Genomic DNA, 57,226 nt, shown 5'->3' on the forward strand with positions numbered 1-57,226 from the left:
TTTAGAGAGGTACCCCACCCCGCGTCAACCCCTTGGAGCTACGCGAATTCACCGGCCTGTGCAATAGCTGTGGATGTTTTTGTGAATAAGTAGGGGACAAGCATTCCGAAGCCCTGCGCTCGGTGGTAGTCTGAGCCATCCATTTCCCCCCTTTCCGGCCTGTGTTTGGGCGCCTTGTCGCGTCCATGCCCCGGCCACCGGACGATTATTGCTGATGGATGCCTGGTCCCGTAGTCTCGAGCGCCTCGAAGCGGAGTTCCCGCCGGAAGACGTTCACACCTGGTTGAAGCCACTGCAGGCCGATCTGCGCGTGGACAGCCTGGTGCTGTATGCACCGAATGCCTTCATCGTCGACCAGGTACGCGAACTGTACCTGGCCCGGATCCGCGAACTGCTGGCCCACTTCGCCGGTTTCAGCGACGTTTTTCTTGAAATCGGCTCGCGCCCGCGGCCCGTGGAGGCGCAGAACGCGCCGTTTTCCACGCCGTCGGCACATGTTTCCAGCGAACCGCAGGTACCGTTCGCCGGCAACCTGGACAATCACTACACCTTCGCCAACTTCGTCGAAGGCCGCAGCAACCAGCTGGGCCTGGCCGCTGCCTTCCAGGCGGCGCAGAAGCCGGGCGACCGTGCGCACAATCCGCTGCTGCTGTACGGAGGCACCGGCCTGGGCAAGACCCACCTGATGTTCGCCGCCGGCAACGCCATGCGCCAGGCCAACCCGGGGGCGAAGGTGCTGTACCTGCGCTCGGAACAGTTCTTCAGCGCGATGATCCGGGCCTTGCAGGAAAAGACCATGGATCAGTTCAAGCGCCAGTTCCAGCAGGTGGACGCGCTGCTGATCGATGACATCCAGTTCTTCGCCGGCAAGGACCGCACCCAGGAAGAGTTCTTCCACACCTTCAACGCGTTGTTCGATGGCAAGCAGCAGATCATCCTGACCTGCGACCGCTATCCGCGCGAAGTTGAAGGCCTGGAAGCGCGCCTGAAGTCGCGGCTTGCCTGGGGCCTGTCGGTCGCGATCGAACCGCCGGACTTCGAGACCCGCGCGGCGATCGTGCTGGCCAAGGCCCGCGAGCGCGGTGCCGAGATTCCCGATGATGTTGCGTTCCTGATCGCCAAGAAGATGCGCTCCAACGTGCGCGACCTCGAGGGCGCGCTGAATACCCTGACCGCTCGTGCCAATTTCACCGGCCGTGCGATCACCACTGAATTCGCCCAGGAAACTCTGCGCGATCTGCTGCGCGCCCAGCAGCAGGCGATCAGCATTCCCAACATCCAGAAAACGGTTGCCGACTACTACGGCCTGCAGATCAAGGATCTGCTGTCCAAGCGCCGGACCCGTTCGCTGGCTCGTCCGCGCCAGGTCGCCATGGCCCTGACCAAGGAGCTGACCGAGCACAGCCTGCCTGAGATCGGCGACGCCTTCGCCGGTCGCGACCACACCACGGTGCTGCATGCCTGCCGTCAGATCCGCACCCTGATGGAGGCCGACGGCAAGCTCCGCGAGGACTGGGACAAGCTGATCCGGAAGCTGAGCGAATGATGCACGTCCGCCGATAAGGCGTCATCGCATAAAACGGTGCAAAATCCGGTAGCAAGCGCGGGACAGGGTGTGGATAAAAAAGCCGTTCGATTTCGCGGTAAATTTATCCACAGCTTTCCCCACCCCTTGGGGGCTGGTAGTGCAGAGGGTTTCGAGGCCTGAAACTTCTTTTATTACAAAGACTTAGCTGTGTTTTCCAGCGATTCTGGCTCTACCATCACCACCAAGCTTTTGATTTATTCCACATCTTTTTAAAGCATAGGGGCACGGAACCACATGCGTTTCACACTGCAGCGCGAAGCCTTTCTCAAGCCGTTGGCACAGGTCGTCAACGTGGTCGAACGCCGCCAGACCCTTCCGGTTCTGGCCAATTTCCTGGTCCAGGTGCAGAACGGCCAGCTGTCGCTGACCGGTACCGATCTGGAAGTGGAAATGGTGTCGCGGATCGCGGTTGAAGATGCGCAGGACGGCGAAACCACGATCCCCGCCCGCAAGCTGTTTGAGATCATCCGCGCCCTGCCCGATGGCAGCCGGATCACCGTCTCGCAGACCGGTGACAAGATCACCGTGCAGGCAGGCCGCAGCCGCTTCACCCTGGCAACCCTGCCCTCCAACGACTTCCCGTCGGTGGATGAAGTGGAAGCCACCGAGCGCGTTGCGATCGGCGAAGCGACCCTGAAGGAGCTGATCGAACGCACCGCGTTCGCGATGGCCCAGCAGGACGTGCGCTACTACCTCAACGGCCTGCTGTTCGACCTGCGTGGTGATGCGCTGCGTACGGTCGCCACTGACGGTCATCGTCTGGCCCTGTGCGAAACCGATCTGGCCAAGCCCAGCGGTTCCAAGCGCCAGATCATCGTGCCGCGCAAGGGCGTGACCGAGTTGCAGCGCCTGTTGGAAAGCGGCGACCGCGAGATCGAGCTGGAAGTCGGCCGTAGCCACGTGCGCGTCAAGCGCGACGATGTCACCTTCACCTCGAAGTTGATCGATGGCCGCTTCCCGGACTACGAAGCAGTGATCCCGATCGGCGCCGATCGCGAGGTCAAGGTGAACCGTGAGTCGCTGCGTGCGTCGTTGCAGCGTGCGGCGATCCTGTCCAACGAGAAGTACCGCGGTATCCGCGTGGAAGTCTCGCCGGGCAACCTCAAGATCAGTGCGCACAACCCGGAGCAGGAAGAGGCCCAGGAAGAGATCGAGGCGGACACCACCGTCAGCGACCTGGCCATCGGCTTCAACGTGAACTACCTGCTGGATGCCCTGTCCGCCCTGCGCGACGAGGAAGTCATCATCCAGCTGCGCGATTCCAACTCCTCGGCGCTGGTGCGTGAATCCAGCAGCGAGAAGTCGCGCCACGTGGTGATGCCGCTGCGTCTCTGACATCTGCGCTGTTCCACGTGGAACCGAACAACGCCCGGGATCTTCCCGGGCGTTTTTTTTGTTCCACGTGGAGCATCGTCATCGAGGGATTTGCGGAACTGAGTCCTGCCTGCCGGTTCTTTCGGATGCTCCGCTTCTCTTCGATCACTTGTGGCATGAAGTGCTGCCTGCGTTGACGAAGAGCGCCCCCAATTCGATGGCTGCTTCCAACGTCATCGCGACGTTGCCGAGAACGAGTTGTGCCTGTGAATCCGCAGAGCGAGGGAGTGCTTCCAGGAAAGCTGAAGTTGAGACGATTTGCGGGGGCTCAGCGATCGATCTGCAGCGCCTGCTGACGCCACTGTCCACAGGGCTGGTGGCGGATGATTCGGGGCCTGCAAAGCTTTTAAATCTGGGTATAAATCTAAAGCATGGTGGTGATGGTAGGGCCAGATTTCGTGGAAAAACAGCTTATCTATATGATTTAAAAGAGATTTGTTGGTCTGAAACCCCCTGTATAGCGGGCCCTGGGGCTGGGGGGGAACCTGTGGATAGTTTCAGACGGAGCGCTGAACGCCTTTTTTATCCACAGATTGCCCATACCTTGTGTATAAGTCATACAGTCCTGCTGTGGATAGCGTGAAACGGCAGTGCGAATTTCTTTGAAATCTGTGGAACCTCGCGGGCTGGGGCTTCCCGGATTTCAAGGAATCTGCAGGTGTAGATCCGGTGGCGGCTGGTGCTCGCTGCTGAAGATCCTGGAAGTGGCACTGAAATCGTTGAAATCTGCGGGTCAGCCCCCTGCCAGGGCGCACAGATTTGAAGGATTTTGCGCCGAGTGCGGGCCCTGGCATCGCCATTGCGGCAATCGTTGTCCACGTGGAACCCAGCATCAGGTCAGCGCCGGCGGTGTCGTGCGTGGCAAGGACCCCGCTGCACCCGCCGGGCTTGACCGATGCAGTAAGCTGATGGATTCCCCGCTCCTCTACCGCCCTGTGCGGATGGTCCTTCGCGCCCCATGCAGATCCGCCGCCTTGCCTTGCACCAACTGCGTCGCTTCAATGCGGTGGAGCTCTCTCCGCAGCCGGGCTTGAACCTGCTGACCGGAGACAACGGCGCCGGCAAGACCAGCATTCTTGAGGCCCTGCACCTGATGGCCTATGGGCGCAGCTTCCGCGGCCGGGTACGTGATGGTCTGGTCCGTCAGGGCCAGGAAGCGTTGGAGATCTTCGTGGAATGGGATGAACAGCGCGCCAGCCACCCTCCTCATCGGCGAAAGGCCGGTCTGCGCCACAGTGGCCAGGACTGGAAGGGACGATTGGATGGCGAAGACGTTGCCCAGCTCGGCAACCTCTGTGCTGCCTTGGCGGTGGTGACCTTTGAACCAGGCAGCCACGCACTGGTCAGCGGGGGCGGCGAACCCCGCCGCCGATTCCTCGATTGGGGCTTGTTCCACGTGGAACCGGATTTTCTATCCCTGTGGCGCCGCTACTCCCGGGCGCTCAAGCAACGCAATGCACTGCTCAAACAGGGCGGGCCTTCGCGGATGCTGGATACCTGGGACCACGAGCTGGCCGAGGCAGGCGAACCGCTGACCAGCCGCCGCCAGCACTATCTGGAACGGCTGCAGCAACGGACCGTGGCACTTGCGGCGGAACTGGCTCCCCAGCTGGGTATCCAGGCGATGGAACTGAGTCCGGGCTGGCGTCGCCACGAGTTGCCGTTGGCCGATGCGCTGCTGCTGGCCCGCGAACGCGACCGGCAAGCGGGCTACACCTCCGTCGGGCCGCACCGGGCGGACTGGAGCGTGGACTTCCACAACATTCCTGGCCGTGATGCGCTGTCCCGTGGCCAGGCCAAGCTGACAGCCCTGGCCTGCCTGCTGGCCCAGGCCGAAGACTATGCGGAACAGCGCGGGGAATGGCCGGTCATCGCCCTGGATGACCTGGCCTCGGAGCTGGATCGTACCCACCAGGCACGGGTACTGGAGCGCCTGCTCGGCGGGCCGGCCCAGATATTCGTCACCGCCACCGAAACCCCGGCGGCGCTGCAGGAGCTGACCCATATCGCCCGGTTCCACGTGGAACATGCACAGATCGTGGCTGTGCCATAGTGGGTACAACAGGGCCGCTCGACCCCGGCTGGTATAATTCGGGTTGGAATCCTTTCATTCTCGGCGCATCGCCCCAAGCGGTGCCCGACCTGCGGAGCCTACGGCAAGCGCAATGAGCGACGAACAGAACACCCCGGCAAACAACGGCAACTACGACGCCAACAGCATTACGGCCCTGGAAGGCCTGGAGGCTGTCCGCAAGCGCCCAGGCATGTACATCGGTGACGTCCATGACGGCACCGGCCTGCACCACATGGTGTTCGAGGTGGTCGACAACTCCATCGACGAAGCCCTCGCCGGCCATGCCGACCACGTGGCGGTGACGATCCACGCCGACGGCTCGGTTTCGGTGTCCGACAACGGTCGCGGCATTCCGACGGGCAAGCACGAGCAGATGAGCGCCAAGCTCGGCCGCGAAGTGTCCGCTGCCGAAGTGGTGATGACCGTCCTGCACGCAGGCGGCAAGTTCGACGACAACAGCTACAAGGTTTCCGGTGGCCTGCATGGCGTCGGCGTCAGCGTGGTCAACGCGCTCTCGCAGAAGCTGCTGGTGGACGTGTTCCAGGGCGGTTTCCACTACCAGCAGGAATTCAGCAACGGCGCCGCGGTCACCCCGCTGGCAAAGCTGGAGAGCACCACCAAGCGCGGTACCACGGTGCGCTTCTGGCCGTCGACCGTGGCGTTCCACGACAACGTGGAATACCACTACGACATCCTGGCCCGTCGCCTGCGTGAGCTGTCGTTCCTGAATTCCGGCGTCAAGATCGTGCTGGCCGACGAGCGTGGTGATGGCCGCCGCGATGACTTCCACTACGAAGGCGGTATTCGCAGCTTCGTCGAGCATCTGGCCCAGCTGAAGACCCCGCTGCACCCGAACGTCATCTCGGTCACCGGCGAGCACAACAACATCGTGGTGGATGTGGCGCTGCAGTGGACCGACTCCTATCAGGAGACGATGTACTGCTTCACCAACAACATCCCGCAGAAGGACGGTGGTACCCACCTCGCCGGCTTCCGCGGCGCGCTGACCCGCGTGCTCAACAACTACATCGAGCAGAACGGCATCGCCAAGCAGGCCAAGATCAACCTGACCGGCGACGACATGCGTGAAGGCATGATCGCGGTGCTGTCGGTGAAGGTGCCCGATCCCAGTTTCTCCAGCCAGACCAAGGAAAAGCTGGTCAGCTCCGACGTGCGCCCCGCCGTGGAAAACGCCTTCGGTGCGCGGCTGGAAGAGTTCCTGCAGGAAAACCCGAACGAAGCCAAGGCGATCGCCGGCAAGATCGTCGACGCCGCGCGTGCCCGTGAAGCCGCGCGCAAGGCCCGCGACCTGACCCGCCGCAAGGGTGCGCTGGACATCGCCGGCCTGCCGGGCAAGCTGGCCGACTGCCAGGAAAAGGATCCGGCGCTGTCCGAACTGTTCATCGTCGAGGGTGACTCGGCAGGTGGCTCGGCCAAGCAGGGCCGCAACCGCAAGAACCAGGCGGTGCTGCCGCTGCGCGGCAAGATCCTCAACGTGGAACGCGCGCGCTTTGACCGCATGCTGGCCTCTGACCAGGTCGGTACGCTGATCACCGCGCTGGGCACCGGCATTGGCCGCGACGAGTACAACCCGGACAAGCTGCGCTACCACAAGATCATCATCATGACCGACGCCGACGTCGACGGCGCCCACATCCGCACGCTGCTGCTGACGTTCTTCTACCGTCAGATGCCGGAGCTGATCGAGCGCGGTTACGTCTACATCGGCCTGCCGCCGCTGTACAAGATCAAGCAGGGCAAGCAGGAGCTGTACCTGAAGGACGACCCGGCGCTGGACAGCTACCTGGCCAGCAGTGCGGTGGAAAACGCTGCGCTGGTGCCGGCCACCGGTGAACCGGGCATCGAAGGCCTGGCGCTGGAAAAGCTGCTGCTGACCTACGCCGCCGCGCAGGATTCGATCGAGCGCAACGCACACCGCTACGACCGCAACGTGCTCGAAGCGCTGGTCGACTTCGTCCCGATGGACATGGACAGCCTGCGCAATGCCGGCGAAGGCGAAGGCCTGGATGCATTGGCCAAGCGCCTCAACCAGGGCAGCCTGGGCAGCCCGCGCTTCACCCTGGAGCTGCAGGAAGCCAACGAGCAGCGCCCGGCAGCCGTGCTGGTGACCCGCCGCCACATGGGCGAAGAGCTGATCCAGGTGCTGCCGCTGTCGGCCTTCGAAAGCGGTGAACTGCGTGCGATCCACCAGGCGTCCTCGCTGCTGCATGGCTTGGTCCGCGAAGGCGCGATCATTTCACGTGGCGCCAAGTCGATCGAAGTGGACACGTTCGCCAAGGCGCAGAACTGGCTGCTCGAGGAGGCCAAGCGCGGCCGCCAGATCCAGCGATTCAAGGGTCTGGGTGAAATGAATCCGGAGCAGTTGTGGGACACCACGGTGAACCCGGAGACCCGCCGACTGCTGCAGGTGCGTATCGAAGATGCCGTCGCAGCTGACCAGATCTTCAGCACCTTGATGGGTGATGTCGTCGAACCGCGTCGCGATTTCATCGAAGACAACGCGCTGAAGGTCGCAAACCTGGATATCTGACACAATCGGATCATGGCCGGTGCGCGGGGAGGCGCACCGGCTTTCGACCCTTGAACGCAGGTACCTGATGTCCGCTTCCGCCCCGGTTTCCGCCCCGCCTCCGGTTCCGCCGGCGTCCACCGCGCCGCGTGCGGGTTCCCCGTTGGCAGGCTTCTTCATCGACCTGGGCATTGCTGCCGTCACCCTGTTCGGCCTGAGCATGGTCACCGGCCTGCTCTGGGGCTTCTATCGCGCCATCGTGGTTGGCTACGCCAATGCACAGGCCAACGGCGGCGCCCTGTCGCCGGCAGAAACAACGGCGGCCGTCGGCCAGCCGGGGGCCCTGGCGCAGATCCTGATGGCCCTGATCGCCACCGGTGGAGCCGCCCTGCTGCTGTACTTCTGGCGGCGCCCGGCCAATGCGGCCGAACGCCTGGCTTCACGACAGGCGCTGCGGCAGCCCTCGACCTGGGGCTGGACCGTGCTGGTGGCCTTGCTGATCGTGCTGGGCAGCAACGGCATCGCCTTCCTGGCCAAACAGTTCGGCATCGCGCCGGTGCCCACCAACGTGGAACTGATGCAGAACGCGATCGCGCGTTTCCCGCTGTTCCTGGTGCTGTTCGCGGTCGTGCTGGCGCCTGCCTATGAGGAGCTGCTGTTCCGCCGCGTGCTGTTCGGCCGCCTGTGGCAGGCTGGCCGTCCCTGGTTGGGAGTGATCCTCAGCAGCCTGGCCTTCGCGCTGGTCCACGAAGTGCCTGGGGTGAGCAGGAATTCACTGTTGGGCATGGCCCAGCTGTGGCTGGTCTACGGTGGCATGGGCGCCGCGTTCTGCTGGTTGTACCAGCGCACCGGCACGCTGTGGGCGGCGATTACAGCCCATGCACTGAACAACGCTGTCGCACTTGCCGCGATGGTGTTCCTGGGATCAACGTAACGCCGTGTCCGCTTGACGAAAGATTAAGCCGTTACGCTACACACTGCGCATATGAACACGGGGGTGCACCCATGAAACACCTGCTGTTGGCCCTTGTCATCACCACGTTGGTCAGCGCCTGTGCGACCACAACCTCACCCACCGGCCGTCGGCAGATGGTCGGTGGCGTGTCGCAGGCGCAGCTGGACCAGCTCGGTGCGCAGGCGTTCGCCGAGACCAAGCAGAAGGAAAAGATCAGCACCGATGGCCGCCAGAACGGCTATGTACAGTGCGTGGTCAACGCCCTGGTCGCGCAGCTCCCGCCTCAATACCGTGGCGTACGGTGGGAGACGGCGGTGTTCGTCGACAAGGAGCCCAACGCATTCGCCCTGCCCGGGGGCAAGGTCGGTGTGAACACCGGCATCTTCACCGTGGCCAAGAACCAGGACCAGTTGGCTGCCGTAATCGGCCATGAAATCGGCCACGTCATCGCCCGCCATCACGAAGAACGCATCACCCGCCAGATGGGCGCACAGACCGGCCTCGCCGTGCTCGGTGCGCTGGCCGGTGCCGCCTATGGAGAAGGCGCCGCCAGTACCGTCAATCAGCTCGGCGGCATGGGCGCGCAGACCGCTTTCCTGCTGCCGGGTTCGCGCACCCAGGAAAGCGAAGCCGACGTAATCGGCCAACGGCTGATGGCGCAGGCAGGGTTCAACCCCGCGCAGGCCGTCGATCTGTGGCAGAACATGATGGCCGCCAGCGGCGGTCGTAGCCCACAATGGCTCTCCACCCACCCTGATCCGGCCAACCGGATCCAGGAACTGCGACGCGATGCGCCGGGCCTGACCCCGGTCTATCAGCAGGCGCAGGCGGCTGGGCTGCGGCCAAAGTGCGGATGAGTGCGCAGTTTCATGCTGTATTGCAGCACATAAAACGATTTCTCACGCCATCTGTTTCTGATACGTTTGGCGGCTCAGATTTTTCTGACAGTCCGACTTTGCCGCTAACCGGCGGTTCGATCGAGGTGAACGATGATTTTCCGTAACCACAAAGCTGTGCTTTCCGTCCTCGTCGCGACCGCCCTGACCGGCGCCGTGGTCACCGATGCCTTCGCGCAGTCCTCGCGCTCCTCCGAGCGTGGCAACCGCGGCGGCAAGCAGGCCAAGGCCGAGGCGCTGTACCCGAACGCGACCCGCCAGGAGCCGACGGTCAAGGCCTCTGCCAAGATGGGCAGCAAGCTGCAGAAAATGATCGACAGCTACAACAAGGAAAAGTTCCCGGAGACCCGTACCCAGGCCGACGCGATCCTGGCTGACAGCGCCGCGAACGAGTACGACAAGTCGCTGGCCGCGCAGCTGGCTTCGCAGGCTGCCTACCAGACCGAGGACACCCCGGCGGCCGTGGCCTACCTGAAGCAGGTCCTGCAGTTCAACGGCCTGGACAACAACGGCCACTTCCAGTCGATGCTGATGCTGGGCCAGCTGGAGCTGCAGGAAGACAAGACCGCCGAAGGCCTGGCGACCCTGGACAAGTACTTCGCCGAGAGCAAGTCGACCAAGCCGGAAGAACTGATCGCCAAGGGCCAGGCGCTGTACCAGCTGGAGCGCTACCAGGAAGCGATCCCGGTGCTGAAGCAGGCCATCGCCGGCTCCGCCGAACCGAAGGACAACTGGAACCAGCTGCTGATGGCGGCCCTGTCCGAAGCCGGCCAGTCCGGTGAAGCGGTCAAGGAAGCCGAGGCGCTGGCCGCCAAGAACCCCAGCGACAAGAAGGCCCAGCTGAACCTGGCCAGCATGTACATGCAGGCCGACCAGATGGACAAGGCTGCCACGGTGATGGACAAGCTGCGCAGCAGCGGCCAGCTCACCGAAGAGCGCGAGTACAAGCAGCTGTACTCGATCTATGCCAATACCGAGCACAAGGAAAAGGACGTCATCGCGGTCATCAACGAAGGGTTGCAGAAGGGCATCCTGAAGCCGGACTACCAGGTCTACCTGGCGCTGGCCCAGTCCTACTACTACTCCGACCAGGTGCCGCAGGCGATCGATGCGTGGCAGAAGGCCGCCCCGCTTTCCAAGGACGGTGAGACCTACCTGAACCTGGCACGCGTCCTGCATGCCGAAGGTCGCGTCCCCGAGGCCAAGCAGGCCGCCCAGCAGGCGCTGGCGAAGGGCGTGAAGAACCAGGCTGATGCCAAGAAAATCATCAACCTGAAGTAAGTAGGAATAACGCCTGAATGCCTGCTCAGTTGATGCGCAGGCGCTCAGGATTGGTATAAGCTTGGAGGTTCCTGCGGTGTCATGCACCGCTGATCAGGGATTCCGCCCCCGGCATCCCGGCCCCACTATTGAGCTCTTGGCGCATGACGGAACAACTAGTCGTTCACCGGTACGAACAACCCGATGACAAGGGGCTGAGCTGGCCTCGCATCGTCGGCATCGCGTTTGTAATTGCCCTGCATCTGGCCGCCTTCATGATGCTCCTCATCCCCGCCGTGGCTCCCAAGGCCGTGGCTGAGAAGGAGCGCAACGTCATGGTGACCATCGTAGACGCGCCGCCGCCGCCACCCCCGCCGCCGCCGCCGCCGCCGCCGACGGATACTCCGCCGCCGCCGGTGAAGAATCTGTCGCCGCCGAAGCCGTCGCCGGTTCCGCCGCCGCCGCAGGCGCCGGTCGTGGACGTGCCGGAGCCGCGCCCGAGCGACATCGTCACCCCGCCGTCGCCGCCGTCGCCGCCGGCCCCGCCGACCTCGATCGAGGCCAGCGTGGACATCTCGTCGAAGGCCATGAATCCGCCGCGCTACCCGCCGGCAGCCTTCCGCGCTGGTATCCAGGGCGAAGTGATCCTGATCATTGATGTCGATGCCAGTGGCAACGTCACCAATGTCACGGTGGAAAAGTCCAGCCGTAACCGCGACCTGGACCGTGCTGCGATGGAAGCTGCCCGGAAGTGGCGTTTCAACGCCGCCGAAGCTGGCGGTAAGAAGGCTGCTGGCCGCGTCCGCGTCCCGGTCAACTTTGCACTGAACTGATTCGGCCCGGGTGGCCTCTTGGCCACCCTCGCCCGCAGTTCGATTGTTTAGCTTAGCTACACCCTTTATCACCACACACAACAAAGGTAAGCGTCATGCTGCAGGAAATTTTCATCGCCGCTGCTGCCGGGGGCAATCCGTCCAACGCCCTGTCGCAGATGGGCTTCGAGCATCTGATCCACGAAATGACCACCAAGCCGGGTGATTTCGCGGTCTCCTGGGTCGTGCTGCTGACCCTGGTCGTGATGTCGGCCATGTCCTGGTACTGGACCGTCATCAACATCTTCCGTGCTACCCGCCTGAAGAGCGCCGCTGATCGCGTCGTCAGCCTGTTCTGGGACACCCCGAACGCGCAGGACGCCATCCGTGCGATGGAAGAGCAGCCGGCTTCGGAGCCGTTCTCGAAGATCGCTCTGGACGCTGCCCAGGCAGCTGCCCACCACCAGCGCGCTGAAGGCGGCGCCACCGGTGGCGTGGGTGAGAACCTGAGCCGTTCGGAGTTCGTCGACCGTGCCCTGCGTCAGGCCGTGACCCGCGAAAGCAACAAGCTGCAGTCGGGCATGACCCTGCTGGCCACCGTCGGCGCGACCGCTCCGTTCGTCGGTCTGCTGGGTACCGTGTGGGGCATCTACGGCGCGCTGATCAAGATCGGTGCCACCGGCTCCGCTTCGATCGACGCCGTTGCCGGCCCGGTGGGTGAAGCGCTGATCATGACCGCGATCGGTCTGTTCGTCGCGATCCCGGCCGTGTTCGCCTTCAACTTCTTCAGCAAGATCAACAGCGCGACCATCAGCAAGTTCGATACCTTCGCGCACGACCTGCACGACTTCTTCGCCACCGGTTCGCGCGTCCGCTAATTGCGACGCGCTGTACCTGCGACGAAGTAAGTAGTCACCAAGATCTAGACGGAGCCCGTTATGGCTTTCAGTAGTGGTAACAGCGGCGGCCCCATGGCCGACATCAACGTTACGCCCCTCGTGGACGTGATGCTGGTGCTGCTGATCATCTTCATCATCACGGCGCCCCTGATGTCCCACAAGGTCAAGGTGGATCTGCCGGAGGCCAACCTGGTCCAGAAGCCGGACGACACCAACGATCGCAAGGGTCCCATCACCCTGGCAGTCAAGGAAGATGGCTCGATCTACTGGAACGACGAAGAAATCAACAAGCAGACTCTCGAGTCGCGCTTGGCGACCGCCGCCCAGCAGACCCCGCAGCCGCCGTTGAACCTGCGTGGTGACCGCACCACCAAGATGCGCGTCATCAACGAGATGACCAAGATCGCGCAGGAACAGGGCATGCTGGACGTCGGCTTCGTTGCGACCAAAGAAAAGGGGCAATAAGCCATGGCATTCAGTAGTGGTGGTGGCAAGGGCCCCATGGCCGACATCAACGTCACGCCCCTCGTGGACGTGATGCTGGTGCTGCTGATCATCTTCATCGTGACCGCGCCGATCATGACGTACCCGATCGCCGTGGACCTGCCGCAGCGCGTGCTCAACCCACCGCCGCAGCTGGTCGAACCGCCGCCGCCGATCGAGTTGAAGATCGACGCCAGCAACCAGGTCTCGTGGAACAACAGCCCGATCAATGCGAGCGAGCTGCAGCAGCGGATGGAGCAGGAGGTCCAGCGTGACCCGACCAACCAGCCGGAACTGCGCATCGACGCCAGCCCGGATTCCGAGTACGACGTGATGGCCAAGGTCCTGGCCGCCGCGAAGAACGCTCAGATGAAGAAGATCGGTTTTGTGCAGCAGTAAACGCAATACCGCAATACAACAGTCATGACGCGACTGCAGACGCCCCTGGAAACAGGGGCGTCTTTTTTCTGCCTGTCGTGGTCAGATCCCTTTTTTACAGGAAGAGGGATCTGACCCCATCAGGCTGCACGCGCCCGTTATGATCGGCGGATGCTCGCCCTCTTCGACTCCCTGCGCCACTGGCTGGATGGCATCGCCCACCTCGGCACGATCCTGGCGGTGGCCTATCTGCTGTACCTGTTCGCGCTGGCGGGCTGGATCATGCTGCAGAAGCGCGAGCCGGTCGCCACCCTGAGCTGGATCCTGTCGCTGGCGCTGCTGCCCTATCTCGGCCTCTTCATCTATTACCTGCTGGGCCCGCAGAAGGTGAAGCGGCAGCGCCTGCGTCGTGGGCGTGCGCGCTCGGGCATGGAGCACTACAGCGACGTGTGCCCGCCCGATGCCGACTGCACCGAGCTGGCCAAGATCGCGCAGGCCACCACCGGGCTGGCACCGAGCAGTGCCACCGAAGTGACCTGGCTGGTGGATGGTGCAGCCACCTACGCCGCGCTGCTTGAAGCTGTCGCGCAGGCACGCGATCACGTGCATCTGGAGTACTACATCTTCAACCCGGACCATGCCGGCACCGCCCTGCGCGACGCGCTGGTGGAACGTGCGCGGGCCGGCGTGCAGGTGCGCCTGCTGCTCGATGCGGTGGGCTCATCCGCCCTGCCGCGGCGCTTCCTGCAACCCCTGCTCGATGCCGGTGGTGAAGCGATCTGGTTCCACCCACGGCAGCTGCTGAAGCCGTTCAAGCGCCCATGGTTGAACCTGCGCACCCACCGCAAGCTGGTGATTGTCGATGGTCGCCTGGCCTTCACCGGTGGCATCAACATCACCGACGACGAGGACGAAAGCCGCAGGACCGACGCATACCGTGATCTGCACATGCGCATCCGTGGTCACGTGGTGCGAAGCCTGCAGCTGGTGTTCGCCGAGGACTGGCTGTACGCCAGTGGACAGGACCCCTCGCGGATGGATATCGCGCGTCTGTGGCCAGCCGACATGCCCCTGCGGGGCGATGGCCCGATCAATGCCCAGGTACTGGTGTCCGGCCCGGATTCGGGCTGGGAGACCATCCATCGCCTGCACGTAGCAGCGATCCAGGAAGCGCACGAGCGGGTCTGGCTGGTCACGCCCTACTTCGTCCCGGGCGAAGCGGCGCGGATGGCACTGACCTCGGCCGCGCTGGGCGGGTTGGACGTCCGCCTGCTGGTGCCGAAGATGAGCGATTCCTGGTTCGTCACCCAGGCCGCCCGCTCCTACTTTGACGAGCTGCTGCATGCCGGGGTGAAGATCTACGAGTACGGCCCTCGCATGCTGCATACCAAGGCCTTCATCGCCGATGACGACGTCTGCATCGTCGGCAGCGCCAACTTCGACCACCGCAGCTTCCGGCTGAACTTCGAACTATCGATGATGATCAGCGATCGAGGTCGTGTTGCCGCCCTGGCCGAACTGCTGGAGGGCGAGTTTGAAAGGGCCACCCGGGTGAATGACCAGGCCGGCCGTTCGCTGTGGCTGCACCGCCTGCCCGAGGCCTTCGCACGGCTGGCCTCGCCGCTGCTCTGACGCAGCGCTACACTGCGGCGATCATCCGGGGAGCCCGACTATGTACTGGTTGTACCTGCTGCTGGCGCTGGGCTGTTTCGCCTTCGCCCTGAAGACGCCCAATGCCGGGTTGATGACCCTGTGCCTGCTGGCCGCCCTCGCCTTCCTGCTGGCCTGGGTACGCGGCCGCTACGTGGCACGCTTCGGCGACCTGCAGCGTGATCCCGCTACCCTGGTCGACGCCGAGGAACTGCGCCGCCTGCGCGAACAGGCCCAGGCCCGTCGCAGCGCCGCCCCCGACGAACACGATCCGTCCCCTCTTTCCAAGTAGTTCCGTTCCATGACCCAGCTCAGCGTCAACGTCAACAAGATCGCCGTCCTGCGCAATTCGCGCGGCGGTGCCGAACCGGACGTGGTGCGTGCGGCCCAGGCCTGCCTGGATGCCGGCGCGCATGGCATCACCGTGCACCCGCGGCCGGACCGCCGCCACATCACCGCCGAGGACGTGCTGGCCCTGTCCACGCTGACCCGTGCGCGTGGGGTGGAGTTCAACATCGAAGGCAATCCGTTCGCACCACCGCGCGAGGGTTATCCGGGGCTGCTGCCGCTGTGTGCACAGACCCGTCCGGCGCAGGCTACCCTGGTGCCGGACAGCGACGGCCAGATCACCTCCGATCATGGCTTCGACTTCGAGCGCGATGCCGAGCGCCTGCGCCCGCTGATCGCCGAACTGAAGGCGATGGGTTGCCGGGTCAGTCTGTTCGTCGACGCCGGCAACCCGTTGCTGGAGCAGGCGGCCGAGGTCGGTGCCGACCGCATCGAGCTGTACACCGGCCCCTACGCCGAAGCGCATGCGGCGGGCGATGCCGGCGCGATGCTGACGCTCTTTGCCACCGCTGCCCGTCGAGCGCAGGCCGTCGGACTGGGCGTCAACGCCGGACACGACCTGTCGCAGGACAACCTGCGTGATTTCCTGGCCAACGTGCCGGACGTGCTGGAGGTGTCGATCGGCCACGCGCTGATCGGTGAGGCCCTGTACGACGGGCTGGATGCCACGGTGCGCGGGTACTTGGCGCTGCTCTGACCCCTTCCCTGTAGCGTCACGCCATGCTCGACTTCAGTCTTGGCCACCCTGCGGGAGTCGAGCATGGCGCGACTCTACAAGAGGGCTGAACCCTTCAGGCGCCCGTCGCAGCCGCTGAGACGACTGCGACGTAATCTGCCGCCATGGGTATTGCGATCAAGGGCCGAGGTTCCACGTCCCATCTTGCCGGGCGCTTTGAAAGCACCGTCAGCGAGGCGGTGGACGATGGCTGGGCGGTCGACGAGAGCGAGGAGTTCCTTGCCCCTCGCCTGCGCACCGAAGTGCGCGCCGAAACCGCGCGCAGCATCATCACCCGCAACAACTCGCCCGACGTCGGCTTCAGTCAATCGGTGAATCCCTACCGCGGTTGCGAGCACGGCTGCTCCTACTGCTTCGCGCGCCCCTCGCATGCCTATCTGAACCTGTCGCCAGGCTTGGACTTCGAGACCAAGCTGTTCGCCAAGACCAATGCGCCCCAGCTGCTGCGCAAGGAACTGTCGAAACCGGGCTACGTGCCGCAACCGATCGCGCTGGGCATCAACACCGATGCGTACCAACCGATCGAGCGCAAGTTCAAACTGACCCGCCAGCTGATTGAAGTGATGCTGGAGACCAAGCATCCCTTCTCGCTGATCACCAAGAACGCGCTGGTCGAGCGCGATATCGATCTGCTTGCGCCGCTGGCCGCGGAGAACCTGGTCAGCGTGCATTTCTCGGTGACCTCGCTGGACCCGCATCTCTCCGCGAAGCTGGAACCGCGCGCGTCGGCGCCACACGCACGGCTGCGCGCGATGAAGCGTCTGCATGAGGTCGGCATTCCGGTGGGCGTGATGGTGGCGCCGGTGATTCCGTGGATCAACGACAGCGAACTGGAAGCGGTGTTGGAGGCCGCACACGACGCAGGTGCGAGCACCGCCGGTTATGTGCTGCTGCGCCTGCCGCTTGAAGTGGCGCCGCTGTTCCGCGAGTGGCTGGACACCCATCATCCAGATCGCGCCGCACATGTGATGAGTACCATCCAGCAGCTGCGCGGCGGCAAGGACTACGACAGCCAGTTCGGCACGCGCATGCGGGGCCAAGGCGTGTATGCCGATCTGTTGAACAACCGCTTCAAGCTGGCGCGCAAACGTCTGGGCTTCAATGCGCAGAACAGCCATTGGCCGAAGCTGGATTGCAGCCGGTTCCAGAAGCCGTTGCCACCGAGGAAGGATTCGCCGCAGGGGTCGTTGTTCTGACGCACGTACAACTTGGCTACCTACCTACCATCGCTCGCCCAGCGACGCGCAATGCATGAAAGTACGTCTCCATCTATTGCAAGCTGACGTAGGGCCGTCATAAACTCGCCACAAACATGAATCCCCGATGACTGAATGACTCGGTCTCGGATGAGGAGATAGGCGAGCGCATGATGCACTTTGCAACACGGAACACTCTGAAGTCCCGTCTTCTTCTTCTGCCGCTGCTTTCCCTGCCGATGACATTGGCAACGGCGGCAAACACTCTCGAAACCGTTCAAGTCACCGCCAAACGCCCTGCTGGAGGTGGCGGTGTAGGTGGTTTTGGATTTGGCGGCGGCAGTGGTGTCCACCTGTCCGAGTCTCAAATGGACAATGGCGGCGGCGGCGGTGCAATTCCGACCGAAACCGCGAAGGAGCAGCCGACCGATGACAAAGAGAAGGACTGCAATGGTCGTAAGGGCAATCCCGTCGTGCTCTACAGCGGCAACAAGGTTGAACCAGAACTTGATTTCGCCAGTCAGGGCGAAATGGGACTGTTCCTGCAGCGCAACTACAATCACTATTGGAGCGCGACCGGGCTGTTCGGCAATCACTGGCTGAGCAACTTCGATTATTCGCTCGCATTCACCGATGCAAATCAGCTGGCGTGGGTGCAACGGCCTGACGGTCGCCGCATCAAGTACCTCAAGGATCCTGCCAGCGGTCGCTGGTATGAGGACAAGGCCCAGCCCATCGCGTACCTCTCCGCGAACGGCGATGGCACGTTTACGCTTCGAAACGAAAACAACGGTACGGAGACCTACAACGTCGAGGGCTATATCACCCGACTCAGCAATGAGCAGGGCGTGAGCTGGACGTTCTCCTATGCTGACCGCTATCTGCAGAAGGTGACCCACTCCTCGGGACGCAGCGTCAGCTTTGGTTGGGCCAATGGACAGGTAAGCCAGGTGACCGATCCAGCCGGCAACGTCTATCGCTACACCTATACCCCCAATGTTTTCGGGAACGGACGTGGCCGGCTTGCCAGCTCGACGCTGCCAGGCACACCAGCGACGACGATCAGCTACCACTACGAAGATGCTCGCTTCCCGGGTGCCCTGACTGGCAAGTCCTTTGATGGCGTGCGCTATTCCACTTTTGCGTACGACGCGGAGCGGCGCGCCATCAGCACGGAGCACAACGGTGGCATTGAGCGATTCCGCTTCAGCTATGCCGTGCGCAGCACCGAACCGGTGCTCCCGCCGCCCGCACCGACTCGACCCGGCGGTGTCCGCGCCGACGAAGAGCGTGGATGGTGCGAACAGCGCACCGGAGGCTCACGCATCTGCTATCAACCGCGCTCGCTGCCTGTTGACTCGCTGCCGATGGAGAGCGCTCTCGGTATGACGGCCGCCGCTGCGCCGGGCCTTACGCGGCCCGTCGATATTGATGTCACTGTGATCAACCCTCTTGGCCGTAGCACCACTTACACGTTCAAGGACGGAAAGATGGTATCGACCAAGGGTGATCCGTCGCCGAACTGCCCTGCCAGCTACAAGGAGCAGAGTTATGACGCCAATGGATACCCGGATCTGGTCCATGACTTCCAGGACAATCTGACCAACTTCGACTACAGCGCTCAGGGTTACCTGCTGAAGCGGGTGGAAGCTGTCGGCAGCTCGGCCGAACGTACAACGTTGCAGGAGTGGGATACCACGCGGAACAGACTCCTCAAGACAACGGTGGTGGGTGACCTCGAGGTTGCCTACTCCTATGACGATCGCGGAAACGTGGCCAGCGCAACCGAGCGCAATCTGACGGCACGTGGCGTACCCAGCCAGACACGAGTGACCCGGAGCACGTATACCTATCACGCAAACGGATTGAAGGCCTCGATCAAAGTCGATGGACCGCTTGCGCAGGACGACGTCACCTCCGTGTTCAACGGCCAAGGCGATCTGACCAGCGTCACCAACGCACTCGGTCATACGATCAGCTATTCCAACTACAACGGATTGGGGTTGCCGGGACGCATCGTCAATGCGAATGGTGGTGTGCGAGAGCTGACGTATGACGGCCGCGGCCGCGTTGTATCCGACAGAACCAGTTCGGGAACCGGCTGGGCGACTACCGCCATTGGCTACACCGCTGCAGGTGACATCGCCTCGCTTACCCAGCCTGATGGCGTGACAGTCCGCTACGGCTACGATGCAGGGCGCCGCCTGACACAGGAAGTCCGTTCGATGGGAGACGGCAAGTGGGCGTGGATCCGTCATAGCTACAACAACGCTTCCAATCGCACGCGCACTGAGGTTTCACAAACCGACTATCCGATGGATACGGTCGTAAAGGGGATGATTGATGAAATCACCCACGACGGCCAGTGGAACTGGTTCGTTCGAGGTTGGGCCTGCTCCACCGGATCGGCGGGATCCATCCAGGTGGATGGTTACGCCGATGGCAACGTCTACCTGGGTAGCACTCAAGCAAACCTTGCCAGCGAGCCAGGAGTTGCCGCGGCGTGCCAAGCATCAGGGAGTGCCTATAGGTATCAGTTGCCGATATCGCTAGCCCAGAGGCAACAGTTGGGCGGTCGCAAGTTTTCCATCTACGGCCAATCTCCGCAGGGGCGCGGCCAGGACCGACCGCTTCCGAACTCTGGGGTGCTCGCGATTCCAACGGCAAAAATCGTTGGTGATATCGGCGGCGTGACCCAGGACGGAAACTGGAACTTCTTCCTGGAAGGCTGGGCCTGCTCGATCGGCGTGGACTCATCGATCGATGTGCACGTCTATGCAGGAAACTCCGCTTGGGCAGGGGGCACCTTTGTTGCCAGTGGTCGTGCCAACCTCGCAACGGACGGCAACGTCGCCAGCGCTTGCCAAGCACGCGGAAATGCGTATTGGTTCAAGATTCCACTCGATGGCAATCTGCGATCAGCGCATGGTGGCAAGGCGCTTTATGTTCATGGCATCTCGCCGTGGGGTGGTGATCATCTGACCATCAATCGCTCGGGCACTTTCACCGTCCCAGCCGTTGTGCGGAGTGCGGAGTTCGTTTCCTTCAATGCCTATCCCACCAACATCACCAATGGACGGCAAAGCACGTTGACCATACAGGTCCGCAACACAGGCAACGTCGTATGGGATGGAAACACTTACCTTGCATGGGGCCAGGACCAGCTGGATCAATCCCGAGCACTGGCCGGGCCGGTGTCCCCTGGAGGGATTGCATCGTTCAGCATCGACGTCGCGCCCTACCACGATGGCATCGGGATCAGGAGCTTTGCATACATTGCCCAGATGGCGACCAACGGTATGGCTTGGGGACCCCGGCCCTACACCATGATCGCGGTAGAAAACGCGGATTGGTACTGCCCGCCAAACAGCACCACCTGCGAGGCGCCGATGTGATGACCACACTGACCTTACCCCTCATCCCATCGAATGCTGTTATCCAGAGGGTGAACTACAGGTACTGCGCGAGAACTGCGTCCGGTGGTGCGGCTTGGGGCGTGGAAGCAAACGTCTTTCAGTCGGTCGAGAACAACAAGGGAAGTTGCTGTCGCAGCGTCTGCGAACGCCTTCGGTAAGAAAGGACCATCCATATGCCAGCACTGACGCTTGCCCTGATCGGGCTGAACGCTGTTGTCTCCGTCAACACATATGAGTACGACGAACTGGGCCGCGTGATCGTCGAGCGCGGTAATGGGGTACAGAACGTACGCTATGCCTATGACGCGGAGGGACGCGTCACGCAGGTGACCGATTCGCAGAATCGTGTCACCCGTATGAGCTACGATCCGCGTGGACGCCTGATCAAATCAATCGACGCCGTCGGGGGCACGACCCAGATTGCCTACGACCTGGCAGATCGCCCGGTCCGTGTGAGCGATCCCCGCAATCTCGTTACCACCTACGAATTCGATGGTTTCGGCCAGATGTGGAAACAGGTGAGTCCGGATACGGGAACGACACAGCACCAGTACGATGCTGCAGGTCTGCGGACATCGACGACGCGGGCCGATGGCAGCGTTGTCTCCTTCGGCTACGACGGTCTGGGACGAATGACTTCTGCGAGCGCAGAAGGCCGAACAATGGGTTATAGCTACGATTGGTGCGGCAACGGTAAGGGTCAGATGTGCGGCACTTCAGGGCCCGGAACCGCCACCCATTTTGCCTATACACCGAACGGTCAGCTGCAGATACGGCGCGACTTCACCGATCTGTCTGGTCAGAAGACGGACTACAGCACCACCTATGGATACGACGGCATCAATCGCCTGAGCCAGATCATCTATCCCAACGGTGACAAGGCGACCTACACATATGGCTCCCAAGGAAAACCAAGTGCGTTGACGGCGACGGTCGACGGGACTCAGCGTTCAATCATTTCCCAGGCCAACTGGAAGGTCACGGGAGCGCATGAGTGGCTGGCCTACGGCAACGGACTTGCCCGGGGCTACAACCACGATCAGGAGGGGCGGCTGACCGCAATGTCGGTCTGGGGACCCAATGGCAGCAAGGTCAGCTATTGGGACTATCAGTACAGCGCCGATGGCGAAATCACCGCCATTGTCGACGCTGTCGACCCGAACATGACGCAGTTGATCGGCTACGACGCGTTGAGTCGTATGACCAAGCTGACCCGCTTCGGTGTCATCAACAATCTTTCCTACGATGCCGGCGGCAATCACGACCGCTATCAGGCAGGAAATCAGCTGACCCAATACAGCATCGACCCGGGGAGCAACCGGGTGCTGAACTACACCAACCAGGACGGCAGCCGTCAGTACCAGTACGACGCATTGGGAAATCGTATCAGCGAGACCGCAGGCAGCCGGATCAGCACCTACGAATACGACGCCTTCAATCGCATGAGCCGCAGCAACATCGGTGGCACTGCGACTGACTATGTGCTCAATGCGCAGGGGCAGCGCGTTGCGAAGGTCAACAAGAACATCAACAGCCGCTACTTCTACGCTGGCCAGAACCAGCTCATGACCGAGCTGAACAATGGCGTGTGGACCAACTATTTCTGGTTCGAAGGTGAACTGGTGGGTTTGGCTCGCAGCGGGCAGCACAATTATGTGCATACCGATCATCTTGGACGCCCGGAGTTCGTCACCAGCCCGAGCCAGCAGACCGTCTGGAAGGCGTACAACTATGCGTACGGCCGCAGCGTCCAGAAGGATGAGATCGGAGGGTTGAACATTGGCTTCCCGGGCCAGTACTACGATGTGGAAAGCGGACTCTGGTACAACGGCTTCCGCGACTATGACGCGAGCATCGGCCGGTATGTGCAGAGTGATCCGATCGGGTTGGCAGGGGGACTGAATACCTACGCGTACGCCGAAGGAAACCCAGTCACCGGGTTCGATCCATTGGGTCTCTGCAAGACGGATTATGTCGGAGCAATCCTGGGAGCAGCCGATATGGCGGCTGGCGTCGGTGCAATAACTGCGGGTAGTGCTGACTCCATCATTGCAGCGGTCGCAGGAAGCGAAGATGGCGGACTCGTTGGTTTGACGGTGGCGGCAATGGGCTTGGCCACCTTCCACGATGGAGCCAACAACCTGGCGACCGCGTTTGACGGGAAAGAGAGGACACCGGCTTTGGAAAAAGTGGGCGGATCACTATTGGGATGGCAGGGAGCCCAGATAGGTCGCTACGTGAGTAACTTCAATACAATCACCAGTCTAAGCAAAGGAATTCGAAGTGTTCTGAAAGGAACCGCTAAGCTGTCGGATGCGCACGAAATCGCCAAGGGCATCAAAGAAAATGGCGGCGGACCTGCATCTCCTTGTGACTGTGGTGGGAAATAGATGAAATGAAGATTATCTACTGGCTTGGCATCGCGTTCCTGTGGATGCTTCCATTGAACGTCCTGTTGCTGACGGCCGGCAAGCTGATGTCGGGTGGCACGCTTGGAGAAGAAGAGCTCGTTGGCTTCGGTGTGGCAGTGTTCGGTGCAGCGGCGGGCACGATCCTCTATCGCCGTCGCCCACGGTAGAGATTGCTCGACTGAAAGTGGAACGAAGTCGAGCAAGCGATATCGTCGAGCAGCTCGGCGTCACCCCCCAAACAACTTCTGCGCACTCTGGAACAGAATCCAGCTGGTCGCGATGAACTTGTCTCCACCTTGCGGCCTGTTGCCACGATGGGTGTGGGTGAACGCAGTCGGCGCGATCAGCAAGCTGCCGGTACGAGGTGCGATCTTCCGCCCCTGGAACAGGAACTCGGTTTCGCCCTCTTCGAAGTCGTCGTTGAGGTACAGCGTCCACAGCACATGCCGGTGCAGGGTCTCGGCCTGCGCATCCTTCGGGTACAGCTCGCAGTGCCAGTACGGGTAGCCGCCCTCGCCCGCCGCATACCACTGCAGGTTGATCGCGCCCGGGCGCAGGCAGGTGCGGGCCAGATCGGCCAGCTGCTGCTGCGGCATGTCGGGGAAGTCCTCGGCAGACAGGCGTCGCGGTTGGCCGTTGCTGTCCTGGATCTGCAACATCAGCGGCGCAATCAACGCCTGTGGATAACGGCGTAGATAAGTCAGCAGGCCATTGAACACCGCGATCTGCAGCTGCTGATCGACATCCTGCCAGCCGCCCAGGCCACTGATGCGCAGATCCTTGCTGTGCTTGAGTTCCGGGAACACACCACTGCCCACCGCACCGGGCTGCAGGCCACGCGTAGCGCGCAGGCGCTCAACGATGGCCGCGCAGACCTCGCTGGGGACGGCGTTGTGGATGACTTCGATGAAATCGACCGGGCCCTGCTCGTGCATGCGTGCATTCCTTAGGCGGCAATGGCTTGATGGTGCCGTTTGCCGCCCTCGGTGTCACCCTACGGTCATGTCATCGTTCTGCCATGACCGTTGTCGGGAGACTTGCATCAGCCCCGCGCGTCGTCGTGCGCGTGGTGGTAGCGCACGGCCTCGGCCACTTCCTCGCGCGAGCCGAGGAACACCGGCACGCGCTGGTGCAGCTGGTCGGGCTGGATGTCGAGGATGCGCTCGCGACCGGTCCAGGCAGCGCCACCGGCCTGCTCGACCAGCAGGCCCATCGGGTTGGCTTCGTACATCAGGCGCAGCTTGCCGGCCTTGGACGGATCCTTTTTGTCCCACGGGTAGATGAAGATGCCGCCGCGGGTCAGGATGCGATGCACGTCGGCGACCATGCTGGCGATCCAGCGCATGTTGAAGTTCTTGCCGCGCGCGCCTTCCTTGCCCGCCAGCAGATCGCCGACGTACGCCTGCATCGGCGCTTCCCAGTGACGCTGGTTGGACATGTTGATGGCGAATTCCTGGGTGGCCGCCGGAATCTGCATGTTCTCGGTGGTCAGCACGAACTCACCCTTCTCGCGATCCAGGGTGAAGGCGTGGGTACCGTGGCCGACGGTCAGCACCAGCTGCGTGCTGGGCCCGTAGATGCAGTAGCCGGCGGCGATCTGCTTGCTGCCCGGCTGCAGGAAGGCGTCATCGCCCGGCAGTTCGACATTGGTCGGGCAGCGCAGCACCGAGAAGATGGTGCCGACGGAGACGTTGACGTCGATGTTGGAGCTGCCATCGAGGGGATCGAACAGCAGCAGGAAGTCACCACGCGGATAGATGTCCGGCACCGGCTGGCTGTGGTCCATTTCTTCCGAAGCACAAGCGGCGAGATGGCCGCCCCAGGCGTTGGCTTCGAGCAGGATCTCGTTGCTGATCACATCCAGCTTCTTCTGCGCTTCGCCCTGCACGTTGCCGGTACCGGCGTCGCCGAGCACGCCACCGAGGGCGCCCTTGCTGACGGCAATGGAGATGCTGGTGCAGGCGCGGGCGACCACGGCGATCAGCTGGCGCAGGTCGGCGTTGATGCGGCCGGCGTGCTGTTCCTGGATCAGGAAGCGGGTCAACGAAGTACGGGACATGAGCGGGCAGGTCTCGGCAGCGGGAAAACGCCTATTGTCGCCCGTATGGCGGGGCCGTGCGTGAGCGCGGGAAGGCGTAATCGTTTCCAGATGCGTTGCGCTCGTGGCGCCTTCCTTTTGTCGAGGCTCACGGGAGGGGGAGGCGATGCAGGACACGCTGCAAGTACGTCCATGTAAGCTCGATGGCGCCATCCATGGCGCCAACGGTCCTGCATCGCCTCCCCCTCCCGCGCGCTTCAGGGTTCGCCGCGAGCGCGGTGGGATGGCAAGAGCAAGAGCAAAAACAAAGGCGCCTTTCGGCGCCTTTGTCTTCAAGCTACTGGAGCGTTGTTTCAGCCCTTGGCGACGGTGGCCACGGCCTTGGCGACGTATTCCAGGTTGTTCTGGTTCAGCGCGGCCACGCAGATGCGGCCGGTGCCGACGGCGTAGATGCCGAACTCGTCGCGCAGGCGCTCGACCTGCTCACGGCTCAGGCCGGAGTAGGAGAACATGCCGGCCTGTTCGTTGATGAAGCCGAACTGCGGGGCACCGGCAGCGGCCAGCTTCTCGACCAGGCCCTGGCGCAGTGCGTGGATGCGCTCGCGCATCTCGGTCAGCTCCTGCTCCCACATCGCGCGCAGTTCCGGGTTGGTCAGCACGCCTGCCACCAGCGCGGCACCATGGGTGGACGGGCTGGAGTAGATGGTGCGGATCACGCGCTTGACCTGCGACTGCACGGCCTTGGCGTCAGCAGCGGTCGGCGCCACCATCGACAGCGCACCCACGCGCTCGCCGTACAGCGAGAACGACTTGGAGTACGAGTTGGCGACGATGAAGCTGTCGATGCCGGCTTCGGCGATGATGCGCACGGCAGCGCCGTCCTGCTCGATGCCCTTGTCGAAGCCCTGGTAGGCCATGTCGATGAAGGGGAACAGTTGCTTGTCCTTCAGCAGCTGCGCGACCTGCTTCCACTGGGTGACCGTGAGGTCGGCGCCGGTGGGGTTGTGGCAGCAGGCGTGCAGCAGCACCACGGTGCCGGCTTCCAGCTTGCCGAGGTCGGCCAGCAGGCCATCGAAGTTGACGCCATGGGTGGTCGGGTCGAAGTAGGTGTAATCCACCACCTCGAAGCCGGCGGCGCTGAACACGGCGCGATGGTTTTCCCAGCTCGGGTTGCTCAGTGCAACGGTGGCGTGCGGCAGCAGCTTCTTCAGCACATCGGCGCCGACACGCAGCGCACCGCTGCCACCGACGGTCTGTGCGGTGGTGACGCGGCCGGCGGCCAGCAGCGGCGAGTCCTTGCCGAACACCAGCTCACGCGTCGCCTGCGTGTACGCCGGCAGGCCATCGATCGGCAGGTAGCCGCGCGGTTTGGCCTCGTTGGCGAGCTGCTGCTCGATCTGCTTGACGGCGCGCAGCAGCGGAATGCGGCCGCTCTCGTCGTAGTAGATGCCCACACCCAGGTTGACCTTGGTCGGGCGGCTGTCGGCGTTGTACGCCTCGGTCAGGCCCAGGATCGGGTCGCCTGGGACCAGTTCCACGTTTGCAAAGAAGGACACGGCGGTACTCGTTCGGTAGACGGAAAGGGGGAGGAATTGCGCCACGCGGTCTGCGGCTTTTCGGCCGGAAACAGCCCATCGTAACAAAGCCTGCCGGGGCTGGCCGCCGCCATCGTCATCCGCAGCCCCGTACCATGGCGTGCGTTGCCGCCTGATCCATCAACCTGAATCATGAATCCCGCCGCACGACGCCACTGCCTGCCGTTGTCCGCCCTGCTGCTGTCGCCACTGGCGGCCATGGCCGAGCCTGCGCCCATCGCCCTGCCCGCCGTGCAGGTGCAGGCGGCGCGGGTGCCGGGCATCGACCCGTTCGCGCTGCCGGCCAGCCAGGACACGGTCTGGATCGACGCCGGCCGGGCCGGCAACAGCGTGCAGTTGTCCGAGGCACTGGCCGGGGTGCCGGGACTGCTGGCGCGCGATCGGCAGAACTTCGCCCAGGACACGCAGCTGTCGATCCGTGGCTTTGGCGCGCGCTCGACCTTCGGTGTGCGCGGCGTGCGGGTGTTGATCGACGGGGTGCCCGCGACCATGCCCGATGGCCAGGGCCAGCTGTCGCATGCCAGCCTGCTGGGTGCCGAACGCATCGAGGTGCTGCGCGGGCCGTTCTCGGCGCTGTACGGCAATTCCTCCGGCGGCGTGCTGCAGGTGTGGAGCGCGCAGGGCCAGGCCAGCGACCCGTGGCGGTTGCGCCTCAACGCAGGTGCCGACAACACGCTCAGCATCGGCGCGCAGCTGAAGGGAGCCAGCCACGGGCTGGACTACAACATCGCCGCCAATCACTTCCGCACCGATGGCTGGCGCGAACACAGCCGCGCGCGCCGCGAATCGCTCACCGCGCGCATCGGCGGCGATCTGGGCGGTGGGCGACTGGAGCTGCTGCTCAACGCGCTGGATGCGCCGGATGCGCAGGACCCGCTGGGCCTGACCCGCGCGCAGGTGGCGGCCGACCCACGCCAGGCCACTGCGGTGGCGCACCAGTACAACACCCGCAAATCGGTGCGCCAGCAGCAGGCCGGGTTGCGTTGGACCCGCGAAACCGACGCCCAGCGCTGGCAACTGATGGGCTATGCCGGGCAGCGCGCGGTGCGCCAGTACCTGCCGATTCCGCCTGCAGCCCAGACCAACAGCCCGCTGCATGCCGGCGGGGTGATCGATCTGGAGGGCGGCTACGGCGGATTGGACGCGCGCTGGGGCTGGCACGGCGACCTCGCCGGTCGACCGCTGGATCTGGTGGCCGGGCTCAGTGCGGACCGCCAGCGCCAGCACCGCACCGGCTACGAGAACTTCATCGGCAGCGCCCTCGGCGTGCGCGGACGCCTGCGCCGCGACCAGATCGACACGGTGCAGAACGTGGACCAGTTCGCCCAGGCCTGGTGGCAGTGGAGCCCGCGCTGGTCGCTGCTGGCCGGGCTGCGCCACAGCGCGGTGCGCTTCGAATCCGATGACCGCTACATCACCGGGCGCAATCCGGACGACAGCGGCCGCCGACGCTACCAGGCGACCACGCCGGTGGCAGGCGTCAGCTTCGAAGCCAGCCCGCAGTGGCGGCTGCACGCGGCCGTGGGGCGTGGTTTCGAGACCCCCACCTTCAACGAACTGGGTTATCGCGCCGACGGCCAAGCGGGATTGGCACTGGATCTGGCGGCCGCGCGCAGCCGCAATCTGGAGGTAGGCAGCAAATGGCACGCACAGGACGGAACCCAGCTTGATATCAGCCTGTTCCGCGCAGATACCGACGATGAGTTGGCCGTTGCCAGCAACATCGGCGGGCGCAGTACCTACCGCAATATCGGTCGCACCCGTCGCCAAGGCGTGGAACTACAGTATCGCCAGCCCTTGGCCGAGCAGCTGGAACTGCAGCTGGCATGGACCTGGCTGCAGGCGCAGGTGCGCTCGCCGTACCTGACCTCGAACAACGTGGTCGCCGCGGGCAGCCGTCTGCCTGGTGTGCCGCGCCAACAGGCCTTCGCCCGGCTGCAGTGGACACCCGCTGACTGGCAGTGGGCGCTGGAGGCGTCCGCCAGCAGCGATACCGTGGTCAACGACGTGGCCACCGAGCGCGCGCCAGGCTACGCGCTGCTGCACGTGGAAGGCGGCCGCCGCTGGACCCTGCCGGGCGGCGAGCTGCGTGCCTTCGCGCGGTTGGAGAACGTGCTGGACCAGGCCTACATTGGCTCGGTGATCGTCAATGACGGCAATGGCCGCTTCTACGAGCCGGGACCGGGACGACGGGCCAGCCTCGGGCTGCAGTGGTCGTGGCGTTGAAGTGGTAGTGCCGGCCGCTGGCCGGCATCGCGCCGTGCAGGACGTCAGGAGGTTGCCGGCCAGCGGCCGGCACTACCCGTAAATCGGGGGCCCTGGCCGGCATCGCGCCGTGCAGGATGTCAGGGGGTTGCCGGCCAGCGGCCGGCACTACCCGTAAATCGGGGCCCTGGCCAGAATCGCGCCGTGCAGGACGTCAGGGGGTTGCCGGCCAGCGGCCGGCACTACCGGTCAGTCGGGGGCCTTGGCCGGTACGAACGGCGAGGTCGGGTCGCTGGCCGGGAAGGTCTCCTCCAGCGCCTCGTCCTGGTTGTCGCTGGCATGCTGCTTGCGCTCGCGGCGCTTGAGCGGACTTTCCTGGCCGCCACGATGGCGGTCGCCGCCGTCCTTGCGGTCCAGCGCGGCCTGTTCAGACTCGTGCTTCACCGGCAGATGCTCGCCACCGTGTTCGGCGTCGAAGAACGGTGCGCCGGTGCCGCGGTAGTCGGCGTTGTCGGCATCGCGCTTACCGCGCTGCTCGCCGGGAATGGGCGGGTGGTTTTCCCGCAGCGGGTCACGGGAGGTCTCTCGGCTCATGGTCTGGCTACCTGCGCTCGGGGGCTCCCACTACACCGCTCGCAAGGTAAAGCCGCCGCGAACCTGGCGTCATGAACATCTCGCTCACCCCCCGGTAACGGGACCGCGCGTATTCCTGCCCACCCGCCCCCGCTGCAGGAGCCGGCCATGCCCCGTCTTGAACGACCCGCACCGTCCGTGTTCAACGCCCTGCTCGATCCGCTCGGCCAGCGCACAGCTCAGCGCCGCACGCGTCGCCACGAGGACCCGCAGGCGGTGGCGCAGGACTACCTGCAGTACATGCTGAGCGATTACGAAGAGCGCCGTGGCCAGAGCCATCGCAATTGGCGTGACCTCTGCCCGGTCTACGCCTTTGCGCTGACCACGCATGCCGCCGACTGGCCGCGCGGTGACGCCGCCGATACCTGCGAGGAGCTGGCCGAGCACTGGGAACAGATGCGTGGGCACTCGCGCTTGAGCTGGTCGCAGGCGCGGCCGGTGGTGGAAGATGCGTGGCGCGCACTGGACCATATCCCGGCGGCAGCGGTGAGGCCGTTGCTGCAGTAGCGCTGGGGTTCTGCGTACAGGCTCAGGTGTGCTGTGGTTGCCGGCCAGCGGCCGGCACTACCGTGTTCCGTAGAACCCACGTGCACGGCACGGACACGGCTGGTTTACGCCCTCCGGCCCACGCTGGGCACCCTGCCCCGCCAAAGGTGCACCCATGGCTCGCCCGATCTGGACCGGCACGCTGTCGTTTGGCCTGCTCAACGTGCCGGTGTCTCTGATGTCCGGCGAACGCAAAGTCGATCTGCAGTTCCGCATGCTCGACTCCCGTGACCGCAAGCCGATCCGCTTCGAGCGGGTCAACGCCGATACCGGCGAGGAGGTGCCGTGGAAGGACATCGTCAAAGCCTACGAGTACGACAAGGGCAGCTACGTCGTGCTGGAGGAAGGCGATATCCGTTCGGCCGCGCCGGAAAGCCACGAAGCGGTGGAAGTGGAATCGTTCGTGGACGCGGCGCAGATCGACCCGCGTTACTACGAGAAACCGTATCTGCTGGTACCCGGAAAGAAGGCCGAAAAGGGCTACGTGCTGCTGCGCGAGACATTGCGCAGTACCGGCAAGGTGGGCATCGCGCGGGTGGTGGTGCGCACGCGCGAATACCTGTGCGCGGTGATGCCGCATGAGGACGCGCTGGTGCTGATGATCCTGCGCTATCCGCAGGAGCTGGTGGATCCCGAGGACTACAAGCTGCCCACCGGAAAACTGTCCGACTACCGCATCACCAGCAAGGAAACAGCGATGGCCGAACAGCTGATCGAGTCAATGGCCGGTGACTGGGATCCTTCGCAGTATCACGATGAGTTCCGCGAGCGTCTGCAGCTGGTATTGAACAAGCGCATCAAATCCAAGGGCGGCACTACCCGGGTGGAAGACGAGCCCTCACCGCGTGAAGATGCCACCACCAATGTGGTGGATTTCATGGCGTTGCTGCAGAAGAGCCTGGACGCCAACAAGCGCACGCCCGCGAAGAAGACGGCAACGCGCAAGGCACCGGCGAAGAAGGCTGCGAAGAAGGCCGCCAAAAAGGCCGTGAAGAAGACCACCCGGCGCAAGGCAGGTTGAGCCATGTCGCTGCACCAGTACCGGCGCAAGCGCAGACTGGGTGGTGGCGCCGGACAGACGCCGGAGCCTGACGACACGCCCGCACGCGGCGATCCGAAGCGGCGGCCGACCTTCGTCATCCAGCTGCATCACGCAAGCTCGCGTCACTATGACTTCCGCCTGGAAATGGACGGCGTACTGAAGAGCTGGGCCGTGCCCAAGGGACCTTCGCTGCGCGTCGGTGAGAAGCGGCTGGCCGTGGAGGTGGAAGATCACCCGTTGTCCTACGCCGGTTTCGAAGGAGACATTCCTGAAGGCCACTATGGCGCTGGCCACGTGGATGTCTTCGATCACGGCACCTGGGCCTGTGAAGGTGATCCACTGCAGGCGCTGGCGGCTGGAAAGATCGACTTCGTGCTGCACGGGCAACGCCTGGCCGGTGGCTGGAAGCTGGTGCGTACGGCAATGAAAGGGCGTCAGGTGCAGTGGCTGCTGATCAAGCGCGACGATGGCGAAGCGCGCGACGCCGAGGCGGATGACCTGCTGACGGCACCGATGCCGAAACGAGCGCCTGCGGCGAAGAAGCGTTCCGTAGAGCGTGCTGCAGCTGCCGCACGCACGACCACACGCAAGGCTGATGCGCGCTGGCATGCGCGCGCGCTGAAACTGGACGGTGCACGCGATACGCCCTATCCACGCGCGTTCAAACCGCAGTTGACCGATCATCGCGACAGCGCGCCGGACGGCGCGCGCTGGCTGCACGAGATCAAGTGGGATGGTTATCGCCTGCTGGCCGATCTGCACGATGGCGAGGTGAAGCTCCGCTCCCGCAACGGCCTGGATTGGACTGATGATTTTCCCGAGCTGGTACAGGCCGTGCTGGCACTGCCGGTGCGTGATGCGCGGCTTGACGGCGAACTGGTGGTGCTGGATCCGGATGGACGCAGCGACTTCGCAGCGCTGCAGCGGGTGATCGACGGTAGTTCGAAGCAACCGCTGCGCTACATCGTGTTCGATCTTCCGGGGGTGGCCGGCGTGGACATCAGTCGTGTGCCGTTGCTGGAACGCAAGGCGCTGCTGAAGGATCTGATCGGGCCGGCGCCCGGCACTCTGGCCTTCAGCGAACACGTGATCGACCATGGACCGCAGGTGTTCGACGCCAGCGGTGGGGCCGGCTTCGAAGGCATCGTCAGCAAGCAGGTGGATGCGCCGTATGTGAACACCCGCGCGCGCAGCTGGGTCAAAGTGAAGCACGAAGACACCGACGAGTTCGTGATTGTCGGCCACACGGCACCCAAGGGTTCCCGGGTGGGATTTGGTTCGCTGCTTCTGGCCACGCCGGACAAGGCTGGCCTGCGCTATGTGGGCCGCGTTGGCACCGGCTTCGACGACGATAGCCTGCGCGCGCTGCTCAAGGCACTGCAGCCGTTGGCAGTGAATGCACCGGTGCTGCAGCTGCCAGCGCATGTGCCGTTCCGTGCCGCCAGCGTGCGCTGGGTGAAACCGGTGACGGTGGCGGAGGTGGCATTCCGTGGCTGGGGCAAGGAAGGCCTGCTGCGCCAGGCCAGTTTCAAGCGGCTGCGCAGCGACAAGCAGAAAGAGGATCTGGGTATGAGCACAGCCGATACCGAAGCCGGAGGCGAGGTCCAGATCACTCATCCAGAGCGGGTGGTGTTTCCAAAGGAGAAGCTGAGCAAGGGCGACGTGGCCGACTACTACCAGCGCGTGGCGCGTTGGATCCTGCCCGAACTTGCCGGACGTCCGCTGTCACTGCTCCGGTGCCCGGACGGCGTGGGCAGGGCCTGCTTCTTCCAGAAGCACCACGGTCCCGGCCTGGGCGATGCCGTGCACGCGGTTCCGCTGCAACAGAAGAGCGGCCGCGAGGATTATGTCTATATCGACGATGCACGGGGCCTGTTGCAGCTGGTGCAGATGAACACCCTGGAGCTGCATCCTTGGGGCGCGACCGTGATCGATCCAGAGCATCCGGATCGCCTGGTGTTCGATCTCGATCCCGGCGAAGGCGTCAGCTGGGCACAGGTGAAAGCCGGTGCACGCGATGTGCGTGACCGCCTGCAGCAGGTGGGCCTGAAGAGCTTCGTACGCCTGTCCGGTGGTAAGGGCGTGCACGTGGTGGTGCCGATGCAGCCCAAGGCAGGCTGGGACGAGGCGAAGGCGTTCTGCGAGGCGTTCGCGCAGGCAATGGCGCTGGAGCAGCCTGATCGCTACGTGGCGACGATGAGCAAGGCAAAGCGCAATGGCGTCATCTTCATCGACTGGCTGCGCAATACGCGGGGGGCCACCAGCGTCTGTTCGTGGTCGCTGCGCGCGCGCGATGGTGCGGGCGTGGCGGTGCCGCTGCGCTGGGAAGAGCTGGCCCGGGTGAGCGCGGCTGACGCGTTTCCGATGGCCAAGGCGCTGGCGCGTGCCAAGCGGCTGAAGGGTGACCCATGGCAGGGCATTGAACGGTTGAAGCAGACGCTGCCGTCGCTGAAGCGGTAGTGCCGGCCGCTGGCCGGCACCTGTAGCATGGCCGAGGTTGCCGGCCAGTGGCCGGCACTACCTGGATGCGCTCAGCGCGGATCGCGCGACGCGCGGCGACCGAACCACCAGCCGGCCAGCAGCTGCAGCGGCAGTGACGCCAGCAGCGAAATGACGAACCACAACGGGAAATCCGCACCGGCCGTCCACACTGCGTAACCACAGCCCAGCGCGATCAGCGACCAGATCGAAAAACCATGCGAACGCGGCCAGCACGGCGCGTAGTAGGTGGCGAAGGAAATGCCGGCGACGCCGCCGAGCACGCTGAAGGCCAGGTCCCACCCCAGTTGCACGCTGCTATCGCCCGGCGACAGGCCCACCAGCGGGGGCAGCCAGCTGGCGACGCTGCTGACCAGCGCAAGCGACAGCACGCCGCCGATCAGGGCGACGATGGACAGGAACAGGGTTTTGAGCAGGCCGGGCATGCGCGCATTGTACGGCTGCGCGAAGCAGTCAGGCCGTCGGGTTGCAACAGGTCAGAGCCCATCCGTCAGGGACGGATGGGATCCGACCCGATGGATAGGCATGGCCGCCGCGTCCGTGGGAGAGGGGAACGGAGCGACGACGGCCATGCACAGGCGGTCAGGCGGCGAAGTCGAGCACTACGCGGCCTTCGATGGTGCCCGCGTGCATGCGCGCGAACACGTCGTTGATGTTCTCCAGGCGGTCGGTGCTGACCGTGGCCGCGACCTTGCCTTCGGCGGCGAACTGCAGCGATTCCTGCAGGTCCAGCCGGGTGCCGACGATCGAGCCACGCACAGTGATGCCGTTGAGCACCATGCCGAAGATGTCCAGCGGGAAATTGCCGGGTGGCAGGCCATTGAGCGAGACGGTGCCGCCACGGCGGACCATGCCCAGTGCCTGCTCGAACGCCTTCGGCGAAACCGCGGTGACCAGCGCACCGTGCGCGCCACCGATTTCCTTCTTCAGGAAGGCGGCGGGGTCGGTGGTGCGCGCGTTGACGGTGATCTGCGCGCCGAGCTGCCGGGCCAACGCCAGCTTGCTGTCGTCCACATCCACCGCAGCCACGTTCAGGCCCATCGCGCGGGCGTACTGCACCGCCATGTGGCCGAGGCCACCGATGCCGGAAATCACCACCCAGTCCCCTGGCTTGGTATCGGTAACCTTCAGGCCTTTGTAGACGGTCACGCCGGCGCACAGCACCGGCGCGATCTCGACGAAGCCCACTTCCTTCGGAAGCAGGCCGACATAGTTGGCATCGGCCAGTGCGTACTCGGCGAAGCCGCCGTTGACCGAGTAGCCGGTGTTGCGCTGTGTCTCGCACAGCGTTTCCCAGCCACCCAGGCAGTGTTCGCAATGGCCACACGCCGAGTACAACCAGGGGATGCCGACCCTGTCGCCTTCCTTGACGTGCCCTACCCCGCCTCCCACGGCCACGATGTGCCCCACGCCCTCGTGGCCGGGGATGAATGGCGGGTTCGGTTTCACCGGCCAGTCGCCCTCGGCGGCGTGCAGGTCGGTGTGGCAGACGCCACAGGCCTCGATCTTGACCAGTACCTCGCCCGCCCCCGGGCGCGGTACCGAGACTTCCTCGATCACCAGTGGCTTGCCGAACTCACGTACGACGGCGGCCTTCATGGTCGAATTCATGTTCGGATCTCCGTAGTGCGCTTGCCCACAGAATGACGCCGGCGCGAGGCCGGCGCTTTGATCACGATCAAACCTTTGAAGATTCCCGCAGCGGTTTCAGCCGGCCAACACCGAGGCCTCGCGGGCGAGGCGCTCGATCGCATCCCAGTCGCGGGTCTGCAGCAGCGCCGGGGTGGTCAGCCACGAGCCGCCCACGCACAGCACGTTGGGCAGGTGCAGGAACTGCGGCGCGGTCTGCGTGCTGATGCCGCCGGTCGGGCAGAAGCGCACATCGGCGAACGGACCGTGCCAGGCCGCCAGCAGTGCGGCGCCACCGGCCTGCACCGCCGGGAAGAACTTGAAGGTGTCCTGGCCGTGCTCCAGGCCCAGGATCAGGTCGGAGGCGGTGGCGGCACCGGGCAGGTACGGCAGGTCGGCATCGCGCGCGGCCGCATACAGCGCCGGCGTGGCACCGGGGGAAACGGCAAAACGCGCACCGGCCTGCTTTGCCGCCTGCATTTGTGCGGCGTTGAGCACGGTGCCGGCGCCGATCACGGCATCGGGCACGGCCTCGACCATGGCCTTGATCGCATCCAGTGCCTGCGGCGTGCGCAGCGTTACTTCGATCACCGGCAGGCCGCCGCGGAACAGCGCCTGGGCCACTTCGACCGCTTCATTCACGTCTTCGGGGGTGTACACCGGAATCACCGGTGCCAGCTTCAACAGCGCGCGCAGGCGCGGATCAGCGCTGGACATCGTCTTGCTCCTTGCCCGACCGGGCATCGCGGATCGCTGCCGGGCCCGGCAGCGCAGCGGCGCATGATGCCACGTGGACCACCAGGACGCTGGCGGTGCCCTGCCCCGGCTTGACTCAGGCCGGGTCGGCCTGCAATGCCTGGATGCGTCGCTGGTACCAGTCACCGCCCAGCGGATCGAACACCGCGGCGCGCTCCATCGGTGCCTCATACACATGCACCGAGATCGCCAGGGCCGCGTCGCTGGCGTTGCGCAGGGTATGGTACTCGTGCGGCGGAATCAGGCTGCCGGCACTGCCGCAGCCCCCGCGCAGCGCGGCATGGCGACGGAAGCGGCAGCGCTCGCCGTTGCGCTCCAGCAGTTCATAGCGGGTGATCTCCAGTTCGCCCAACCACACTCCCTCCACACACCACATGGCATCGTGGTCGTGCAGCGGCGTGCCCTGCCCTGGGCCCCAGCTCATGGCAATCACGCTGTAGCCGTGTTCGCGGCTGTGGTAGAGCGGGCGTCGCGCGTAATGATCACCGACCGGACGGTGCACGCACTCGGGAAGTTCGATGCGGCTGTCTGCGATGGCGTCCTGCAGTGCCAACTGCAGGTCGGCGGTGATGCGCCCGGCATCACCGGAGGTCATCGCCGCGTCGACGGCGGCGATCAACCGATCGCGACCACGGAACGGCGGAAACGGAGAAGTCTGCAGGTCCATGTCCTGACTGTAGCGGAGCATGGTTAAAGGAATGTTGGCGTTCGCGCGCGTCGCGCCCGCATTCATGGTGAACACGCGCGGAAGAACGGTTCAGATGCGAACGAAGTAGAGCGATCACAATGGAACCTCGCGCAGCGGAGCGTGTCGAATACGACTCACTCCGAGCGAACTGCGACATTCCGCAACTTCGCGCCCCACGGGCGCAAGGCTAGAATTCTCCGACTTACCTGGTTCTATACATGTCAGTGCGAATTATTAGCGATGCCGCGTTGCCGGCATCGAAGGGCAAGGCTGCCACGATCAACGACATCGCACGACTGTCGGGAGTTTCCAAGAAAACGGTTTCAAGAATCATCAACAACTCGCCGCTGGTGCGCAAAGACACCCGCGACAAGGTCGAGGCGTTGATGCGCGAGGTCGGTTACGTGCCCGACCCGCTGGCGCGCGGGCTCGCGTTCCGCCGCTCCTTCCTGATCGGCCTGGTGTATGACGACCCGGGCGCCCAATGCATCGTCGACCTGCAGCAGGGCGCACTGGAAGCGCTGCGCGGCACCGGCTATGAGCTGGTGGTGCATCCCTGCGACAGCCAGTCCGCGGACTGCGCGCAGGGCGTGCGGCGCTTCGTGCAGCAGCAGAAACTGCATGGCGTGATCCTTGGCCCGCGCGCCTCCGAGTCGGTGGCGCTGACTGGAATGCTCGACGAGATCGAATGCCGCTACATCCGCATCAACGCGCATGCCTCGGACGACGAAGCACAGGCGGTGGTCACCCACGATCGCGACGGTGCAGCCGCGGCTGCGGGCTACCTGCTCTCGCTCGGCCACCGCGACATCGCGGTGATTACCGGTCCGGGCGACCGCCGTACCGCACGCGAGCGCACCCATGGCTTCCTCGACCGGTTGGCCCAGGTGGGCCTGACCCTGCCGGGTGAGCGCGTGCTGGAAGCAGGCGATACGTTCGAGTCGGGCGTGCATGCCGCCGAGCGCCTGCTGATGGGCGAAGGACGGCCCAGTGCGATCTTCGCCGGCAACGATGAAATGGCGGCCGGCGTGTACCAGGTGGCGTTGCGTGCGGGCATCGCGGTGCCGCAGCAGTTGTCGATCGTCAGCTACGACGACAGCCCGCTGGCGTCGCGGTTGTGGCCGCCGCTGACCTCGGTGCGCCGCCACGTCTCCGACATCGGCCGCATGGCCGCCGCGATGCTGGTGCAGACCGACGTACCGGAGGCGCCGACTGCGGCCAGCGTGCATCCGCAGCTGATGGTGCGTGGTTCCTGCCGGGCTGTGGAAGGCTGACTGCCCTGCCTTCGCCTGCACCGCTGCGGCAGTGCAGGCAGGCTTCAACGAAAACGGCGCACCGGAGTGCGCCGTTTTCATTGGCAGATTGCGCGTGCTTACACGTCGCCGCCGTCGGCCCAGCCTTCGCCGGTGCCTTTCTGGAACACGCGGTCATCGGCCTGCACTTCGCCCGCCGGTAGATGCGCCTGATCAGACAGCGCCGCGTAGATCGGGGTGAAGTCCGGTGACGTTGCCTGCATCAGCTGTTCGAAGCTGTCGATGACGAAGTAGGTCTTCTGGAAGGTGTCGATGCGGTACTTCGTGCGCATGATCCGCTGCAGGTCGAAACCGATGCGGTTGGGCGCGGCCGATTCCAGCGAGTACAGCGATTCGCCCTTCGACGACACGATGCCGGCGCCGTAGATGCGCAGGCCGTCGGGCGTATCGATCAGGCCGAACTCCACCGTGTACCAGTACAGGCGGGTCAGGTTCTGCAGTGCGTCCGGGCCGATCGCGTGGGCTTTGACGCCGCCACGGCCGTACGCCTCCATGTAATTGGCGAACACCGGATTCATCAGCAGCGGCACGTGGCCGAACAGATCGTGGAACAGGTCCGGTTCGGCGATGTAGTCGATCTGGTCCGGACGACGGATCCACCAGGTCACCGGGAAACGACGGTTGGCCAGGTGGTCGAAGAAATCCAGTTCCGGCAACAGGCCTTCGACACCGACCAGGGTCCAGCCGGTGGCGGCACCGAGCACTTCGTTGAGCTGGTCGAAGCGCGGAATCATGTGCGCGCTCATGCCCATCTCGTCCTGCGCATCCAGGAATTCCTGGCAGGCACGGCCGACCAGCAGCTCGCGCTGGCGCTGGTACAGCGTGCTCCAGGTGGCGTGGTCGTCGGCGGTATAGGTGTCCCACGGCTGCTCGACGAGCGCGGTGGTATACACCGGCACGTAGCCCTTGTCGGTCTGCTGGTGTTCGACGCGGCGGGGCTGGGCGAGGTCCATGGGGCACTCCTTGACGGGATACCCACGATGCTAGGGCAGGGCGCGCGCAACAGGGTTGCAAAAGTTGCGTCGATTGGCCTTGTTGGCGCAATATCCTTGCGTACTCACCATGTTGCGGGGCAACAATGGCCGGAGAAGTCCAGTTCGATCGCACGGATATACGTCTGCTGGCTGAAATCCAGCGGGATGGACGCGCCACCAACGCCGAGCTGGCAACACGGGTGAATCTCTCGCCCTCGGCCTGCCTGCGGCGCCTGCAGCGGCTGGAAAGCGAGGGCGTGATCGTCGGCTATGGCGCGCGGCTGGAACCAAGGCAGCTGCGCCTGGGCCTGCAGGCGTTCGTGCGCGTGCAGCTGGAGAAGCACGACCAGGCCGCGATTGGCCACTTCGTCGACAGCGTGCAGGCCTGGGATGAGGTGGTGGCCTGCCATGCACTGACCGGCGACATGGACTACCTGCTGCACGTCTACGTGCGCGATCTGGAGCATTTTTCGCATTTCCTGCTGGACCGGCTGCTCAATGCTGGCGGCGTTGCCGATGCCAATTCCAGCTTCGTGCTGCGCACGGTAAAGGGTTTCCAGGCGTTGCCGTTGTCGCAGCTGGAGTCGTGATCATCTGGCGGATGTGGGAGAGCGTGACTTGCTTTGCATCCTGGATGATACGAGGCATTTTCCTACGATGAGACGAATGAACCTCTGACAGAGTGACGCAATCGGCCTTCCTAGAATCACTGGACAACCCTGTCCGGAGAGATCGACATGAAAGTCTGCCTTGCTCCTGTCATTGCCCTGCTTGCTGCTGCCCTGATGCCGGCCGCTGCAGGAGCTTCCCCCCAGACCGCCAACGCCCAACCTTTGGCGTTGAGTTGCGGCGCCACCGAATTCGTCGGCATGACCAGCAACTCGTCAACGCTGGCCAAGCGCCAATGCAACGGTGGCTATGTCTATGGGATCGGTGTTTCAGTCAACGAAGCCGTGGAGAATCTCAACGGCTTCATGGCAGTGCTGCAGGCCGGCGTGAGCTGCAGTGCGAATGCCAGCAGCATCGTCAGTGGTGCTTACGGCAAAGGTGTTTTCGCCCAGTTCGTCTGCAACGGCTGGCCGATAGCCGGTGTAGGCAACTCACCCACCACTGCGGCGCGCAACTCGCTGGCCATCGCTACGGAAATGGCGGCCACGGGTACCCATTGCGCCGCGCCACTGAATGGTTCGTACTATCCAGAAGCCTGGGGATTCCGTTTCCGCTACGACTGCGGCAACACACAGACCCTGAAGAGCTGGTCCATCGCTGGGCTCGGCGCCAGCGTCGATGACGCCAACGTCATCGCCATGCGCCTGATGCGCTATACGACAGCTGCGGGCCAGAGCTGCGACTTCGAGAGGGCTGAAATCAATGGCGTCATTCTGAAGGCCACGCTGGTCTGCAATGGCTCATACATCCAGGGCTACGGCAGTTCGGTCACCGCCGCGGCCAACGATGCACTGGCCCAGATCGGTGCCTGATCTGTTGTGAGGCCATCGAGGGCGACCCGCTTCGTGCGGGTCGCCTTCAGCACTTGTCCTTGCGGCCCATCAGCTTGCCCAGGCGCGAGGCTTCCTCGCACTTCGGCGCGGCCACCGGTGCCGGTGCGGCCGCCGCGGCGCGTGCGCGCTGCAGCTGCTGGATCTTCGCGCGGATCTGCGGCATGGCTGCCATCGCGGCCTTTTCGCCTTCCAGGATCGCGGTGCCACGCTGGCTGAAATCGGCGGCACCGATGTCCAGTACCTTCGGGCGGATGACGATGTCGGCGCGCGCCAGTTCCTGCTCGCCCAGCCGCTGGCCCATGATCGAGATGGACTGGTTGACGATGCCCAGCATGTCCGTCGGCGCCTTGCCGCTGGCTTTGCTGGAGATGTCCACGGCAATCACGAAGTCGGCGCCTAGCTGGCGCGCGGCGTCCACCGGCACCGGACTGACCACGCCGCCATCGATGTAGTTGCGGCCACCGATCTTCACCGGTTCGAACACACCGGGGATGCTGCTCGACGCGCGTACCGCCTGGCCGACGTTGCCGCGCACGAAGATCGCGCGCTCACCGGTTTCCAGCTGGGTGGCGACGGCGGCGAACGGCTTCTTCAGGCGCTCGGCCGAACGGTTGGCCACCTGTTCGTTGACGTAGTCCTGCAGCTTCTGGCCCTGCACCAGACCACCGGAGAACAGGCGCACGTCGCGGATGCTGGCTTCGTCCAGCGCCACCGCCTTGCTCTGCATCTGGAACGCGTCCATGCCGCTGGCGTACAGTGCGCCAACCACGCTGCCGGCGCTGGTGCCGGACACCACGGCCGGTTCGAAGCCGTTGGCCTCCAGCATCTTGATCACGCCGATGTGCGCGAAGCCCTTGGCTGCGCCACCGCCGAGGGCGATACCGATCTTCACCGGCTTGGCCTGCGGCACCACGGTTGGTGCCGGCGGCGGTGTGGGGCGGACCGGATCGCCACCGCAGCCGGCCAGCAGGCCGACCAGGGCGACGGACAGCAGCATGCGGGGGCGGAACAGGCTCATCGGCAGTGCGCTCGCGGCGCCGGAATCAGGAAAGGGCGCCAGCATACCGAAGCCGTGGCGGGCCGGGCAGGGTGGGAAACATCGCCCATTCATAAAGGTAGTGCCGGCCGCTGGCCGGCAACCATTGGGAAACTGGCAACGGTCCATGAGGCTGCCGGCCAGCGGCCGGCACGACCGGGATGCTCGCCAAGGTTCATGGGGCTGCCGGCCAGCGGCCGGCACTACCGGGATGCTCGCCAAGGTTCATGAGGCTGCCGGCCAGCGGCCGGCACTACTGGAGGCGGTCAGAACCGGTTGTCGCCGTCCAGCATCCGGCCCAGGCCGCCCAGCACCGAGCCTTCGCCGCGGTTCTGGCCACCGCCCTGGGGCGCGGCCATCCACATGCGGCCGGCCAGGCGCGAGAACGGCAGTGACTGCAGCCAGACCTTGCCCGGGCCAGTCAGCGTGGCCAGGAACACGCCTTCGCCACCGAACAGCATGCTCTTGATGCCGGCGACCCGGCGCACATCCATGTCCACGGTGGGGTGGTAGGCCACCACGCAGCCGGTATCCACATCCAGCCGCTCACCGGCCGCCAGCTCGCGCTCCACCACGCAGCCACCGGCGTGGATGAACACCCAGCCGTCGCCTTCCAGCTTCTGCATGATGAAACCTTCGCCTCCGAACAGGCCGGTCATGATCTTGCGCTGGAACTGCACGCCGATCTGCACGCCGCGTGCGCCGGCCAGGAAGCTGTCCTTCTGGCAGATCAGGCGGCCGCCATGCTGGTCCAGCTTCATTGCCAGCACGGTGCCGGGGTAGGGCGCGGCGAAGGCGACCTTGCCCTTGCCGTGGCCGCTCTGGGTGTAGACGGTGGCGAACAGGCTCTCGCCGGTCAGCACGCGCTTGCCGGCGGCCATCACCTTGCCCATCAAGCCGCCGCCCTGGTCGCCGGTGGCGGCACCGAATACGGTGTCCATCTGCACCGTTGCGTCCTTGAACATCAGTGCGCCGGCCTCGGCAATGGCGCTCTCGCCGGGATCAAGCTCGATCTCCACGAACTGCATTTCATGGCCGACGATGCGGAACTCGATGTCGTCGGCGCGGCCGCTGGCCGTGGCGGGGACCGGCGGTGGGGTGTTCGGCATGCCCGGGGCCGCGGACTGCAGTTCGGGCACCTCGGCAATCGAGGTCCACCCGCTCATGCCCTGGCACCAGGCCAGGGCGCGCGGGTTGGCCTGCGCATAACGGCGCGCGGCCTCGTCATCAAGCGGGCCGATACGCTCGGCCTGGGCGAAGGCATGGAAGTACCACTGGGTCATCGCGGCGGCTCTGCAGGGCTGGAAAACCCCGAGTCTAGCGAGGGCGCGGGGGCCGGGGCGACGCGGCCATGAACGGCCGGCATTTGCGGGGCAGGTGCTGTATTGCAACAATTATCTGGTAGCGCCGTTTTACCACCCCTCCAAACACAGCCTACCGCCATGTCTCCGACCCGCACTTCCCGTGGCCGCCTTCCGGTCGCGCGCCCCCTCGTTGCCGCTCTTTCCGCCCTGTTGCCGCTGGTAGCAGCCGCCCAGGAAACTCCCGCCGCCAAGGATCCGGTTGCCCTCGACGCCCTGCAGGTGACCGCGCAGCGCCGTGTCGAGAACGCCAAGGACGTGCCGGTTGCGATCAGCGCGATCCAGGGCGAGAAGCTCGATGTGCTGGGTTCGGCGGGCGACGACATCCGCTTCCTGGCCGCGCGCGTGCCCAGCCTCAACATCGAGTCGTCCTACGGCCGTGCCTTCCCGCGCTTCTACATCCGTGGCCTTGGCAACACCGATTTCGACCTCAATGCGTCGCAGCCGGTGTCGCTGGTGTACGACGACGTGGTGCAGGAAAGCCCGCTGCTGAAGGGCTTCCCGCTGTTCGACCTGGCCAATGTGGAAGTGCTGCGCGGCCCGCAGGGCACGCTGTTCGGCCGCAACACTCCGGCCGGCGTGGTCAAGTTCGATTCGGCGCGCCCGTCGCAGGATGCCGACGGCTACGTGCGCGTGGGCTATGGCAGCTACAACAGCTGGAACGTTCAGGGCGCCTACGGCGGCCCATTGACCGATCGCTGGTCGGCGCGCGTGTCGGCCATCTACCAGCGCCGTGACGACTGGGTCGACAACACCCGTGCCGGCGCGCCCAACAGCGGTTTCGAAGGCTATGACGAAGCCGCCGGCCGCGTGCAGTTCCTGTACGAAGGCGACGACTTCGAAGCGCTGTTCAACCTGCACAAGCGCAAGCTCAACGGCACCGCTCGCCTGTTCCGCGCCAACATCATCGAAAAGGGTGGCAATTCGCTGGTCGAGAACTTCGACCGCGACAAGGTCGCCAACGACGGCGTCAACTTCTCCGACCTGAAGACCTGGGGCGGCAGCGCACGCCTGCAGTGGAACCTCGGTTCGGTGACCCTGCATTCGATCACCGGTTATGAAACCGCCGAATCGCTCAATCGTGGTGACATCGACGGTGGCTACGGCGACGCATCGCTGGGCGCTGGCAACTATGGGCCGGGCTTCATCCCGTTCTCATCGGAGTCGGCCGACGGCCTGCCGCACCATCGCCAGTGGACCCAGGAGTTCCGCGTCGAATCCAACGAATGGGGCCGCTTCGACTGGCAGGCCGGCGTCTTCTATTTCGACGAAGACGTGACCATCAACAACTTCAACTACAACTCGCTGAAGCCGGGCAACCCGCAGACCGGCCACGTGGTGCAGAACCAGCGCAACAAGGCCTGGGCGGTGTTTGCCTCGGGTGACTTCGATGTCACCGACCGTTTCAAGCTGCGTGCCGGCGTGCGCTACACCCAGGACAAGAAGGACTTCAACGCCAGCGTGCTGCAGGCCGTCCTTCCGTTCGGCACCCCGGTCAGTGGCCCGTACCTGGCCAACACCGACGTCAACGACGTCAGCTGGGATGTCAGCGGCGTGTACAAGCTGACCGACAACGTGAATGCCTACGCCCGCGTGGCCAAGGGCTTCCGCGCGCCGTCGATCCAGGGCCGCCTGGCCTTCGCGCCGGGCCTGTCGCAGGCCGATTCGGAGAAGGTGATCTCGTATGAGGCCGGCATCAAGGCCGACCTGTTCGAGCGCCGCGCGCGCCTGGGCCTGAGCGTCTTCCGCTACAACGTTGACGGCCAGCAGTTGATCGCCGTGGGCGGCACCAACAACACCGCCACCCTGCTCAACGCCGACAAGACCATCGGCCAGGGCGTGGAGCTGGACCTGGAAGCCTATCTGGCCGACAACGTGCTGCTGACCTTCGGCAGCAGCTACAACGACACCGAGATCAAGGACAAGGATCTGGCGGTAGCGATCTGCGGCGGTGGCTGCACCATCAACGACCCGACCACCGTCATCAACGGTGGCACCTACGCACTGGTCAACGGCAACCCGCTGCCGCAGGCGCCGAAGTGGATCCACAACGCGACCCTGCGCGTCGGCTTCCCGCTCAGCGATGGCAGCGAGCTGTATGCCTACACCGATTGGGCCTACCGCAGCGCGGTGAACTTCTTCATCTACGAGTCGCCGGAATTCCGCGGCCGTAGTTCGCTGGAAGGCGGCCTGCGCCTGGGCTACAACTGGGATTACGGTCAGTACGATGTGGCGGTGTTCGGCCGCAACCTGACCAACCAGACCCGCGTGGTCGGCGCGATCGACTTCAACAACCTGACCGGCTTCCTCAACGAGCCGCGTACCTGGGGCGTGGAGTTCACCGCGAAGTTCTGATGCGGTTGATGGCGTGATGCAATGAAGAAGGGCCGGCGCAATGCCGGCCCTTCTGTTTCACACCCACCGGTAGTGCCGGCCGCTGGCCGGCAACAATTGAACCGCCAGGCGCTTACAGCGCGCTCTGCGGGCGCACCTTCAGCACCGCATTCTCGGTGGTGCAATCGCGGCTGGAATGCAGGCCGGCCTTGCGCGCGGCAGCGATCTCCTTGCGTGCGGCCAGCAGGTCCTTGTTGAACGCGGCGTTGTCGTGCAGGCGGGCCACGGCGGCGGCGCCCATGAAGCGGCCTTCGAGGATGTCGCTCTGCCAGTGCACGTTGCACACCAGGCGGCTCTCGCCGTAGTTGCGGCCGCGTGCCTGGATGGCATCGGCGCGATCCGGTGCGATCTCCGACAGGATCAGGGCCCAGGCCCAGCCGATCGAGGTGTGGCCGGACGGGTACGAGCCGTTCTTGCGCAGGCCTTCTTCGTCCTTCGGCGCGCAGGTCGGCTCACCATTCACCATGAACGGGCGGGGGCGCTGGTAGTGGTTCTTGGCGGCCTTGGTGGCGGCGCTGGCGTCGATCCGGCTGCGCTCCAACAGGCGGTACAGCGCCGGGGTCTTCACCGCATCGACGTCGATGTCGGCGGCACAGGAGAAGTGGTTGGCGCCTTCCGGGAAGCCGAGTTCCGCATCGACACCGGCCTGGGCGAAGCGCGGGCTGCCACGCAGCGCGCGGGCTTCACGGCTGACCTGTTCGTCGAGGGCGAGGGCGGCCGAACCGGCCACCGGCGGCGCCGGCACCAGGTCGAGGCTGCCCGGTACCGCGCTCTTGTCCAGATAGCCCACCGCCTTGGTGGTGATGTTGGCTTCGACGGCAGTCGGCTTGGCGGCGGTGGCGGCACAACCAGCCAGGGCCGCAACGACGGCGAGGCCGAGCAGCGGGCGGGCAGGGTGGGAAATCAGCGACATGGATGGGCTCCGGAGAAAAAACATCGCGCCATGATCGCAGCCCGTATACGACACCGCAGTGGCCATCGGTCATACGGCCAGACCCGGCATGGTCATCACACGAGATGAAAAACGTCATCGAGTGACGTCAGTCTCCTGAATCCGGGCGCAGCGCACGGACTTTCACGCGGCCGCGCCGCGAGCATCGGCACAACGGCAAGCATCAGGGGCCGTCCAGTTCCAGCCGGGTCGGGGGGATCCGTTGACAGAGGGAGAGAAGCGATGCGCAGCACCGCAACAGGAAGTACCGTCCTGGCCCTGCTCCTCGGGCTGGCAGCCGCGCCGGCACAGGCGGCCGACGTGGTCGGCGTGGCCTTCGTGCATGGCACCGGCGCACAGACCAACGCCACCCAGGACTACTGGCAGCCGGCGATCATCGACACCGTGCGCCAGGGCCTGCCGAACAGCAGCAACTACGTCGTCATCAACTGCGACTTCACCCAGTACATGTGGAAGCCGGAAGCCGCCGGCTGCCTGGCCAACCAGCTGACCGGCTTCATCGACAGCCGTGGCATCACCCAGCTGGTGGTGATCACCCACTCAAACGGCGGCAACGTGATGCGCTGGATCCTGTCCAACCCGACCTATGACAGCCGCTATCCGAAGATCATCCGCACGGTGCGCAAGGTCAACGCGCTGGCGCCGTCTTCGGCCGGCACGCCGCTGGCCGATGCGGTGCTCAACGGCAACACCTTCGAAACCTCGCTCGGCTGGTTGCTGGGCTACAAGAACGACGCGGTGCGCCAGCAGCAGGTGGCGAGCATGGCCACCTACAACGCGCAGAACCTGTACGGCACCGCCGGCCGTCCCGCCCTGCCCAAGCCGTTCCGCGCGGTGGTCGGCAGCGACGTGGAGTCGGCGGTGTGGGACAGCAACAGCTACTGCGGTGGCTATGCCGCCAACGTCGGCCTGGAGTTCACCCAGAACTGGCTGTCCTCCTGCTCCGATGGCTTCCTGGAGTGCAGCAGCCAGAAGGCCGCCGGCACCACCTGGTTCACCGACAAGCAGCGCACCAAGGATGCCGAGCCGCTCAGCCACAACCAGAGCCGCCGCGAGTGCTTCGGCCTCGGCACCCTGCTGCGCAACGACCTGACCCAGTGAGGGAGACGACCATGACGATCCATTCCACCTTGCTGGCCAGCGCTGTGCTGGCAGTGCTGTCCCTGTCCACAGCGCACGCCGCGCAGCCGCTGCAGGCCGCCCGTGCGGGCGATCAGGTGCCCGTCGCCCTAGTGGCCGCGCCGCTTCCCGCCGATGAGAGCGAACACGCGCCACTGGCCTTTGCCTGGGCGCTGGACCCGGCACAGCCGCTGCAGGCGGCCACGCCGTATGCCTCGGTCAGTCGCAGCTACTGGCAGCAGGTTGATGGCACGCAGCTGCAACGCGGCCTGGACCTGCCACTGACGGCGCCGGACGCGGTGATCCAGCTGAGCCCGGCCGACGGTGCCCGCGCGCTGCCGGCCAACACGCTGCAGGTGCGCGACCCGGCCGGCCGCAGCAGCGTGGCGCGCAGTGTCGATGCGCGCGCGCTGCAGGATGCCGGCATGCCGGTGAGCGATGGCAGCAGCATGCTGCGTACCGGCGCGACCAGTGCGGTCGGTGCGTACACGCTGCAGAGCGCGCAGGCCCAAGGCCGCTACGTGGTGCAGGTGCTGGAGCCGAACAGCCCGCTGCGCCTGGAGGTGCAGGCCAACCAGGCGCAGGTGCTGGCCGGCGGCAACGTGCAGCTGCAGGCACGCCTGCTGGAAGACGGCGCCACCACCGCGCAGCTGGCATCGCGTCGTGGTGGGCTGGGCGGTGAAGCCCTGCTGGTCGCACCGGATGGCCGCAGCTGGCCGCAGCGGTTGCTGCGCACCACCGATGGTGCGCTGCGCGCGCAGGTAAGGATCCCGGCCGATGTCGGAACCGTGCAGGGGCTGTGGGAATTGCAGGTGTTCGCCCAGGCCGACGGTGTGCTGCGCGATGGCAAGGTGGCCTTTGCGGTGGCACGGGCGACTGCCCGTTTCAGTGGCCAGGCCGCACCGGATCCGGCCAGTCGCCAGGTGGCGCTGCCACTGCAGGTGGCCGCCGCCGGCCGCTATGAGGCGCGAGGCACGCTGTACGCCACGGCCCGCGATGGCCAGCTGAAGCCGGTGGCACAGGCACATGCGGCCGCGTGGTTCGATGGCCCGGGCGCAGGCCAGCTGGTGCTGCCGTTCGACCAGGCGGCGTTGCCGGCCGGATTCGGTGCGCCGTACGAACTGCGCGACCTGCAGCTGCAGGATCAGAGCCGGATGGCACCGATCGAGTCGCGCGCGCTGGCATTGCGGTTCTGAGCAAAGCGGTGGCGGGCCGGAACATCCGGCCCGCTGCCCCGCCTTCTGTAGAGCCGAGCCATGCTCGGCTGCTTCTGCTCGCGGCGAACGGCAGTCGAGCATGGCTCGACTCTACAGACGGTTACGGAGAGCGATGCATCTGTCTATCCCGCGTACGCGGTCAGCCGGCCTTCCTGCTCGACCACCGTAATCGCGCCGCCGAACACTGCCGACAACGGTTCGTTGCGCAGCAATTCGGCGCGGGTACCATCGGCCAGTACGCGGCCATCGCGCAGCAGCACCACCCGCTCGATCTCAGGAATGATCTCTTCGATGTGGTGGGTCACCAGCACCAGGGTGATGCCCTGCTGCGCCAGTACCCGCATGGTGGCCACCAGCTGCTCGCGGGCGACCAGATCCAGGCCGGTGGAGGGTTCGTCCAGCAGCAGTGCCTGCGGCCGGTTGACCAGCGCGCGGGCGATCAGCACGCGGCGGGTCTCGCCGGCGGACAGCTCGGCGTAGGCACGCTCACGCAGCGACAGCGCGCCGGTCATTGCCAGCGTCTCGCCAACGCGCGCGCGCATGTCGGCGGTCACTTCGCGGAAGGCCGGCACCACGTAACTGGCGAAGAAGCCGGACAGCACCGCCTGTTCCACGGTCAGCCCGGGCATGTCGGACAGGTTGCTGCTGAGGTCGCCGGTGACGATGCCCAGCTGTGAGCGCAGCCGATCTACCTGCCAGCGGTTCTGGCCCAGCACCTTCACCGCCACCGTGCCGTCGCCCTGGGCCAGCGGGTACAGCTCGCGGGTGATCAGCTTGATGAAGGTGGACTTGCCGCAGCCATTGGGGCCGAGCAGGGCGGTGTGCTGGCCCTGTGCGATGCGCAGACTGAGCCCGTGCAGCACCTTCACCTGGCCGCGCACCACCGTGGCGCGGTCCAGTTCGATCAACGGCGGCAGTTCCCCGGCGGACGGGGCAACGGTAACGGCGCAGGCGCGCGGATCAAGGCTCGACAACTCAGCTCCCCAACTGTGAACGGTGCCACGGAAGGCAGTGGAAATCGCCGCCGCAGGGATGCAGTTTGCAACGCAAGCGCCCATGATGTCTGCCATCGCCGCGTCGATCCGGAGAGCCGTCATGCCAGATGCCCTGATGTCACTGTTGACCGGTGGTGTGCTCGGCCTGGGCTGGTGGGCCATGCTGGCGGTGCTGCTGGTCTTCACCCAGATCACCATCTTCTCGGTGACCTTGTACCTGCACCGCAGCCAGGCTCATCGCGGGGTCGATTTCCACCCGGCGCTGGCCCATGTGTTCCGCTTCTGGCTGTGGCTGACCACCTCGATGATCACCCGCGAGTGGGTGGCCATCCACCGCAAGCACCACGCGAAGGTGGAAACCGAGGACGACCCGCACAGCCCGGTCACCCGCGGCATCGGCAAGGTGTTCTGGCACGGCGTGGAGCTGTACCGCGAAGCCCGCGGCCAGCGCGCGGACATCGAGCAGTACGGGCGCGGCACCCCGGATGATGCGATCGAGCGCCGCCTGTATACCCCGCATGCCACGTTGGGGCCGGTGCTGCTGTTCGCGATCAACACGGTGTTGTTTGGCCTGCCGGGCGTGGCCCTGTGGGCGATCCAGATGGCGTGGATTCCGTTCTGGGCGGCCGGCGTGGTCAATGGCCTGGGCCACTGGTGGGGCTACCGCAACTACGAGTCGGCCGATACCTCCACCAACCTCACGCCGTGGGGGTTCTGGATCGGTGGCGAGGAGCTGCACAACAATCACCACGCCTTCCCCAGCTCGGCGCGCTTCGCGATGCGGCGCTGGGAGTTCGATATCGGCTGGAGTGCGATCCGCCTGCTGCAGGCGCTGCGCCTGGCCAAGGTGCTGCGGGTGGTGCCGGCCATGGACGTGCGCCCGAACATCGCGGTGCCCGATGCCGAAACCCTGAAGGCGCTGCTGTCGCACCGCTTCCAGGCGATGACCGATTACCAGCGCAATGTGTTCATGCCGGCTCTGCGCGAGGAAGCCGTGCAGGCTGGGGCCAAGCTGCGCCGCCTGCTGCCGCGCCGGCTGCGCCGTGGCCTGGTCAACGATGGCCGCTGGCTGAAGCCGGACAGTCGTGCCCAGCTCAGCGAATGGGTGGCGCAGCGCCCGCGCATCCGCACACTGGTCGAGTACCGCGGGCGCCTGGCCGCATTGCTGGAAGCCCGCGGCCACGATGCGGCCGAGCGGCTGCACCAGCTGCAGGCGTGGTGCCGCGAGGCCGAGGAAAGCGGTATCGCCGCGCTGCAGGCGTATGCCGCGCGATTGAAGGGCTACAGCCTGGTGGGCGCGTGAGGGCAGGGTACGGGGTTCTGCTTGCGGTGCTGCTGCCGGGCGTGGCGCTGGCCCAGGTCACCGACACAACCAGCTACCTGCAGCGGATGGACAGCGATGGCGACGGCCGGGTCAGCGAGTCCGAGTACGTGCAGTGGATGCTGTATGCCTTCGACCGCATGGACCGCAATGGCGATGGCGTGCTTGGCGCCGATGAGCTGCCGGGCGGCAAGGGCAGGGTGATCACCCGTGAGCAGCAGCGGCAGGTGATCGTGCAGCGCTTCCACAAGCAGGATGCCAACGGTGATGGCTTCCTGGATGCGCGCGAGCTGTCGGCACCGCCGCGCTGAAGCGCGGGCGGCCGCGCTTCAGCCAAGGCTAAAGTTCCTGCCCGCGCGGCCGATGCTGTGCACGACCCGATCCCGGCGCGCCGGTCGATCAGCAGAGACAGTGCGGGCTTGGCATGTCGACCGTGAGGGAGCGCGGTCGTGGGGACATGGAGGTTGAGGCAGTGCCGTTGCGATGATCGATGCCTGTTGGGGTCGCCCGTGCTGGCCTGACCGATATCCAAGGATCCCCCGTGAAAGCAAACCCTGTCCTTCTCACCGCCACCCTGCTTGGTGGCCTCGCGTTCGGTGCACCGGTACTGGCCGACGAACCGCCCGCCGCATCCGAGCCGCAGCAGGATGCGGACGCCGCCGCAGTGGCACCGGCGCCCGCCTGGGAACATCGGGTTCCGACCAGCACCAAGCTGGAGACCAATGCCGACGGCCAGCCGATCGGTGACCGCGCGCTGCGCCTGGTGCAACGCTCCACCACGGGCAAGGTCGTGGCGGCACAGGCGGCCGTATCGCTGTTTGCCGGCGTCATCGGTGGCCGCGGCTTCAGCAAGGATCAGTTGAAGGGTACCCGCGTGGATACCGTGCCGAACCCGGCGTTCAGTTCGATGGAACAGCAGGCACGCGCGGCCCTGGCGACGTACTTCAGCGCCCATCCCGGCGCCATCCCCGAGCAGTCGCGGCCGGTGCAGGTCACCGTGGGTGACTTCACCCTGATCTACAAGGAACTGGGCAATGCCGAGACCGAGTACGAACTGCGCCAGAACGTGGATCTGGGCTTCCCGTACCGGCGCAAGCTGCCGACCATGCGCCTGACCGGTGGCGAAGGTGCACATTGCCGCATTGCCGAGCCGGTGTCGGCGTCGCTGGAAGCGTGGCAGGCCGATGACTACGCCCTGGTCAGGCAGACCGCTGAGCGCTACGCCGAGGCCTGCGTGGCCAGCTTCGTGCAGACGCTCCCCACGCTGTTTCCCGACACTGCTCCGGTAGCCATCCAGGCACCGGTTGAAGGCCAGGAGGTCTGATACCCCCGTCACCGCGGCCAGGTCGGCTGCGGTGACGTCTGCGTCTGCGGCGGAGCGCTAGAATCACCGCATGCCCGAGCTGCCCGAAGTCGAAACCACCCGCCGCGGCCTGGCGCCGCATCTGCAGGGCCGCCGCGTGCACGGGGTGATCCTGCGCCGCGCCGACCTGCGCTGGCCCATCCCGCCGGAGGTGGCCGGGCAGTTGCCGGGCCAGCGCATCGACGCGGTGCGTCGCCGTGCCAAGTACCTGTTGCTGGATACCGCCGCAGGCAGTGCCGTGCTGCACCTGGGCATGTCCGGCAGCTTGCGCGTGCTGCCGGGTGACACGCCGTTGCGCGCGCACGACCATGTGGACATCAGCCTGGACAACGGCCGCCTGCTGCGCTTCAACGACCCGCGCCGCTTTGGCAGCCTGCTCTGGCAGCCGGCCGGCGAGGTGCACCCTCTGCTGCAGGGGCTGGGACCGGAACCGCTGGACGACGCCTTCGACGGCAACTACCTGTTCGCCCGCAGCCGTGGCCGCAGCGCGCCGGTGAAGACCTTCCTGATGGACCAGGCGGTGGTGGTGGGCGTGGGCAACATCTACGCCGCCGAGAGCCTGTTCAAGGCCGGCATCAGTCCGCTGCGCGAGGCAGGAAAGATCTCGCGCGAACGCTACCAGCGGCTGGCCGACGCGGTGAAGGAAATCCTCGGCTACGCCATCACCCGTGGCGGCACCACCCTGCGCGATTTCATCAGCCCTGACGGCGCACCGGGCTACTTCGAACAGGAACTGCTGGTGTACGGCCGCGACGGGCTGCCCTGCCCGAACTGTGGCCGCGCGCTGAAGCACGCCACCATCGGCCAGCGCGCCAGCGTCTGGTGCAGCCACTGCCAGCGCTGAGGCGGGCGGCCAGCGGCAGCTGAACGGGCAGGGCACGTCTCCGCTGCCCGTTAACGTTTGTCTGCCTATGATGGCCGACCTTCCCTCTGTGCCTGACGCGCCTGCATGCAACGACGCGACTTCATCCGCAATGCCTCCCTCGCCCTGGCTGCATTCGGCCTGCCGTCCCTGCCCGCGTGCGCGGCCAGCAAGAGCGGCCAGATGGGCCTGCGCCGCCTCGGCCAGCCGCAGCCGTTCGACTTCGCCACCCTGAAGGGCCAGGCGCGCGCGCTGGCACAGGCACCCTACAAGAGCCACAAGCGGGTGCTGCCTGGGCGTCTGGAAGGCCTGGACTGGGACCAGTACCAGTCGATCGGCTACCGCCAGGACCATGCACTGTGGGCTGACCAGCCGGGCAAATTCCAGGCCAAGTTCTTCCACCTGGGCCTGTACTTCCACTCGCCGGTGCGCATGTTCGACGTGGTCGACGGCAAGGCGCAGGAGCTGGCCTATGACGGCGCGGCGTTCAACTACGGCAAGAGCGGCATCAAGGACGGCGAGCTGCCGGCCGATCTGGGCTTCGCCGGCTTCCGCCTGAACACCCGCAAGGACACCGACCGCGACTTCGCCGCCTTCCTCGGCGCCAGCTACTTCCGCGCGGTCGGCAAGGAAGGCCAGTACGGCCAGTCCGCGCGCGGCCTGGCGATCGACACCGGCATGGGCAAGCCGGAGGAATTCCCGGACTTCATCGCCTACTACCTGGAGCAGCCATCGGCCGATTCGGAGACGATCGTGGTCTACGGCCTGCTGGATTCGCCCAGCGTGGCCGGTGCCTACCGCTTCGCCATCACCAATGGTGATGTGCTGCTGATGGACATCGACAGCGCGCTGTACCCGCGCAAGGCGATCGAGCGGCTGGGCATCGCCCCGTGCACCAGCATGTACCAGGTGGGCGAGAACGACCGCCGCATGGCATGGGACTGGCGCCCGGAGATCCACGACACCGATGGCCTGTCGCTGTGGACCGGTGCCGGCGAATGGATCTGGCGACCGCTGCTGAATCCGCGCAACCTGCGCTTCAACATGTTCGTCGACCGCAACCCGCGTGGTTTCGGCCTGCTGCAGCGCGACCGCAACTTCGACCACTACCAGGACGACGGCGTGTTCTACGAGAAGCGCCCCTGCCTGTGGGTGGAGCCGAAGGGCGAATGGGGCGAGGGCTCGGTGCAGCTGGTGGAGATTCCCACCGTGGACGAGACCTTCGACAACATCGTGGCGTTCTGGAACCCGAAGGAAAAGCCGCAGCCGGGCCAGGAGCTGCTGGTCGGCTACCGCCTGTACTGGGGCGCCGAACCGCCGGCACGGCCGCCGCTGGCGCACTGCGTGGCCAGCCGCACCGGCCTGGGCGGCGTGGTCGGCAAGAAGCGCGAGTATTTCAGCTGGCGCTTCGCGGTGGACTTCGAAGGCGGCGAACTGGCGAGGCTGATCGACAAGGGCGAGGTCGAGGCCGTGGTGGAAGCCAGCCGCGGCCGGGTCGAGATCGTGTCGGCGCGCCCGCTGCGCGAGATCAACGGCTACCGCGCGATGTTCGACCTGGTGCCGCCGGAGGGCAGCACCGAGCAGATCGACATCCGCCTGTTCCTGCGCAGTGGCGGCAAGACCCTTACCGAGACCTGGCTGTACCAGTACACCCCGCCGCCGGCGGGTGCGCCGGAGCGCACGCTGTACTAAGAGGGGGGGATGGGTTTGCAGGGCTTGCAGCCCTGCACCTGCAGAGGCCAGAGCCGAAGCAACGGCAGAAGCAGGTTTCCTGTAGGGAGGCGGGGTGGGTCCGGTTGAGGGGGACGGCGTAAATACGTCCATGTAGCCTCGGTCGCGCCATCCATGCCGCGGACACTCCCGCCACCGGACCCACCCCGCCTTCGACAGATCTCCGCGATCTGTGGGAATTGCTCTTGGGGTCAGATCCGTTTTCCGAAGGAAAACGGATCTGACCCCGGAATTTCATTCGATATCTGACAGATGTGTCGACCAAGGTCGACACCTACCAACAGCCGTGGGGACCTGTCGAAGGTGGGGCACTGTGGGTTTGCGGGGTGTGAGCGGCATGGATGCCGCGACCAAGCCCCCATGGACGGGTTTACGGCGTCCCCGCAAACCCACAGTGCCCCGCCATCCCACGGATAGCCCGCTTTTGCCGTGGCTCTGGCTCCGGCCTCGGCAGGTGCAGGGCGCAGCCCTGCCGAACACCCTTTACAGCGGCAGGGGCGCCTGCGCCGGATCGATCCGGCCTTCGCCGCGGGTGATCTTCTTGAACTCTGCACGGCTGACCGACACGTAGCGGTCGTTGCCGCCGATCTCCACCTGCGGGCCGTCCTGCACGGCGCGGCCATGCTCGTCCACGCGCACCGTCATCGTCGCCTTCTTTCCGCTGTGGCAGATGGTCTTGATCTCCTGCATCTCGTCGGCCCAGGCCAGCAGGTACTGGCTGCCTTCGAACAGCTCACCGCGGAAGTCGGTGCGCAGGCCGTAGCACAGCACCGGAATCCGCAGCTGATCCACGATTTCGCTGAGCTGCCAGACCTGGGCACGGGTGAGGAACTGCGCCTCGTCCACCAGCACGCAGCCCATCGGTCCGTTCGTCGCCAGATCGTGCTCCACCCAGCGTTGCAGGTCGGTATCGCGGTCGAAGGCCATTCCATCGGCACGCAGGCCGATCCGCGAAGCGACCACGCCGGCGCCGGCACGATCATCCAGGCGCGGGGTCAGGATCGCCACCCGCATGCCGCGCTCGCGGTAGTTGTGGGCGCTCTGCAGCAGGGTCGTGGTCTTGCCGGCGTTCATCGCCGAGTAGTAGAAGTAGAGCTTGGCCATCAGCCAATTCTAGTCGCCCACCGCCTTGTCGTCGCGGACCGTGTCCGGCCGTCCTATCTCGACGCTGGGCGTCAGCGCGGGGCGCCAGTAGTTGTCCTGCAGGCACCAGTAGTCGGCGGCTCGCCAGTAGTCGTTGTCGTAGACGATGCTGCCCGGGGTCGCGATGCCCTGCTCGTTGCCGCGGCGCTGGACGACGATCAGTCCGGAGCTCACGTACCCAAGGCGGCTGCCGGTGATCTGCTGGCGACCGTCCCTGAGGGCGCGCTCCATGCGAGGCTTGGCCACGCGGTCGCCGTAGTCGGCATACACCTGCTGGCCGCGCTCGATCGCCTGTGCCTGCTGGAGTGCGTCCAAGCGTGCCCAATAGTGCTCCCGCAGCACCAGGAAGTCGTGATACATGCGCTCGGCGGCCAGGTCCATCCAGATGTAGGCCATCACCGGATCGGCCCGGGTGCCGATGCCCTCCTGATACAGCCGCGCCACCATGGCCTGGGAAAACTTGTCGGCGTAGCGCGCCGAACGCTTGTAGTAGTCCAGCGCCCTGGCGGGCCGTTTGTCCCGTTCGGCCCGCTGGGCCATGCTGCGCCAGAACAGGTCCGGATGGGCATCGAAGAAGCCTCCGGTCAGGACGGTTGGCGGGATCTGCCGCGGGGCCTCCACCGGACATTCCCTGGCGGTCACGGCAGCGGCCATCGACAGGCCCAGCAGCAGGCAGAGTGGAGCGTGCTTCGCTTTCATATGATCGCCCTCCTGGCAATGGCCAAATACGAACGTCAGCGCCCCGCGCCTTCAACGGGGCTGAGCGGGCCGACCTCTACGTTCCCGCTGCGATGCTCCTGCTGCCAGATCTGGTCCTGCATGCACCAGTACGCGGTGGGTTCCCAGTACGCCTCGCGGTAATAGTCGTCACCGCTGATCGGCCAACCGGCCTCGGGACCGCTGGACAGTTCCACATGCAGCATCGAACTGACCCAGCCGGTACGGCTGCCGGTCATGCGGCTGCGCTCCAACCGCATGGCGGTCTCCATTCGTGGCTTGGCCACCACATCTCCATACTTCGCGTACAGCGCCGGTCCCTCGGCAAGCACCCGCTGGCGCTGCCCGGCGTCGAGGCGGTTCCAGTAACGCTCGCGCTCGAGCAGTAGCTCGCGATATCCGCGTTCGGCCGCCAGATCCATCCAGATGTAAGCCATAACTGGATCGGCGTCGGTACCTACCCCCTCCTGGTACATGCGTGCGACCAGCGACTGTGAAACCTTGTCGGCGTGGGCTGCCGCCCGCTTGAAGCGCACCAGTGCGTGGTCGGACCTGCCCTGGCGCCAGGACTGCAGGCCCAGTTCGCGCC

At 65.1% G+C, this 57,226-nt stretch carries 49 protein-coding genes (1 of these 49 cut by a window edge); 33 read left to right on the forward strand and 16 right to left on the reverse strand.

The features are described from left to right. The first annotated feature begins 214 nt into the window (after window positions 1-214). From dnaA to SMAL_RS00090, 18 genes are all read left to right on the forward strand, one after another. Window positions 215-1,546, forward strand: a complete 1,332-nt coding sequence (dnaA, locus tag SMAL_RS00005) for a chromosomal replication initiator protein DnaA (RefSeq protein WP_012509599.1) — start codon at window positions 215-217, stop codon at window positions 1,544-1,546. Window positions 1,547-1,822: 276 nt separating this feature from the next. Then, complete coding sequence (gene dnaN, locus SMAL_RS00010; protein WP_006404569.1) at window positions 1,823-2,923, forward strand: DNA polymerase III subunit beta; 1,101 nt, start codon at window positions 1,823-1,825, stop codon at window positions 2,921-2,923. Window positions 2,924-3,920: 997 nt separating this feature from the next. Beyond that, a complete protein-coding gene (recF, locus tag SMAL_RS00015; protein WP_012509600.1) occupies window positions 3,921-5,015 on the forward strand; it encodes a DNA replication/repair protein RecF in 1,095 nt (364 codons plus the stop codon). A 112-nt stretch (window positions 5,016-5,127) separates the two neighbouring features. Further along, the gene (gene gyrB / locus SMAL_RS00020; RefSeq protein WP_006404690.1) at window positions 5,128-7,587 is read left to right on the forward strand and encodes a DNA topoisomerase (ATP-hydrolyzing) subunit B; all 2,460 of its coding nucleotides are present in this window, start codon (window positions 5,128-5,130) and stop codon (window positions 7,585-7,587) included. A gap of 67 nt (window positions 7,588-7,654) precedes the next feature. Continuing rightward, window positions 7,655-8,500: a CPBP family intramembrane glutamic endopeptidase gene (locus SMAL_RS00025; protein ID WP_012509601.1), complete on the forward strand. Its 846-nt coding sequence runs from the start codon at window positions 7,655-7,657 to the stop codon at window positions 8,498-8,500. Between the two features lie 71 nt (window positions 8,501-8,571). Then, window positions 8,572-9,378, forward strand: coding sequence for a M48 family metallopeptidase (locus tag SMAL_RS00030; RefSeq protein ID WP_006404768.1), 807 nt, complete (start codon window positions 8,572-8,574; stop codon window positions 9,376-9,378). Window positions 9,379-9,510: 132 nt separating this feature from the next. Next, window positions 9,511-10,698, forward strand: coding sequence for a tetratricopeptide repeat protein (locus tag SMAL_RS00035; RefSeq protein WP_006404770.1), 1,188 nt, complete (start codon window positions 9,511-9,513; stop codon window positions 10,696-10,698). 143 nt (window positions 10,699-10,841) lie between these two features. Next, window positions 10,842-11,510: an energy transducer TonB gene (locus SMAL_RS00040; RefSeq protein WP_012509602.1), complete on the forward strand. Its 669-nt coding sequence runs from the start codon at window positions 10,842-10,844 to the stop codon at window positions 11,508-11,510. Window positions 11,511-11,605: 95 nt separating this feature from the next. After that, a complete protein-coding gene (gene exbB / locus SMAL_RS00045; protein ID WP_004132614.1) occupies window positions 11,606-12,367 on the forward strand; it encodes a TonB-system energizer ExbB in 762 nt (253 codons plus the stop codon). A gap of 60 nt (window positions 12,368-12,427) precedes the next feature. Next, window positions 12,428-12,853 carry an ExbD/TolR family protein gene (locus SMAL_RS00050; RefSeq protein WP_012509603.1) on the forward strand — a complete coding sequence of 142 codons (426 nt, stop codon included), beginning with the start codon at window positions 12,428-12,430 and terminating at the stop codon, window positions 12,851-12,853. 3 nt (window positions 12,854-12,856) lie between these two features. Next, complete coding sequence (locus SMAL_RS00055; RefSeq protein ID WP_004132666.1) at window positions 12,857-13,270, forward strand: ExbD/TolR family protein; 414 nt, start codon at window positions 12,857-12,859, stop codon at window positions 13,268-13,270. Window positions 13,271-13,420: 150 nt separating this feature from the next. Continuing rightward, entirely contained in the window at window positions 13,421-14,881 is a 1,461-nt protein-coding gene (gene cls / locus SMAL_RS00060) for a cardiolipin synthase (RefSeq protein ID WP_004132717.1), read from the forward strand. Between the two features lie 40 nt (window positions 14,882-14,921). Further along, window positions 14,922-15,191 carry a hypothetical protein gene (locus SMAL_RS00065; protein ID WP_004132720.1) on the forward strand — a complete coding sequence of 90 codons (270 nt, stop codon included), beginning with the start codon at window positions 14,922-14,924 and terminating at the stop codon, window positions 15,189-15,191. 9 nt (window positions 15,192-15,200) lie between these two features. Next, a complete protein-coding gene (locus SMAL_RS00070) occupies window positions 15,201-15,944 on the forward strand; it encodes a pyridoxine 5'-phosphate synthase (RefSeq protein ID WP_004132724.1) in 744 nt (247 codons plus the stop codon). Window positions 15,945-16,087: 143 nt separating this feature from the next. Beyond that, window positions 16,088-17,179 carry a PA0069 family radical SAM protein gene (locus SMAL_RS00075; RefSeq protein ID WP_012509604.1) on the forward strand — a complete coding sequence of 364 codons (1,092 nt, stop codon included), beginning with the start codon at window positions 16,088-16,090 and terminating at the stop codon, window positions 17,177-17,179. A 170-nt stretch (window positions 17,180-17,349) separates the two neighbouring features. Continuing rightward, a complete protein-coding gene (locus SMAL_RS00080; RefSeq protein WP_012509605.1) occupies window positions 17,350-20,574 on the forward strand; it encodes a DUF6531 domain-containing protein in 3,225 nt (1,074 codons plus the stop codon). Window positions 20,575-20,768: 194 nt separating this feature from the next. Further along, on the forward strand, window positions 20,769-22,985 hold the full coding sequence (locus tag SMAL_RS00085) for an RHS repeat-associated core domain-containing protein (protein WP_012509606.1): 2,217 nt from the start codon (window positions 20,769-20,771) through the stop codon (window positions 22,983-22,985). A gap of 5 nt (window positions 22,986-22,990) precedes the next feature. After that, entirely contained in the window at window positions 22,991-23,173 is a 183-nt protein-coding gene (locus SMAL_RS00090; protein ID WP_012509607.1) for a hypothetical protein, read from the forward strand. 60 nt (window positions 23,174-23,233) lie between these two features. On the opposite strand, the gene SMAL_RS00095 is transcribed toward SMAL_RS00090, so the two are convergent. The 3 genes from SMAL_RS00095 to SMAL_RS00105 form a co-directional block, all read right to left on the reverse strand. Beyond that, entirely contained in the window at window positions 23,234-23,941 is a 708-nt protein-coding gene (locus tag SMAL_RS00095) for a 2OG-Fe(II) oxygenase (RefSeq protein ID WP_012509608.1), read from the reverse strand. 107 nt (window positions 23,942-24,048) lie between these two features. Next, entirely contained in the window at window positions 24,049-25,065 is a 1,017-nt protein-coding gene (locus SMAL_RS00100; protein WP_012509609.1) for a class 1 fructose-bisphosphatase, read from the reverse strand. A 332-nt stretch (window positions 25,066-25,397) separates the two neighbouring features. Then, window positions 25,398-26,600, reverse strand: coding sequence for an amino acid aminotransferase (locus SMAL_RS00105; protein ID WP_012509610.1), 1,203 nt, complete (start codon window positions 26,598-26,600; stop codon window positions 25,398-25,400). A 171-nt stretch (window positions 26,601-26,771) separates the two neighbouring features. Here SMAL_RS00105 and SMAL_RS00110 point away from each other — a divergent pair, with 171 nt between their 5' ends. Beyond that, on the forward strand, window positions 26,772-28,865 hold the full coding sequence (locus tag SMAL_RS00110; RefSeq protein WP_012509611.1) for a TonB-dependent receptor family protein: 2,094 nt from the start codon (window positions 26,772-26,774) through the stop codon (window positions 28,863-28,865). A 228-nt stretch (window positions 28,866-29,093) separates the two neighbouring features. Here SMAL_RS00110 and SMAL_RS00115 read toward each other — a convergent pair whose 3' ends face one another. Further along, window positions 29,094-29,438 (reverse strand): hypothetical protein, encoded by a 345-nt coding sequence (locus tag SMAL_RS00115; RefSeq protein ID WP_012509612.1) that lies wholly within the window; start codon window positions 29,436-29,438, stop codon window positions 29,094-29,096. Window positions 29,439-29,585: 147 nt separating this feature from the next. Between SMAL_RS00115 and SMAL_RS00120 the strand changes: the two genes are divergently transcribed. The 3 genes from SMAL_RS00120 (at window position 29,586) to ligD (ending at window position 33,525) form a co-directional block, all read left to right on the forward strand. After that, entirely contained in the window at window positions 29,586-29,984 is a 399-nt protein-coding gene (locus tag SMAL_RS00120) for a hypothetical protein (protein ID WP_004132921.1), read from the forward strand. A 154-nt stretch (window positions 29,985-30,138) separates the two neighbouring features. Next, the gene (gene ku, locus SMAL_RS00125) at window positions 30,139-31,044 is read left to right on the forward strand and encodes a non-homologous end joining protein Ku (protein WP_004132923.1); all 906 of its coding nucleotides are present in this window, start codon (window positions 30,139-30,141) and stop codon (window positions 31,042-31,044) included. A 3-nt stretch (window positions 31,045-31,047) separates the two neighbouring features. Continuing rightward, complete coding sequence (gene ligD, locus SMAL_RS00130) at window positions 31,048-33,525, forward strand: DNA ligase D (RefSeq protein WP_012509613.1); 2,478 nt, start codon at window positions 31,048-31,050, stop codon at window positions 33,523-33,525. A gap of 71 nt (window positions 33,526-33,596) precedes the next feature. On the opposite strand, the gene SMAL_RS00135 is transcribed toward ligD, so the two are convergent. The 4 genes from SMAL_RS00135 to SMAL_RS00150 form a co-directional block, all read right to left on the reverse strand. After that, complete coding sequence (locus SMAL_RS00135) at window positions 33,597-33,989, reverse strand: hypothetical protein (protein ID WP_012509614.1); 393 nt, start codon at window positions 33,987-33,989, stop codon at window positions 33,597-33,599. 157 nt (window positions 33,990-34,146) lie between these two features. After that, window positions 34,147-35,175, reverse strand: coding sequence for an alcohol dehydrogenase AdhP (adhP, locus tag SMAL_RS00140; protein WP_012509615.1), 1,029 nt, complete (start codon window positions 35,173-35,175; stop codon window positions 34,147-34,149). Window positions 35,176-35,271: 96 nt separating this feature from the next. Continuing rightward, window positions 35,272-35,910 carry a bifunctional 4-hydroxy-2-oxoglutarate aldolase/2-dehydro-3-deoxy-phosphogluconate aldolase gene (gene eda / locus SMAL_RS00145; RefSeq protein ID WP_004132971.1) on the reverse strand — a complete coding sequence of 213 codons (639 nt, stop codon included), beginning with the start codon at window positions 35,908-35,910 and terminating at the stop codon, window positions 35,272-35,274. Between the two features lie 115 nt (window positions 35,911-36,025). Then, window positions 36,026-36,616 (reverse strand): cysteine dioxygenase family protein, encoded by a 591-nt coding sequence (locus tag SMAL_RS00150; protein ID WP_050767025.1) that lies wholly within the window; start codon window positions 36,614-36,616, stop codon window positions 36,026-36,028. A 239-nt stretch (window positions 36,617-36,855) separates the two neighbouring features. On the opposite strand from SMAL_RS00150, the gene SMAL_RS00155 reads away from it, so the two are divergent. Then, complete coding sequence (locus tag SMAL_RS00155; protein ID WP_004133012.1) at window positions 36,856-37,911, forward strand: LacI family DNA-binding transcriptional regulator; 1,056 nt, start codon at window positions 36,856-36,858, stop codon at window positions 37,909-37,911. Between the two features lie 98 nt (window positions 37,912-38,009). On the opposite strand, the gene phhA is transcribed toward SMAL_RS00155, so the two are convergent. Next, complete coding sequence (phhA, locus tag SMAL_RS00160; protein WP_012509617.1) at window positions 38,010-38,903, reverse strand: phenylalanine 4-monooxygenase; 894 nt, start codon at window positions 38,901-38,903, stop codon at window positions 38,010-38,012. 125 nt (window positions 38,904-39,028) lie between these two features. Here phhA and SMAL_RS00165 point away from each other — a divergent pair, with 125 nt between their 5' ends. Together SMAL_RS00165 and SMAL_RS00170 are read left to right on the forward strand one after the other, a co-directional pair. Further along, complete coding sequence (locus SMAL_RS00165; RefSeq protein WP_004133014.1) at window positions 39,029-39,514, forward strand: Lrp/AsnC family transcriptional regulator; 486 nt, start codon at window positions 39,029-39,031, stop codon at window positions 39,512-39,514. 147 nt (window positions 39,515-39,661) lie between these two features. Further along, window positions 39,662-40,405: a hypothetical protein gene (locus SMAL_RS00170; RefSeq protein WP_012509618.1), complete on the forward strand. Its 744-nt coding sequence runs from the start codon at window positions 39,662-39,664 to the stop codon at window positions 40,403-40,405. A gap of 46 nt (window positions 40,406-40,451) precedes the next feature. Here SMAL_RS00170 and SMAL_RS00175 read toward each other — a convergent pair whose 3' ends face one another. Both SMAL_RS00175 and SMAL_RS00180 read right to left on the reverse strand, forming a co-directional pair. After that, entirely contained in the window at window positions 40,452-41,444 is a 993-nt protein-coding gene (locus SMAL_RS00175) for a patatin-like phospholipase family protein (protein WP_012509619.1), read from the reverse strand. Between the two features lie 284 nt (window positions 41,445-41,728). Continuing rightward, window positions 41,729-42,745: a TIGR00266 family protein gene (locus SMAL_RS00180; RefSeq protein WP_012509620.1), complete on the reverse strand. Its 1,017-nt coding sequence runs from the start codon at window positions 42,743-42,745 to the stop codon at window positions 41,729-41,731. A gap of 159 nt (window positions 42,746-42,904) precedes the next feature. Here SMAL_RS00180 and SMAL_RS00185 point away from each other — a divergent pair, with 159 nt between their 5' ends. After that, the gene (locus SMAL_RS00185; RefSeq protein WP_012509621.1) at window positions 42,905-45,178 is read left to right on the forward strand and encodes a TonB-dependent receptor; all 2,274 of its coding nucleotides are present in this window, start codon (window positions 42,905-42,907) and stop codon (window positions 45,176-45,178) included. Window positions 45,179-45,290: 112 nt separating this feature from the next. Here SMAL_RS00185 and SMAL_RS00190 read toward each other — a convergent pair whose 3' ends face one another. Next, complete coding sequence (locus SMAL_RS00190; RefSeq protein WP_004133277.1) at window positions 45,291-46,130, reverse strand: acid phosphatase; 840 nt, start codon at window positions 46,128-46,130, stop codon at window positions 45,291-45,293. A 261-nt stretch (window positions 46,131-46,391) separates the two neighbouring features. On the opposite strand from SMAL_RS00190, the gene SMAL_RS00195 reads away from it, so the two are divergent. Continuing rightward, window positions 46,392-47,270, forward strand: coding sequence for a hypothetical protein (locus tag SMAL_RS00195; RefSeq protein ID WP_012509622.1), 879 nt, complete (start codon window positions 46,392-46,394; stop codon window positions 47,268-47,270). Between the two features lie 11 nt (window positions 47,271-47,281). Further along, entirely contained in the window at window positions 47,282-48,484 is a 1,203-nt protein-coding gene (locus SMAL_RS00200; RefSeq protein ID WP_012509623.1) for a DUF4785 domain-containing protein, read from the forward strand. A 143-nt stretch (window positions 48,485-48,627) separates the two neighbouring features. On the opposite strand, the gene SMAL_RS00205 is transcribed toward SMAL_RS00200, so the two are convergent. Further along, entirely contained in the window at window positions 48,628-49,479 is an 852-nt protein-coding gene (locus SMAL_RS00205; protein WP_012509624.1) for an ABC transporter ATP-binding protein, read from the reverse strand. Between the two features lie 121 nt (window positions 49,480-49,600). On the opposite strand from SMAL_RS00205, the gene SMAL_RS00210 reads away from it, so the two are divergent. The 5 genes from SMAL_RS00210 (at window position 49,601) to SMAL_RS00230 (ending at window position 54,738) form a co-directional block, all read left to right on the forward strand. Next, a complete protein-coding gene (locus SMAL_RS00210) occupies window positions 49,601-50,803 on the forward strand; it encodes a DesA family fatty acid desaturase (RefSeq protein ID WP_004133312.1) in 1,203 nt (400 codons plus the stop codon). Then, window positions 50,800-51,132, forward strand: a complete 333-nt coding sequence (locus SMAL_RS00215; RefSeq protein WP_012509625.1) for an EF-hand domain-containing protein — start codon at window positions 50,800-50,802, stop codon at window positions 51,130-51,132. Before SMAL_RS00210 ends, SMAL_RS00215 begins: the two co-directional genes overlap by 4 nt. Before the next feature lie 230 nt (window positions 51,133-51,362). Beyond that, entirely contained in the window at window positions 51,363-52,145 is a 783-nt protein-coding gene (locus tag SMAL_RS00220) for a hypothetical protein (protein WP_004133314.1), read from the forward strand. A 70-nt stretch (window positions 52,146-52,215) separates the two neighbouring features. After that, window positions 52,216-53,028 (forward strand): bifunctional DNA-formamidopyrimidine glycosylase/DNA-(apurinic or apyrimidinic site) lyase, encoded by an 813-nt coding sequence (mutM, locus tag SMAL_RS00225; protein ID WP_012509626.1) that lies wholly within the window; start codon window positions 52,216-52,218, stop codon window positions 53,026-53,028. Window positions 53,029-53,133: 105 nt separating this feature from the next. After that, window positions 53,134-54,738, forward strand: a complete 1,605-nt coding sequence (locus tag SMAL_RS00230) for an OpgD/OpgG family glucan biosynthesis protein (protein WP_012509627.1) — start codon at window positions 53,134-53,136, stop codon at window positions 54,736-54,738. Between the two features lie 522 nt (window positions 54,739-55,260). Here the strand turns inward: SMAL_RS00230 and SMAL_RS00235 are convergent. The 3 genes in view from SMAL_RS00235 to SMAL_RS00245 are tightly spaced (at most 35 nt apart) and all read right to left on the reverse strand, a layout consistent with a single transcriptional unit that may run on beyond the window. Further along, entirely contained in the window at window positions 55,261-55,881 is a 621-nt protein-coding gene (locus tag SMAL_RS00235) for a thymidine kinase (RefSeq protein WP_012509628.1), read from the reverse strand. A gap of 9 nt (window positions 55,882-55,890) precedes the next feature. Beyond that, the gene (locus SMAL_RS00240; RefSeq protein ID WP_004133412.1) at window positions 55,891-56,619 is read right to left on the reverse strand and encodes an SEL1-like repeat protein; all 729 of its coding nucleotides are present in this window, start codon (window positions 56,617-56,619) and stop codon (window positions 55,891-55,893) included. A gap of 35 nt (window positions 56,620-56,654) precedes the next feature. After that, a protein-coding gene (locus SMAL_RS00245) for an SEL1-like repeat protein (protein ID WP_012509629.1) crosses the window boundary here: on the reverse strand, window positions 56,655-57,226 show its 3' portion. Its footprint extends 157 nt past the window's final position; 572 of the gene's 729 nt are visible here — the last part of the coding sequence; its start codon lies off the right edge, out of view; it ends in the stop codon at window positions 56,655-56,657.

This window comes from Stenotrophomonas maltophilia R551-3 (assembly GCF_000020665.1).
Taxonomy (GTDB): Bacteria; Pseudomonadota; Gammaproteobacteria; order Xanthomonadales; family Xanthomonadaceae; genus Stenotrophomonas; species Stenotrophomonas maltophilia_L.

Excerpts from the sequence above, each read along its gene's own strand:
- SMAL_RS00035 (WP_006404770.1), top strand. The coding sequence starts at position 9,511 with ATGATTTTCCGTAACCACAAAGCTGTGCTTTCCGTCCTCGTCGCGACC.
- SMAL_RS00120 (WP_004132921.1), top strand. The coding sequence starts at position 29,586 with ATGCCCCGTCTTGAACGACCCGCACCGTCCGTGTTCAACGCCCTGCTC.
- dnaA (WP_012509599.1), top strand. The coding sequence starts at position 215 with ATGGATGCCTGGTCCCGTAGTCTCGAGCGCCTCGAAGCGGAGTTCCCG.
- SMAL_RS00055 (WP_004132666.1), top strand. The coding sequence starts at position 12,857 with ATGGCATTCAGTAGTGGTGGTGGCAAGGGCCCCATGGCCGACATCAAC.
- SMAL_RS00025 (WP_012509601.1), top strand. The coding sequence starts at position 7,655 with ATGTCCGCTTCCGCCCCGGTTTCCGCCCCGCCTCCGGTTCCGCCGGCG.
- SMAL_RS00115 (WP_012509612.1), bottom strand. The coding sequence starts at position 29,438 with ATGAGCCGAGAGACCTCCCGTGACCCGCTGCGGGAAAACCACCCGCCC.
- gyrB (WP_006404690.1), top strand. The coding sequence starts at position 5,128 with ATGAGCGACGAACAGAACACCCCGGCAAACAACGGCAACTACGACGCC.
- SMAL_RS00095 (WP_012509608.1), bottom strand. The coding sequence starts at position 23,941 with ATGCACGAGCAGGGCCCGGTCGATTTCATCGAAGTCATCCACAACGCC.
- phhA (WP_012509617.1), bottom strand. The coding sequence starts at position 38,903 with ATGGACCTCGCCCAGCCCCGCCGCGTCGAACACCAGCAGACCGACAAG.
- eda (WP_004132971.1), bottom strand. The coding sequence starts at position 35,910 with ATGTCCAGCGCTGATCCGCGCCTGCGCGCGCTGTTGAAGCTGGCACCG.
- recF (WP_012509600.1), top strand. The coding sequence starts at position 3,921 with ATGCAGATCCGCCGCCTTGCCTTGCACCAACTGCGTCGCTTCAATGCG.
- SMAL_RS00230 (WP_012509627.1), top strand. The coding sequence starts at position 53,134 with ATGCAACGACGCGACTTCATCCGCAATGCCTCCCTCGCCCTGGCTGCA.
- SMAL_RS00175 (WP_012509619.1), bottom strand. The coding sequence starts at position 41,444 with ATGAGCCTGTTCCGCCCCCGCATGCTGCTGTCCGTCGCCCTGGTCGGC.
- SMAL_RS00065 (WP_004132720.1), top strand. The coding sequence starts at position 14,922 with ATGTACTGGTTGTACCTGCTGCTGGCGCTGGGCTGTTTCGCCTTCGCC.
- SMAL_RS00090 (WP_012509607.1), top strand. The coding sequence starts at position 22,991 with ATGAAGATTATCTACTGGCTTGGCATCGCGTTCCTGTGGATGCTTCCA.
- SMAL_RS00200 (WP_012509623.1), top strand. The coding sequence starts at position 47,282 with ATGACGATCCATTCCACCTTGCTGGCCAGCGCTGTGCTGGCAGTGCTG.
- dnaN (WP_006404569.1), top strand. The coding sequence starts at position 1,823 with ATGCGTTTCACACTGCAGCGCGAAGCCTTTCTCAAGCCGTTGGCACAG.
- SMAL_RS00030 (WP_006404768.1), top strand. The coding sequence starts at position 8,572 with ATGAAACACCTGCTGTTGGCCCTTGTCATCACCACGTTGGTCAGCGCC.
- SMAL_RS00170 (WP_012509618.1), top strand. The coding sequence starts at position 39,662 with ATGAAAGTCTGCCTTGCTCCTGTCATTGCCCTGCTTGCTGCTGCCCTG.
- SMAL_RS00135 (WP_012509614.1), bottom strand. The coding sequence starts at position 33,989 with ATGCCCGGCCTGCTCAAAACCCTGTTCCTGTCCATCGTCGCCCTGATC.
- ligD (WP_012509613.1), top strand. The coding sequence starts at position 31,048 with ATGTCGCTGCACCAGTACCGGCGCAAGCGCAGACTGGGTGGTGGCGCC.
- SMAL_RS00240 (WP_004133412.1), bottom strand. The coding sequence starts at position 56,619 with ATGAAAGCGAAGCACGCTCCACTCTGCCTGCTGCTGGGCCTGTCGATG.
- SMAL_RS00165 (WP_004133014.1), top strand. The coding sequence starts at position 39,029 with ATGGCCGGAGAAGTCCAGTTCGATCGCACGGATATACGTCTGCTGGCT.
- ku (WP_004132923.1), top strand. The coding sequence starts at position 30,139 with ATGGCTCGCCCGATCTGGACCGGCACGCTGTCGTTTGGCCTGCTCAAC.
- exbB (WP_004132614.1), top strand. The coding sequence starts at position 11,606 with ATGCTGCAGGAAATTTTCATCGCCGCTGCTGCCGGGGGCAATCCGTCC.
- SMAL_RS00040 (WP_012509602.1), top strand. The coding sequence starts at position 10,842 with ATGACGGAACAACTAGTCGTTCACCGGTACGAACAACCCGATGACAAG.
- adhP (WP_012509615.1), bottom strand. The coding sequence starts at position 35,175 with ATGAATTCGACCATGAAGGCCGCCGTCGTACGTGAGTTCGGCAAGCCA.
- SMAL_RS00180 (WP_012509620.1), bottom strand. The coding sequence starts at position 42,745 with ATGACCCAGTGGTACTTCCATGCCTTCGCCCAGGCCGAGCGTATCGGC.
- SMAL_RS00110 (WP_012509611.1), top strand. The coding sequence starts at position 26,772 with ATGAATCCCGCCGCACGACGCCACTGCCTGCCGTTGTCCGCCCTGCTG.
- SMAL_RS00070 (WP_004132724.1), top strand. The coding sequence starts at position 15,201 with ATGACCCAGCTCAGCGTCAACGTCAACAAGATCGCCGTCCTGCGCAAT.
- SMAL_RS00190 (WP_004133277.1), bottom strand. The coding sequence starts at position 46,130 with ATGTCGCTGATTTCCCACCCTGCCCGCCCGCTGCTCGGCCTCGCCGTC.
- SMAL_RS00195 (WP_012509622.1), top strand. The coding sequence starts at position 46,392 with ATGCGCAGCACCGCAACAGGAAGTACCGTCCTGGCCCTGCTCCTCGGG.
- SMAL_RS00075 (WP_012509604.1), top strand. The coding sequence starts at position 16,088 with ATGGGTATTGCGATCAAGGGCCGAGGTTCCACGTCCCATCTTGCCGGG.
- SMAL_RS00150 (WP_050767025.1), bottom strand. The coding sequence starts at position 36,616 with ATGGACCTGCAGACTTCTCCGTTTCCGCCGTTCCGTGGTCGCGATCGG.
- SMAL_RS00085 (WP_012509606.1), top strand. The coding sequence starts at position 20,769 with ATGCCAGCACTGACGCTTGCCCTGATCGGGCTGAACGCTGTTGTCTCC.
- SMAL_RS00155 (WP_004133012.1), top strand. The coding sequence starts at position 36,856 with ATGTCAGTGCGAATTATTAGCGATGCCGCGTTGCCGGCATCGAAGGGC.
- SMAL_RS00100 (WP_012509609.1), bottom strand. The coding sequence starts at position 25,065 with ATGTCCCGTACTTCGTTGACCCGCTTCCTGATCCAGGAACAGCACGCC.
- mutM (WP_012509626.1), top strand. The coding sequence starts at position 52,216 with ATGCCCGAGCTGCCCGAAGTCGAAACCACCCGCCGCGGCCTGGCGCCG.
- SMAL_RS00050 (WP_012509603.1), top strand. The coding sequence starts at position 12,428 with ATGGCTTTCAGTAGTGGTAACAGCGGCGGCCCCATGGCCGACATCAAC.
- SMAL_RS00185 (WP_012509621.1), top strand. The coding sequence starts at position 42,905 with ATGTCTCCGACCCGCACTTCCCGTGGCCGCCTTCCGGTCGCGCGCCCC.
- SMAL_RS00080 (WP_012509605.1), top strand. The coding sequence starts at position 17,350 with ATGATGCACTTTGCAACACGGAACACTCTGAAGTCCCGTCTTCTTCTT.
- cls (WP_004132717.1), top strand. The coding sequence starts at position 13,421 with ATGCTCGCCCTCTTCGACTCCCTGCGCCACTGGCTGGATGGCATCGCC.
- SMAL_RS00210 (WP_004133312.1), top strand. The coding sequence starts at position 49,601 with ATGCCAGATGCCCTGATGTCACTGTTGACCGGTGGTGTGCTCGGCCTG.
- SMAL_RS00235 (WP_012509628.1), bottom strand. The coding sequence starts at position 55,881 with ATGGCCAAGCTCTACTTCTACTACTCGGCGATGAACGCCGGCAAGACC.